Origin of the sequence: Parerythrobacter lutipelagi (assembly GCF_005434975.1) — a bacterium.
GTDB classification, from domain to species: Bacteria; Pseudomonadota; Alphaproteobacteria; order Sphingomonadales; family Sphingomonadaceae; genus Parerythrobacter_A; species Parerythrobacter_A lutipelagi.
This window is the reverse complement of record NZ_SKCJ01000002.1, coordinates 565,296-622,966: the sequence shown is the minus strand read 5'-3', so window position 1 is coordinate 622,966 and position 57,671 is coordinate 565,296. Positions and strand designations below refer to the sequence as shown.

General features: G+C 61.0%; 51 protein-coding genes, 1 pseudogene and 1 riboswitch (2 of these 53 cut by a window edge). Of the genes and pseudogenes, 23 read left to right on the top strand and 29 right to left on the bottom strand.

Annotated features, from left to right (window positions below):
* The 9 genes from alaS to smpB all read right to left on the bottom strand — a co-directional run.
* Positions 1–1,068: the 5' portion of an alanine--tRNA ligase gene (alaS, locus tag E0502_RS11350; protein ID WP_137678115.1), read on the bottom strand. It extends 1,584 nt beyond the left edge of the window; 1,068 of the gene's 2,652 nt are visible here — the first part of the coding sequence; it begins with the start codon at positions 1,066–1,068; the stop codon falls past the left edge of the window.
* A gap of 91 nt (positions 1,069–1,159) precedes the next feature.
* Positions 1,160–1,990, bottom strand: a complete 831-nt coding sequence (locus tag E0502_RS11345; protein ID WP_137678114.1) for a class I SAM-dependent methyltransferase — start codon at positions 1,988–1,990, stop codon at positions 1,160–1,162.
* Between the two features lie 198 nt (positions 1,991–2,188).
* On the bottom strand, positions 2,189–3,250 hold the full coding sequence (recA, locus tag E0502_RS11340; RefSeq protein ID WP_137678113.1) for a recombinase RecA: 1,062 nt from the start codon (positions 3,248–3,250) through the stop codon (positions 2,189–2,191).
* A 139-nt stretch (positions 3,251–3,389) separates the two neighbouring features.
* A complete protein-coding gene (locus tag E0502_RS11335) occupies positions 3,390–5,051 on the bottom strand; it encodes a DUF4139 domain-containing protein (RefSeq protein ID WP_137678112.1) in 1,662 nt (553 codons plus the stop codon).
* Positions 5,052–5,064: 13 nt separating this feature from the next.
* Entirely contained in the window at positions 5,065–6,567 is a 1,503-nt protein-coding gene (locus E0502_RS11330) for a DUF4139 domain-containing protein (RefSeq protein ID WP_137678111.1), read from the bottom strand.
* A 106-nt stretch (positions 6,568–6,673) separates the two neighbouring features.
* Complete coding sequence (locus E0502_RS11325; protein ID WP_204517957.1) at positions 6,674–7,267, bottom strand: phage tail protein; 594 nt, start codon at positions 7,265–7,267, stop codon at positions 6,674–6,676.
* Positions 7,268–7,376: 109 nt separating this feature from the next.
* Positions 7,377–9,833, bottom strand: a complete 2,457-nt coding sequence (locus E0502_RS11320) for a response regulator (RefSeq protein ID WP_137678110.1) — start codon at positions 9,831–9,833, stop codon at positions 7,377–7,379.
* Positions 9,830–10,423 carry a DUF2062 domain-containing protein gene (locus tag E0502_RS11315; protein WP_420813504.1) on the bottom strand — a complete coding sequence of 198 codons (594 nt, stop codon included), beginning with the start codon at positions 10,421–10,423 and terminating at the stop codon, positions 9,830–9,832. Before E0502_RS11315 ends, E0502_RS11320 begins: the two co-directional genes overlap by 4 nt.
* A 125-nt stretch (positions 10,424–10,548) precedes the next feature.
* On the bottom strand, positions 10,549–11,031 hold the full coding sequence (gene smpB, locus E0502_RS11310) for an SsrA-binding protein SmpB (protein ID WP_137678109.1): 483 nt from the start codon (positions 11,029–11,031) through the stop codon (positions 10,549–10,551).
* Between the two features lie 64 nt (positions 11,032–11,095).
* On the opposite strand from smpB, the gene E0502_RS11305 reads away from it, so the two are divergent.
* On the top strand, positions 11,096–12,220 hold the full coding sequence (locus E0502_RS11305; protein WP_240049028.1) for a succinylglutamate desuccinylase/aspartoacylase family protein: 1,125 nt from the start codon (positions 11,096–11,098) through the stop codon (positions 12,218–12,220).
* On the opposite strand, the gene dapA is transcribed toward E0502_RS11305, so the two are convergent.
* Positions 12,217–13,098 (bottom strand): 4-hydroxy-tetrahydrodipicolinate synthase, encoded by an 882-nt coding sequence (gene dapA, locus E0502_RS11300; RefSeq protein WP_137678108.1) that lies wholly within the window; start codon positions 13,096–13,098, stop codon positions 12,217–12,219. The two genes, E0502_RS11305 and dapA, sit on opposite strands and share 4 nt — an antisense overlap.
* Before the next feature lie 94 nt (positions 13,099–13,192).
* On the opposite strand from dapA, the gene E0502_RS11295 reads away from it, so the two are divergent.
* Both E0502_RS11295 and greB read left to right on the top strand, forming a co-directional pair.
* Entirely contained in the window at positions 13,193–15,139 is a 1,947-nt protein-coding gene (locus tag E0502_RS11295) for a lytic transglycosylase domain-containing protein (RefSeq protein ID WP_137678107.1), read from the top strand.
* 25 nt (positions 15,140–15,164) lie between these two features.
* Positions 15,165–15,647: a transcription elongation factor GreB gene (gene greB / locus E0502_RS11290; protein ID WP_137678106.1), complete on the top strand. Its 483-nt coding sequence runs from the start codon at positions 15,165–15,167 to the stop codon at positions 15,645–15,647.
* A 69-nt stretch (positions 15,648–15,716) separates the two neighbouring features.
* On the opposite strand, the gene E0502_RS11285 is transcribed toward greB, so the two are convergent.
* Positions 15,717–16,232 carry a DUF3617 domain-containing protein gene (locus E0502_RS11285; protein WP_161593771.1) on the bottom strand — a complete coding sequence of 172 codons (516 nt, stop codon included), beginning with the start codon at positions 16,230–16,232 and terminating at the stop codon, positions 15,717–15,719.
* A 142-nt stretch (positions 16,233–16,374) separates the two neighbouring features.
* Between E0502_RS11285 and E0502_RS11280 the strand changes: the two genes are divergently transcribed.
* From E0502_RS11280 to E0502_RS11250, 7 genes are all read left to right on the top strand, one after another.
* A complete protein-coding gene (locus E0502_RS11280; RefSeq protein ID WP_137678104.1) occupies positions 16,375–16,890 on the top strand; it encodes an invasion associated locus B family protein in 516 nt (171 codons plus the stop codon).
* Positions 16,891–17,004: 114 nt separating this feature from the next.
* On the top strand, positions 17,005–18,249 hold the full coding sequence (rlmN, locus tag E0502_RS11275) for a dual-specificity RNA methyltransferase RlmN (protein WP_137678103.1): 1,245 nt from the start codon (positions 17,005–17,007) through the stop codon (positions 18,247–18,249).
* The gene (locus E0502_RS11270) at positions 18,249–18,962 is read left to right on the top strand and encodes a 2OG-Fe(II) oxygenase family protein (protein ID WP_137678102.1); all 714 of its coding nucleotides are present in this window, start codon (positions 18,249–18,251) and stop codon (positions 18,960–18,962) included. Before rlmN ends, E0502_RS11270 begins: the two co-directional genes overlap by 1 nt.
* Positions 18,962–19,558: a class I SAM-dependent methyltransferase gene (locus E0502_RS11265; protein ID WP_137678101.1), complete on the top strand. Its 597-nt coding sequence runs from the start codon at positions 18,962–18,964 to the stop codon at positions 19,556–19,558. The genes E0502_RS11270 and E0502_RS11265 overlap by 1 nt, the downstream gene beginning before the upstream one ends.
* A 180-nt stretch (positions 19,559–19,738) precedes the next feature.
* Positions 19,739–20,503 carry an SDR family oxidoreductase gene (locus E0502_RS11260; RefSeq protein ID WP_137678100.1) on the top strand — a complete coding sequence of 255 codons (765 nt, stop codon included), beginning with the start codon at positions 19,739–19,741 and terminating at the stop codon, positions 20,501–20,503.
* Positions 20,500–21,180, top strand: coding sequence for a cytochrome b/b6 domain-containing protein (locus E0502_RS11255; protein ID WP_137678099.1), 681 nt, complete (start codon positions 20,500–20,502; stop codon positions 21,178–21,180). The genes E0502_RS11260 and E0502_RS11255 overlap by 4 nt, the downstream gene beginning before the upstream one ends.
* The gene (locus E0502_RS11250; protein WP_192895954.1) at positions 21,177–21,929 is read left to right on the top strand and encodes a molybdopterin-binding protein; all 753 of its coding nucleotides are present in this window, start codon (positions 21,177–21,179) and stop codon (positions 21,927–21,929) included. The genes E0502_RS11255 and E0502_RS11250 overlap by 4 nt, the downstream gene beginning before the upstream one ends.
* Here E0502_RS11250 and E0502_RS11245 read toward each other — a convergent pair.
* Positions 21,926–22,366 (bottom strand): DUF1801 domain-containing protein, encoded by a 441-nt coding sequence (locus E0502_RS11245; protein WP_137678097.1) that lies wholly within the window; start codon positions 22,364–22,366, stop codon positions 21,926–21,928. The genes E0502_RS11250 and E0502_RS11245 overlap by 4 nt on opposite strands.
* An 83-nt stretch (positions 22,367–22,449) precedes the next feature.
* Here E0502_RS11245 and E0502_RS11240 point away from each other — a divergent pair, with 83 nt between their 5' ends.
* On the top strand, positions 22,450–23,784 hold the full coding sequence (locus E0502_RS11240; protein WP_137678096.1) for an SAM-dependent methyltransferase: 1,335 nt from the start codon (positions 22,450–22,452) through the stop codon (positions 23,782–23,784).
* Positions 23,785–23,820: 36 nt separating this feature from the next.
* Here E0502_RS11240 and E0502_RS11235 read toward each other — a convergent pair whose 3' ends face one another.
* Positions 23,821–24,663, bottom strand: a complete 843-nt coding sequence (locus E0502_RS11235; RefSeq protein ID WP_161593770.1) for a helix-turn-helix domain-containing protein — start codon at positions 24,661–24,663, stop codon at positions 23,821–23,823.
* 150 nt (positions 24,664–24,813) lie between these two features.
* On the opposite strand from E0502_RS11235, the gene E0502_RS11230 reads away from it, so the two are divergent.
* The 3 genes from E0502_RS11230 to E0502_RS11220 are packed head-to-tail and all read left to right on the top strand — an operon-like array spanning position 24,814 to position 27,011.
* Positions 24,814–25,329 carry a hypothetical protein gene (locus tag E0502_RS11230; protein ID WP_161593769.1) on the top strand — a complete coding sequence of 172 codons (516 nt, stop codon included), beginning with the start codon at positions 24,814–24,816 and terminating at the stop codon, positions 25,327–25,329.
* A gap of 3 nt (positions 25,330–25,332) precedes the next feature.
* Entirely contained in the window at positions 25,333–26,322 is a 990-nt protein-coding gene (locus E0502_RS11225; RefSeq protein WP_137678093.1) for a hypothetical protein, read from the top strand.
* On the top strand, positions 26,319–27,011 hold the full coding sequence (locus E0502_RS11220) for a hypothetical protein (RefSeq protein WP_137678092.1): 693 nt from the start codon (positions 26,319–26,321) through the stop codon (positions 27,009–27,011). Before E0502_RS11225 ends, E0502_RS11220 begins: the two co-directional genes overlap by 4 nt.
* A 174-nt stretch (positions 27,012–27,185) precedes the next feature.
* Here E0502_RS11220 and E0502_RS11215 read toward each other — a convergent pair whose 3' ends face one another.
* The 4 genes and pseudogenes from E0502_RS11215 to E0502_RS11205 all read right to left on the bottom strand — a co-directional run bounded on the left by E0502_RS11215 (position 27,186) and on the right by E0502_RS11205 (position 31,364).
* Complete coding sequence (locus E0502_RS11215) at positions 27,186–27,620, bottom strand: PAS domain-containing protein (protein ID WP_137678091.1); 435 nt, start codon at positions 27,618–27,620, stop codon at positions 27,186–27,188.
* A 538-nt stretch (positions 27,621–28,158) separates the two neighbouring features.
* The gene (locus E0502_RS15315) at positions 28,159–29,184 is read right to left on the bottom strand and encodes a fibronectin type III domain-containing protein (protein WP_240049027.1); all 1,026 of its coding nucleotides are present in this window, start codon (positions 29,182–29,184) and stop codon (positions 28,159–28,161) included.
* A 237-nt stretch (positions 29,185–29,421) separates the two neighbouring features.
* Positions 29,422–29,898, bottom strand: a pseudogene (locus tag E0502_RS15470) (M23 family metallopeptidase); the annotation flags it as partial.
* A gap of 65 nt (positions 29,899–29,963) precedes the next feature.
* Positions 29,964–31,364 carry an acyltransferase family protein gene (locus tag E0502_RS11205; protein ID WP_137678089.1) on the bottom strand — a complete coding sequence of 467 codons (1,401 nt, stop codon included), beginning with the start codon at positions 31,362–31,364 and terminating at the stop codon, positions 29,964–29,966.
* Positions 31,365–31,450: 86 nt separating this feature from the next.
* On the opposite strand from E0502_RS11205, the gene E0502_RS11200 reads away from it, so the two are divergent.
* The 3 genes from E0502_RS11200 to E0502_RS11190 all read left to right on the top strand — a co-directional run bounded on the left by E0502_RS11200 (position 31,451) and on the right by E0502_RS11190 (position 35,681).
* The gene (locus tag E0502_RS11200; protein ID WP_137678088.1) at positions 31,451–32,971 is read left to right on the top strand and encodes a hypothetical protein; all 1,521 of its coding nucleotides are present in this window, start codon (positions 31,451–31,453) and stop codon (positions 32,969–32,971) included.
* Positions 32,972–33,108: 137 nt separating this feature from the next.
* Complete coding sequence (locus E0502_RS11195; RefSeq protein WP_137678087.1) at positions 33,109–34,323, top strand: argininosuccinate synthase; 1,215 nt, start codon at positions 33,109–33,111, stop codon at positions 34,321–34,323.
* A 938-nt stretch (positions 34,324–35,261) separates the two neighbouring features.
* Positions 35,262–35,681 (top strand): septal ring lytic transglycosylase RlpA family protein, encoded by a 420-nt coding sequence (locus E0502_RS11190; protein ID WP_338047322.1) that lies wholly within the window; start codon positions 35,262–35,264, stop codon positions 35,679–35,681.
* Positions 35,682–35,703: 22 nt separating this feature from the next.
* Here the strand turns inward: E0502_RS11190 and E0502_RS11185 are convergent, their stop codons facing one another.
* The 6 genes from E0502_RS11185 to uvrA form a co-directional block, all read right to left on the bottom strand.
* Positions 35,704–37,272: a hypothetical protein gene (locus tag E0502_RS11185; RefSeq protein ID WP_137678085.1), complete on the bottom strand. Its 1,569-nt coding sequence runs from the start codon at positions 37,270–37,272 to the stop codon at positions 35,704–35,706.
* A 105-nt stretch (positions 37,273–37,377) separates the two neighbouring features.
* Positions 37,378–37,746: a hypothetical protein gene (locus tag E0502_RS11180; RefSeq protein WP_137678084.1), complete on the bottom strand. Its 369-nt coding sequence runs from the start codon at positions 37,744–37,746 to the stop codon at positions 37,378–37,380.
* 155 nt (positions 37,747–37,901) lie between these two features.
* Positions 37,902–38,210: a hypothetical protein gene (locus E0502_RS11175; protein WP_137678083.1), complete on the bottom strand. Its 309-nt coding sequence runs from the start codon at positions 38,208–38,210 to the stop codon at positions 37,902–37,904.
* 351 nt (positions 38,211–38,561) lie between these two features.
* Positions 38,562–39,758 (bottom strand): hypothetical protein, encoded by a 1,197-nt coding sequence (locus tag E0502_RS15130; RefSeq protein ID WP_161593767.1) that lies wholly within the window; start codon positions 39,756–39,758, stop codon positions 38,562–38,564.
* Between the two features lie 286 nt (positions 39,759–40,044).
* Complete coding sequence (locus E0502_RS11155; RefSeq protein WP_137678080.1) at positions 40,045–41,511, bottom strand: SEFIR domain-containing protein; 1,467 nt, start codon at positions 41,509–41,511, stop codon at positions 40,045–40,047.
* 106 nt (positions 41,512–41,617) lie between these two features.
* Entirely contained in the window at positions 41,618–44,545 is a 2,928-nt protein-coding gene (gene uvrA, locus E0502_RS11150) for an excinuclease ABC subunit UvrA (protein WP_137678079.1), read from the bottom strand.
* A 525-nt stretch (positions 44,546–45,070) separates the two neighbouring features.
* On the opposite strand from uvrA, the gene E0502_RS11145 reads away from it, so the two are divergent.
* Positions 45,071–45,652: a lysozyme gene (locus tag E0502_RS11145; protein WP_137678078.1), complete on the top strand. Its 582-nt coding sequence runs from the start codon at positions 45,071–45,073 to the stop codon at positions 45,650–45,652.
* Positions 45,653–45,812: 160 nt separating this feature from the next.
* Entirely contained in the window at positions 45,813–46,952 is a 1,140-nt protein-coding gene (locus E0502_RS11140) for a GGDEF domain-containing protein (protein WP_137678077.1), read from the top strand.
* A gap of 15 nt (positions 46,953–46,967) precedes the next feature.
* Here E0502_RS11140 and E0502_RS11135 read toward each other — a convergent pair whose 3' ends face one another.
* Positions 46,968–47,990, bottom strand: coding sequence for a hypothetical protein (locus tag E0502_RS11135; RefSeq protein WP_137678076.1), 1,023 nt, complete (start codon positions 47,988–47,990; stop codon positions 46,968–46,970).
* A gap of 246 nt (positions 47,991–48,236) precedes the next feature.
* Between E0502_RS11135 and E0502_RS11130 the strand changes: the two genes are divergently transcribed.
* The 4 genes from E0502_RS11130 to E0502_RS11115 all read left to right on the top strand — a co-directional run bounded on the left by E0502_RS11130 (position 48,237) and on the right by E0502_RS11115 (position 52,187).
* Positions 48,237–48,593: a hypothetical protein gene (locus tag E0502_RS11130; RefSeq protein WP_137678075.1), complete on the top strand. Its 357-nt coding sequence runs from the start codon at positions 48,237–48,239 to the stop codon at positions 48,591–48,593.
* The gene (locus tag E0502_RS11125; protein WP_137678074.1) at positions 48,545–49,420 is read left to right on the top strand and encodes a hypothetical protein; all 876 of its coding nucleotides are present in this window, start codon (positions 48,545–48,547) and stop codon (positions 49,418–49,420) included. The genes E0502_RS11130 and E0502_RS11125 overlap by 49 nt, the downstream gene beginning before the upstream one ends.
* An 11-nt stretch (positions 49,421–49,431) precedes the next feature.
* The gene (locus tag E0502_RS11120) at positions 49,432–49,752 is read left to right on the top strand and encodes a hypothetical protein (RefSeq protein WP_137678073.1); all 321 of its coding nucleotides are present in this window, start codon (positions 49,432–49,434) and stop codon (positions 49,750–49,752) included.
* 185 nt (positions 49,753–49,937) lie between these two features.
* On the top strand, positions 49,938–52,187 hold the full coding sequence (locus E0502_RS11115; RefSeq protein WP_137678072.1) for a M3 family metallopeptidase: 2,250 nt from the start codon (positions 49,938–49,940) through the stop codon (positions 52,185–52,187).
* Positions 52,188–52,271: 84 nt separating this feature from the next.
* On the opposite strand, the gene E0502_RS11110 is transcribed toward E0502_RS11115, so the two are convergent.
* From E0502_RS11110 to E0502_RS11090, 5 genes are all read right to left on the bottom strand, one after another.
* On the bottom strand, positions 52,272–52,895 hold the full coding sequence (locus E0502_RS11110; RefSeq protein ID WP_137678071.1) for a glycoside hydrolase family 19 protein: 624 nt from the start codon (positions 52,893–52,895) through the stop codon (positions 52,272–52,274).
* A 70-nt stretch (positions 52,896–52,965) separates the two neighbouring features.
* Positions 52,966–53,697 (bottom strand): ABC transporter ATP-binding protein, encoded by a 732-nt coding sequence (locus E0502_RS11105; protein WP_137678070.1) that lies wholly within the window; start codon positions 53,695–53,697, stop codon positions 52,966–52,968.
* Complete coding sequence (locus E0502_RS11100) at positions 53,694–54,674, bottom strand: FecCD family ABC transporter permease (RefSeq protein WP_137678786.1); 981 nt, start codon at positions 54,672–54,674, stop codon at positions 53,694–53,696. The genes E0502_RS11105 and E0502_RS11100 overlap by 4 nt, the downstream gene beginning before the upstream one ends.
* The gene (locus E0502_RS11095; RefSeq protein WP_137678069.1) at positions 54,671–55,480 is read right to left on the bottom strand and encodes a helical backbone metal receptor; all 810 of its coding nucleotides are present in this window, start codon (positions 55,478–55,480) and stop codon (positions 54,671–54,673) included. Before E0502_RS11095 ends, E0502_RS11100 begins: the two co-directional genes overlap by 4 nt.
* Complete coding sequence (locus E0502_RS11090; RefSeq protein ID WP_240049026.1) at positions 55,477–57,405, bottom strand: TonB-dependent receptor plug domain-containing protein; 1,929 nt, start codon at positions 57,403–57,405, stop codon at positions 55,477–55,479. Before E0502_RS11090 ends, E0502_RS11095 begins: the two co-directional genes overlap by 4 nt.
* Positions 57,406–57,518: 113 nt before the next feature.
* Positions 57,519–57,671: riboswitch (cobalamin riboswitch) on the bottom strand (it continues 46 nt past the right edge of the window).

Sequence of the window (57,671 nt, the reverse complement as noted above, 5' to 3'; positions counted from 1 at the left end):
CTCTTCCCGCTCGAGCACTTCGGAAATCAGCGCCTGCCCGCGCTGGAGCTCAGGATAGGCCTGACCCATTTCGGATACGAGTTCCGGCACGAGGCGATGCATCAGCGGCTCGCTGGCACCAAGCAGGTGAGCGTGCCGCATGGCGCGGCGCATGATCCGGCGAAGCACATAGCCCCGCCCTTCGTTCGACGGGAGCACCCCGTCGGCCATCAGAAAACTGGTCGATCGCAGGTGATCGGAGATGACCCGATGGCTTGCCTGATTGGCACCCGCTGCCTTGACCCCTGTCAGGCTCACCGAAGCTTCTATCAGGTTGCGGAAAGTGTCGGTATCGTAGTTGTCGTGGACCCCCTGCATGACGGCTGCGATGCGTTCCAGCCCCATGCCGGTGTCGATCGACGGCTTCGGCAGATCGGCACGCGAACCGTCGGCCGATTGCTCGAACTGCATGAAAACCAGATTCCAGATTTCGATGAAGCGATCGCCGTCTTCATCGGGCGATCCGGGCGGACCGCCTGGAATGTGCGCCCCGTGATCGTAAAAAATTTCACTGCACGGGCCGCACGGCCCGGTATCGCCCATCGACCAGAAGTTGTCATTGGTCGCAATGCGGATGATCCGTTCTTCGGGCAAGCCGGAGATCTTGCGCCACAGGTCGAAGGCTTCGTCATCCGTGTGATAGATCGTTACCGTCAGCCTGTCAGCCGGCAGGCCCCATTCCTTCGTCAGCAACGTCCATGCGTTCAGGATCGCCTGTTCCTTGAAATAATCGCCGAAGCTGAAATTGCCGAGCATTTCGAAGAACGTATGATGCCGCGCGGTATAACCGACATTGTCGAGATCATTGTGCTTGCCGCCAGCCCTCACGCACTTCTGGCTGCTGGTCGCCCGCGGCGACGGGGCGGCCTCGAGCCCGGTGAAAATGTTCTTGAACGGGACCATCCCGGCGTTAACGAACATCAGGGTCGGGTCGTTGTAGGGTACCAGCGGCGCGCTGGGCACCACTTGATGCTCCGCGTCGGCGAAGAAATCCAGAAACGAGCGGCGAATATCGTTGGTCGATTGCATAGTCGGGCAGTTAAGGCTTCGCTCGCCGTGCGACAAGTCGATTAAATCGCTCTCTGTCGCCGGACCTGGCGATCCGCGTCCAGTTTTTGGTCTATTGCATTGGTGCCTTGGCGGTCACAACCCATGCCCCTGCGCGCAAGGCAATAATGCCCCCGTCATCATTCTGGCGCAGATATCGACCAAGACTGCCGAGGAACCTCGACTTGTCTTCGGGACCAAGCCCCGCTGCGGCACGCGCCGCCGGCCCGATGGTCTGGAAATATTCCAGCGCGTCGCCCACCGCATCTTCTCCGGCGCCCGCGATGAATGCATAGTCGATCCGCTCGAACATGATCTCCGTCCAGCCCGCATCGTGGAGAATGCCTTCGACATGCGCGCGATCTGCAAAGGCAAACGGGCCGGGAGAGAAGCGATCTGGCGGCACGAAGGTACCGCCGGGCAAGCAACCGGCCACGCGTTCGGCCCACGGGTTCTCTTCGAAACTCCGGAAGCACGAGAAGACCAGCCGTGCAGCCGGTGCGCAGATCGAACGAAGGTGGGCAAATGCAGCCACGGGTTGTTCGAAAAACATCAGGCCATGACGCGACATAAGGAGGTCCGGCGAAAATCCGTCACGCACCCAGTTCGCCGCATCGCCCTCGGCAAAGTCGAGATTGGAGAGATAGCCGGCTCTTTCCTTGGCAACTTCGATGAGTTCCGGCGAGACATCGAGGCCGACAACTTCGGCCATCGCGTGCTCACGGGCAATGGCCATGGACAGTTCGCCAGCCCCGCAGCCAACATCCAGAGCCTGATAGACCGAGCGTGCCCTGGCTTTGCCCAAGAGATGTTCTGTCAGCCCGCCAAAACTTCGATCGGTCCGGCGCCATTCCGCAGCCCAGCTGTGCCCGACGCGCCCTTGCCAATCGAGTTTTGTCGTCATGTTCTATCCCACCGGTGCAGGCCGCATTGGTTTTCTGGCTGCTGCCAGATCGTCCGTTGCAAATCGCTACTTCTATGGGTTTGCGGCACACGACAAGTCAACCAACGAAAAACCGGCGCGGCCCCCAGTTGGATGCTCGCGCCGGTTTTCCGTTTATTCGGGCCGACTGGACGGATGGCCCGCTTGAAGAGTGAGAGATCAGTCCTCCGCGTCAGGGCCTGCCATCATCTCTTCGGCGACTTCATCGGTGCGGCCGCGAATGGCGGCTTCCAATTTGTCGCGCATCTCGACGTTCTCATCGAGGAAACTCTTCGAGTTTTCGCGGCCTTGCCCGATGCGGACACTGTCATAGGAGAACCACGAACCCGACTTTTCGACCAACCCGGCCTTGACGCCGAGATCAAGGATTTCGCCGGTCTTGGAAATGCCCTTGCCGTACATGATGTCGAATTCGACCTGCTTGAACGGCGGAGCAACCTTGTTCTTGACCACTTTGACGCGGGTCGAGTTGCCCACCACTTCGTCACGGTCCTTGATCTGGCCGATCCGGCGGATGTCGAGGCGGACCGAAGCGTAAAACTTCAGCGCGTTGCCGCCAGTGGTGGTTTCCGGGTTGCCGTACATCACGCCAATCTTCATGCGCAGCTGGTTGATGAAAATCACCATGCATTTCGAGCGGTTGATCGAACCGGTCAGCTTGCGCAGCGACTGGCTCATCAGGCGGGCCTGCAGGCCAACATGGCTATCACCCATTTCGCCTTCGATTTCCGCACGCGGGACCAGTGCGGCAACCGAGTCGACCACCAGCACATCCACCGCATTGGAGCGGACCAGAGTATCGGTAATCTCGAGCGCCTGTTCGCCCGTGTCGGGCTGCGAGATGATAAGCTCGTCAATATCGACCCCGAGCTTCCTCGCATAGACAGGGTCCAGCGCGTGCTCTGCGTCGACAAATGCAACCGTGCCGCCAGCCTTCTGCGCTTCGGCGAGCACATGCAGGGCGAGAGTGGTCTTGCCTGAACTTTCCGGCCCATAAACTTCGATCACCCGCCCTTTGGGCAAGCCGCCGATTCCCAGCGCTATGTCGAGACCGAGCGAGCCGGTGGAAATCGATTCGACATTCATGGTCTCTTTCGAGCCCAGCTTCATCGCCGAACCCTTGCCGAATGCCCGGTCAATCTGTGCGAGCGCTGCGTCGAGCGCTTTCTGACGGTCCACGTTCGATTCCTTACCTTCTACCAGCTTGAGATTCGCTGCCATGACATGGCCTCCATCAGTTGCCTAGGGCGGCTGCCCGACTCTTCAACTGTTCGAGTGTGTACGCAGTTTGTTCTCAAAGAACAAGAGTGGAACAAAACTTTTTTGCCCGTGAGCGGCAAATCAGCAGGTTTCGGACCCTTTATCGCGTGTATCGCGACTGCCAGTCGTATTCACGGCGGGAGTTGGCCGGCAGGTCCAGTTCGACGATCCAGGTGCCGTCCTTGAGCTTTTGTTCCTTGCCCCGCCACCGCGCTTCGGTCGAGCCTGCGATAGCGACAGGAACCCACACGCGGATCGAATGATCATTGGCGTTGGTGATCGCAGTCCTGATGGTTCTCCACCGGTTTGGCCGGTCCTCGTCCGGCTGGGGCCCGAGCCGGCGGCATTGCGCAAACACTTGCGAACTGCGCCCGATTTCCAGCTCGACATCCTGATTGACCGCGTAATCGCGCAGACTGATTTCCGACACCAGCTGGATGCCGTTCCCGCCCGGTTCGAACACCGTGAGCGAACCCAAAGGCAAAGCGACGCCAAGCCCCTTCTCCGTCTCATTCTTCGTAACCAGCAACATTTGCGCTGGTTGAAAAAGCCCGCCTTCATCTTCAGGCAGAAAGGCGAGATCGCCCTCGCACCGGAAGGTATAGACAAACCGCGCCTCGACCTCGTCCTTGTTGAGAAACGCAACCTGCTTGAGCCCCTTGGCCGCGACGGTGACTTGCATCGGTACGCGGTAGAGCTTGAGATCACCGAGATCCTCTTCCTCCGCCGAAACGACGGCTACTGGGGCAGCCGTTTCCATCTTTTCGCGCTGTAAGCGCGCGCCGGTAACCACAATGCTATCTGCGAAGCTTGCCATGGCTGGCGGGGGCGGCATTGGCCTGCCGGGGCTACGGTCGCGGTCATAATAGGGCACCGGCGATCCCTGCGCAGTGCTGCCTATGGGGTAGCAAGTGAGACGCAGCGGCTCGCCGCGCGGAGCCTGCGACAGCGCGCGGAAATTGCTCGTCACATTCAACGTTCCAGCGACGACTTGCAGATCGGCATCCACGAAGCTTTGCCCGTTGTCATTGAGCACCGTCAGCCAGCTGAGCAGCCGCATGGTAAAGGTCCCGTCGCCCTTCCCACCGCCCTTCCCACCGCCATTCCCCTCGCCCAGTGTTGCAACATAATTCGCCTGCCAGTCGAAGCCCCAGGCCAGATAGGTCAGCGTGACTTGATAGGTGCCGCCGACCGGATCGCTTGTGTCGATCGAGAACACCGGCTTGGCGGAAAGACCGTCAGGCACGCGGTCGAAGGTGAGCTTTTCCGGCAGACCGGCGCAGCGCACCGCTTCGAAACCTTCGCCCGTCTGTAGCACCAGGCCGCCATCGGCCCGCGTGCGGACAATGGCACTGGCGCTGTCCGTCTTGCCCGTCGCGGGATTGGTCCGCGTAATCGTGACCCGGTTGCCCAGCGCACCGTTCACCAGCGCGGCGGGGGAGAGGATTTCGGCATTGCGGTTTTTCTCGATCGTCCCGCCCGGCAGGCCGGTGACGATTGCGGTAACGCCGACCATGCCTTCCGCCACGCCATCGAAACGGATGGTCGATTCACCTTTGGGAAGCGTGACTGTCCGCGTCTCGCTGATCATCGCGAAACCGCGCGGCATGTCGCGATTCATCTCGCTCCATTGGCCGCGATCGGGATCGCGATAGACTGTAATCGAAATCGCTTCCGCCACGGACGCCTCGACCGTCTCGCGCGCGGCAAGCGGCGGGCAAAGCGCCACAATGGCAAGGATCAGGGCCGCAAGTCGCGTCATGCACATCGCCCGATCAGTAACGACTCTCGTAGGTAACGCGGATCACACGTTCGCCCTCGGCGGGGACCGGGACGATCCATTTGCGCCGGTCTGCATTGATCTGCATGCCCGCAATGTCTTCGCTGACGATCCGGTAGTCGCTCGCCCACCAGCTGCGCATCAGGCCGGACTGAACCAGATCGACTTCGACCGCCGTGCTCTTGGCATTGGTCAGCGTGTAACGAATGGTCGTGCGATAAAATTTCTTCGGCCGCTCGACATCTATCTGCTCTACCACTTCGCCATCGCGCAACACCCGGTAACGGGCTGACCTCTCCCACTCGGCTGCGGTAATCTCTTCACGTTTCTCCGTCTCGGCCTGGATATAGATATCGAACGCTTCGCCAGTCCGCAGCGACAGCTCGCTGCCCATCGGAGTGTGCCCGATGCCGCTTTCGCCGATGAACTGCGGCGTGCCCTGCTGGTCGCGCTGGTAGAACCGCACCGTGCCAGCGGGCAAAGCATCACCCAGTCCCTGATCACGCGACGTCGAGAAGCTGATCTCCGTTGTGGCAGGGGTGGGTGCCCGCTCGTTCGCCAGCCAGCCGACTTCACGCCGGTAAACCTTGCGTGCGGGAACCCCCTGCACGTCGAGAAAACTCACCTGCTTCGTCTGGGCGTTGGCAATCGTGGTGCGCGCAGAGATCGGATAGAGATAGAAATCGCCCACTTGCTCGCGGCCGGAGTTTTCCGTCCCCGGTGTCAGCATCCCCCGGCTCATCCGCCGCCCGCCTCCACTTGGATTGCCCGCGACCAGCAAGGTATCAGCATCATGGAAGGTGGTGCCGGTGTTGTTGGTCAGCGTGACCCAGCCCTGCATGTCGGTCGTCCCGCGCTGATCGTCGAACAGCGCGACATAGTCCGCGCTCCACCCGAGCCCCGGCGTAAGATAGCGGATCGACGCCGGCCGCGTGCCCGAACGACTGCTCAGCAGGTTGACGGAAAGCGTCGGGCGCGCGCGCAGATTCGGCGGCACCCGGTCGAACACCACGCGGACCGGCAGCCCGTCATCGCGCAGCACTTCGATCCGGTCACCGATCTGCACCACCACGCCGCCAGCGGTCGAAAGCACCTTCGCCCGCTCGGTCGTCTCACGCCCGGTCGCCGGATTGGTCCGCACCAGCGTGACCGTCTGACCGATGGCTTTCTCCATCATCTTGACCGGGGTCAGCAGGTCGAAATCGAAGTTTTGTTCGGCAATCGTCGTATCGGCGGCAAAGAAGCTCAAGGTTTCAGGCCGGATCTGAGCCGACACATCGGGAAACTCGATCTTGCTTTCGCCCTGGCGAATGTTGATCTGCCGCACATCCTGCACCAGCGCGAGATTGTTGTTGTAGATCGTGACCGCGACATCGCCTTGCGCGGTCTCATCACGATCGGACACCGATTGCCCTGCCGCCTGTGACCCAAGCGCCAGCGCGGAGGCGCCGACGGCAGCCAGTCCGAAGCCCTTCAGATTTCGCGTGAATCGTATCATTTCCAGCTCTCCCGAACGATCTTTTGCCGAATTGTGCCATTGGACGATGCACAAAAAAAGGGCGCAGACATGGTCTGCGCCCGTCTTTCTGAATGCTCGCCGAATGTCAGCTGCGCGGCGGGAAGATGCCCTGCAACGCGATGCAGTAGTTGATCACGAGATAGGGCTGCATATTGTTGACTGCCGCGTTCGAGCCGGTGTTACCAACCGTATCGGATGCCATCGATCCGGTCACAGCTGCAGTGTCCTCATAGATCAGAGTGCTCGACCGGGCAAAGCGGTTGCCGGTCGGGTTGCCGCTGTCTGCCGGAGCGGTGTTGTTGATATTGAGCGAGTGATTGTGGCTCGGCAATTGCGTAGTGTTGAGAGTGTTCGTTTCCGTGCCGCTTCTCTGCCCGATCGGGCGGGGCGTCAGTCCGGGTCCGGTGCCCTGGTGCATCGGCACCCGGCCGCGCAGATCGGGCAAGGCAAAGGTCGTGCGTCCATCGCCGCCGTACTGCGTGCCGAGCAGCGAGAACAAAGCAGTGTTGCTGGAAATGGCCAGCAATTGCCCATCCATTCGCGCTGTCGCCCGTGGGCAGAAGTTGAACGCAACCGGCGTCACTTCGCCGATGTAAGCGTCAGTTCCGGCACTCGCCGGTGCGGCAGTCATGCAGGTGACCATTGCAGCCGATGCTGCAAGTGTGGCTCTCAATTTCATTGTAATCCCCTTTTTTCCGTTTCCGGCGTTTACGCTCTTGTTATCAACGGACCCAAAGAGGTGTGTATCATAATCCAAAGCAAAACAGGAAAGAAATTTGCCGATTTTACTATTGGGCGACCTTGCCGAGGATCCGGCCGACCTTGTCGCCGATTTGCTTGACTGAAAATGGCTTGGCCAGGAAGTGCATGTCCGCGACGTCGATTTCCTTGCGCAGCTGCTCTTCAGCGTAGCCCGACATGAACAACACCGGCAGGTCCGGACGCTGCTGACGGATCGCCTTGACCATGGTCGGGCCGTCCATGCCCGGCATCACGACATCCGACAGAATCAGGTCGAATTCACCGCCATTGGCGATCGCAGCAAGACCTTCTTCACCGTCGCACGCAGTGGTAATCGTATGGCCTGACCGGGCCAGAGCGCGCTCTGCAACCGCGCGGACCATGTCCTCGTCCTCGACCAGCAGAATACGTCCACCGCCCGACCAGGCGCTGGCTCCGCCAGCATCCGGCTCGGCTTCGGCTGCGGCGCTTTCAACTTCCATCTCGGGGGCATCATGCACTGGCAGGTAGATCGTGAAACGCGCGCCTTCCGCCTGGCCGGACAGAGCCTGCACATTGTCGGCAAAAATGAACCCGCCCGATTGTTTGACGATCCCGTACACGGTCGAAAGACCGAGCCCCGTCCCTTTGCCCTGCTCTTTGGTGGTGAAGAAGGGCTCGAAAATCTTGCCAATCTTTTCCGGCGGAATGCCGCCCCCGGTGTCCTGCGCCACGAGAACGGTATAATCGGCCACCGGGATGATGTCAGAACCCATCGCGCGCACATCACGCGCCGACACGCGTCTGGTCGCCAGCGTCAGCTTGCCGCGCCCGTCACCGCGTGACTGGATCGCATCGCGCGCATTTACCGCAAGGTTGACCACCACTTGTTCGAGCTGCTGCGGGTCCGCCCTTACGGGACCCAGATCGCGGTCATGCCGGACTTTGAGTTCGATATTCTCGCCCAGAAGCCGCTTCAGCAACTGGCTGACTTCACTGACCACATCGGGCAGTTGCAAAACCTTGGGTTGCAGCGTTTGCTGACGGCTGAACGCCAGCAATTGCCGGGTCAGACTGGCCGCGCGATTGGAATTGGCCTTGACCTGCTGGATGTCGTCATAATCGCTATCGCCCGGCGTATGGCGCAACAGCATCAGGTCGCAATAACCGATGATGGCGGTCAGCACATTGTTGAAATCATGCGCCACACCGCCGGCAAGCTGGCCAACGGCCTGCATCTTGGTCGCTTGCGCGACTTGCCGCTTGAGCTTCGTTTCCTCGGTCGAATCCGCAAGGCTCAGCAGCACCGCTGCCTCGCCCAGCCCGCGCACACCGGCCAGACCGAGCGATACCGGGTCATCAGGGGCTTCGCGCAGTCGCACCGCCATGTCTCCGCTCGATGCAGGCCCCTTGCCGAAGCGGCGGACAGCATCCGCCAAAGCGCCCTTGTCTTCGCGCACCACGAGGTCGGAGGGGTATTGCGGCATCCCTTTTCCGTCACGTCCGATCGCGCGCTGGAAAGCCGGATTGCCGAACAGGAAACGCCCGTCGCGGTCGGTCATTGCCAGACCCAGCGGCAACGCACCGAGCAATGCTTCAAGCTGCGGCGTTGCTGCGGCGCCGGGGCCTTCCTGGCCGCCCCCAATGCCTACGCCGCTTTCCAGCAAGAGCATCAGCGAAGGGGCTTTGTCTGCACCCGGAATACGCTCTGCATCCGGATCGTGCAGCGGGACTTGAACGAGGGTCTGCGGCGGCCCTTTGCTTCCCTCCCGTGCGAAAAACATCCGGTCCCGGTCGTCGGTCCGCAGGAAACTGACGAATTTCTGCCCGGCCAGTGTCGCCGACGGATCGCCCGACCCGCGCTGTGCAAAGCCCGGCCCGGCTGCGCGGACCAGACCATCGGGTCCGACCAGCGCGGTCTCGATCCCGGCCTGCGACAGCAATTGGCCCAGCGGTCCGCTGATCAACCCGCTGATCTCGCCGGCCGGGTCTGCTGCCATCAGCTTGCCAATCCGCCAGATCAGATAATCTTCGCCGCGCCCGGCCCGTTCGGCTGTCGCGTGCCAGCCAGGCGTGCCGTCGTCACGGCGCAATTGCCCGGCATCGGCGGAGCCATCGCGCCAGGCTTCACGCGCCGTGCGGGTCAGTCGTTCGAGCGATTCGCGGTCCACCGGCAGGTTCGGCGGCGCGGTCGTGGCACCAAACCACTCGCTGTGCAGAGTGTTGGCACAGGTCAGCCGGTTGGCACGGTCGGTAATCGCCACAGCCATCCCCGGTTGTTCGATCGCTGTAACGGTGACCGACCAGTCAGGCGGGGCAAGTTCTTCGGCCTTGCCGCGGGCCAGCATGCGGCCCGCTGCCAGCGCTACGAGTGCCAGCACAACCAACCCGGCGACATAGGCCGCGACGAGAATGAGGTCTGCGCTAAGCCACCACAATATGCCTGCGGACAGCAAGACGGCCACCGCAATCGCAATCATGAGGACAGGATTGCGCTCCGCTTGCGCTTCCCCGCTGGTCATCATCCCTTGCTGGTTCCCAACCGTTCATCGAGCCGCCGTTCAAGTCGCTTCAAGCGCTTACTGCGTTTGCGTGCAACCATGAACCGCCAGATGAAGCTGGACGCCACATAACCGGCGGCTGAACTGACGATAGCCATTACCAGAAAACCGAACGCGGTCACTCCGGCAACTTCGAACGCTTCGATTACCCACGACCAGCGGCCGGATGCGAGCTCGTCATTGGCCATCCCCCCGGCGAAACTGTCCACCTTCAAGACGAAGGCACCCACCCTGTTCGCAGCAACGACCCAGAAGGCATAAGTGAACGGGTTGGTGATGAACGTAACCAGCGCCGCCAATGGCACGTTGGCCCGGGCCGGAAGTGCCAGGAATGCAGCGAGGAAAATCTGGCCGACCGGAATGATAAAGCCGGCAAACAGGCCCAGGGCAACGCCGCGCGGCACAGACCGGCGGGTGAAGCGCCACAATTCTGGCGAGAGAAAGCGGTGCGCAATCGGCCTGAGGTATTTGTTGCGCGCCATTTCGTCACGCGTCGGCGTGTGTTTACGGATCAGATCCGCAAGCCAGGTTTTGGAGCGTTTGGCAGCCATCATGTTGCGCGCGCATTGCGCCTGTTCGCATCAAAGCGCAAGCCAGGCGGGAGGGATTTCGGCAGAGCGGTCATCATGGTCAATATGGATACCGCACTCGCAATGACCAGCGGGTGAATTGGAAAGATTCACCCTTTCTCGCGCAGCAGCCTGGCCTTGTCGCGCTTCCAGTCACGGTCTTTGACATATTCGCGCTTGTCCTGCGCCTGCCGCCCTTTGGCCAAAGCCAGCTCGATTTTCGCCCTGCCCTGGCCGTTGAAATAGATGCTCATCGGCACAAGCGTCATCCCCTTGCGTTCGACAGCCCCGGTCATGCGCGAAATCTCGCGTTCGTGGAGCAGCAGTTTGCGCGGACGTTTGGGTTCGTGATTGTTGCGGTTGCCGTGGCTGAATTCCGGGATGTTGGCGTTGATCAGCCAAACCTGTCCGTCGCGCACCTCGGCATAGCTTTCCGCAATCGAGGCCTGGCCCGCCCGCAGTGCTTTGACTTCGGTCCCGTGCAGCGCGATGCCGGCTTCGTATTTGTCCTCGATACTGTAATCGAACCGTGCGCGCCGGTTCTCGGCAACGGTCTTCTGCTTGTCGAATGCGATGGGTTTGGGACGTGCCATGATTGCGGGCCATGTAGTGGCTTGCCTTCGCCAAGGAAAGAGCCGCGCACAATCCGCTTGCCAAATGCCCCGCCGACATGACCATTACTGCGCGAACGAACGGCACGGCGCAGACGACAGGACACGCATGGAAACCAGCGATTTCGAAATTGGCGGCACCTTTGTTGCGGCAGGCACAACGGCAGATGTCATGATCCCCGTGACGACCATGGCGACGGGCTTCGAATCGGTCCTTTCGGTGCGCGTGCTGCACGGTACGAAGCCTGGTCCGGTGGTGTTCGTCAGCGGAGCGATCCATGGCGACGAGATCATCGGCACCGCCATAATCCAGCGTTTGGCAAAGCATCTCTCGCCCGAGATGATCAGTGGTACCGTCCTGCTGGTACCGGTGAGCAACATCTTCGGTTTCCTCAACAAGACCCGCTATCTGCCCGACCGGCGCGATCTCAACCGTTCATTTCCGGGCAGTGCCGGGGGATCGCTCGCCAGTCAGTTCGCATACGCGTTTTTCTCCGAGGTCATCCAGCGCTCGAAACTGGGGATCGATATCCATTCGGCTGCGGTGCACCGTTACAATCTGCCGCAGATCCGCATCGCATCGGGCAGCCCTTATCTGGTCGAACTGGCCATGGCGTTCGGCGCCCCAGTGATCATCGAGAGCCCTTTGCGGGACGGGTCCATGCGGGCGCTGGCGCAATCGTGCGACGTGCCGATGCTGTTGATGGAAACCGGCGAAGCGCTGCGCTTCGACCGGCTGTCGATCGAAGCCGGGGTCGGCGGGGTGCTGCGCGTGCTGGCGCATATCGGCATGATCGAGGCGGATGACGGTCTCTCGGTCGTCGGTATTCCGTCCCGCGCTAACAAGTCGAGCTGGGTCCGCTCGCCGCGCGGCGGGGTGACTCACCGGGTCAGAAAATCAGGCGACCCGGTACGCGCGGGCGATCTGCTCGCAACCGTTGGCGGGCTGTTTGGCGAGGATGCGCAGGATATTGTCGCCACGACCGACGGCATCATCATCGGCCACGCCACCCTGCCCGTGGTGCATCAGGGCGATGCGCTGTTCCACATCGCGCAAGTCGCTCACCCCGAACGCGCAGGAGAACGCATCGACACGATCACAGAAGCCATTCTTGCCAGCGATCCCGACGGTCCCGCAGAGCCTCTGCTCGACGAGGACGAGGTTATCTAAACGAGCCCGGCAATCTCCAGTGCTTCGTCCACCGCTTTGCGGCTCGCTTCGCTGGCGTTGACCAGCGGCAGGCGGACATCGCATTCGACCCAGTCATGCACGCGGGTCAGTGCATATTTGACCGGCGCGGGACTGGCGTCGGAAAACATCGCGTAATGCAGCGGGAACAGGCGGTCGTTGATCTCGCGCGCCTTGACAAGATCGTTGGCAGCGATCGCCGCGTGAAATTCGGCGCAGAGTGCGGGCGCGACATTGGCCGTTACCGAAATACAGCCCGCACCACCCGCTGCCGAATGCGGCAGCCACAATTCGTCATTGCCCGACAGCTGACAGAATTCATGGTCGAGGCCCATCCGGTGATCGGCAACGCGCGAAAGGTCGCCGCTGGCATCCTTTATCGCCACGATGCGGTCGGGGAACATCTTGACCAGTTCGACCACGGTCTCGTCTTCGATGTCAGTCACAGTGCGGCTCGGCACGTTGTAAAGAACAATCGGCAAATCACTGTTTTCGGCAAGAAAACTAAAGTGCGCGATCAGCCCCGCCTGGCTCGGCCGGTTGTAATAAGGCGCGACGCAGAGCCCCGCCGCTGCGCCTGCCTTGCTCGAGAAATTCATGTGCAGCAAAGCGTTGCGGGTGTCGTTCGAACCGCAGCCGGCGATCACCGGCACACGGCCCGCCGCCTGTTCGATGCAGACTTCGACCACACGGTGATGCTCGGCATTGGACAGAGTCGAGGCTTCACCGGTCGTGCCGCAAGGGACCAGCGCCTTGCTGCCGTTTTCGATCTGCCAGTCGACCAGCTTCCGAAAAGCGCTCTCATCGAACGTCCCGTCGCGAAACGGGGTCACAAGAGCGGGAATCGACCCTGAGAACATTTGCTTCTACCTCGCTTTATGCGCATGGAATGCGGCAAGAAAAGACCACAACCGGGCGCCTCGTTCAGCGCCTGATAAGGAGCCGCGCACCACTATGTCCAGCATGGACCGTATACCCTATATTGCAATCGCCGCTCTGACAGCCCCGCTGGTCGCCGCTTCGACACCTTTGGCGGCGCAGGATTATTCCAGTTGGGACCGTGCGCAGGCCGACATGGTCGCCCGCGCACCGGCACAAATCGATCAGGCAATTTCCCGGTGGGAGGCTCTCAACAAGTCCGGCTCGATGGCGTTCGGCGACTATGCCGGCTTCATCCTCGCCTATCCCGGCTTCCCCAAGCAGGACCAGTTGCAGCGCAAGGCCGAGAACGCTCTTGCAGACAGCACCGTGCCGCCGGCGCAGATCGTGGCGTTTTTTGACAGCAATCCGCCGCTGACCAATCCGGCCCGCGCCAGTTATGCCCTCGCGCTCGCATCATTGGCGCGCCCGGAAGCATCGGCCGTTGCCCGTGCAGCATGGCAGGGCGGAACAATGAGCGGCCCGACAGAGCTTTATCTCGAGGGGCTTTACGGGTCGCAATTCGGACCTGACGATCAGCGCGCGCGGATGGATGCGCTGCTGTGGCAGGGCGATCGCGAAGGGGCGAGCCGCCAGATGATTCGGATCGCGATGAACGACCGTGCCCTGCCCGCAGCCCGGCTTGCGGCACAGGACGGCGGACCTCATGTAACGCCGCCGGGCGGCCTCGCCGATCCAGGTTTTGTTTACGACATGGTCAAGCATCACCGTTCGGCAGGTCAGACATCGCGCGCCGCAGAGCTACTGACCAACCGCGCCCCATTCACCCGCCCCGCGCTCAATCCCGAAGCATTCGTCGGTGAAATGTTGGGCGTGGCCAAGGCGTCGGGTGCCGGCACCGCGGCCCGCATCGCCGGATCGGTCGACGATCTGTTTCCGCCAAATTACGATGTTTCCGATGGCTCCTTCGTTCTGCGGGATCGCTACACCGACCTGATGTGGCTCGGCGGGACCAAGGCGCTGTGGTCGCTCGGCGACGGGCGCACAGCAGCACCGTTGTTCTATCGCTATGGCACCGCCGCGAAAACCCCGCTGACCCGCTCCAAAGGTTTTTACTGGGCCGGTCGCGCCGCCAGGCAGGCGGGCGATACGGCAGAGGCGGAACGGTACTTCAACCTCGCTGCGCAATATCCCGATTATTACTATGGCCAGCTTGGACTGTCCGAGCTGGGACGCAGTGTAGCAGGCTTTGCGCCCATCCCGGCCGTGCCGCACAGCGCAGCGCAGCGGGCTGGCTTCGATGCCGATCCGGTCACGCGCGCAATCCGGGCATTGCGGAACAATCGCCGCGACTGGCGGACCGAGCGTGCTTTCTTCGAAGCGCTTGCCGACAAGGCGAGAACACCGGCAGAGATGGCGATGGTTGCGGATCTGTGGCAGCAGACCGGGCTCGACGAGATGGCTGTTGTTGCCGGAATGACTGCGGGCGAGCACGGCCTGAACGGTTTCGAGCGGCTCGGCTATCCCACCGTAGCGACCCATTCGGGCTCGAACTGGACCATGGTTCATGCGATTGCGCGGCAGGAAAGCGAATTCGATCGCAACCGGGTAAGCCACGCCGGTGCGCGCGGCATGATGCAGCTCATGCCGGGCACCGCGCGCGAGGAAGCGGGCAAGATCGGCGTGCAGTACATGTCCGCCAACCTGACCTCGAGCCCGAGCTACAATATCCGTCTTGGCGATGCCCATTTCGCGCGGCTGATGGACCGGTACAACGGGGCCTATCCTTTGGCGATTGCTGCATACAACGCAGGTCCCGGGCGGGTGAACCAGTGGCTGCGCCTCAACGGTGACCCGCGCACCGGCGCGGTCGACTGGGTGACCTGGATCGAGAAGATCCCGAGCAATTTCGAGACCAGATATTACGTTATGCGGGTGATCGGCAACGCGGTGACCTATGCCAATATGCACCCTGACAAATCACGCGCTGCAGAGCGCGACGTGAAGCACTACCTGCCCTGACCGGCTGGCCCTGAGGCTCAAGCCGATGGAAAGCAGGACCAACCCGATAACCCCGGCGGGTTATCGCGCGCTCAAGGCGCGCTACGACCATCTGCTCGGCAAGGAACGTCCGGAGATCGTCGAGATTGTCAGCTGGGCCGCCGGGAATGGCGACCGGAGCGAGAACGGCGATTACATCTACGGGCGCAAGAAAATGCGCGAGATCGACCGTGAGTTGAAGCACCTGGCGCGGCGGATGAAGTCGGCCCGGGTGCTCGATCCGGCAGATCAGCCAGACAAGTCGCGGGTGTTCTTCGGCGCGACCGTCGAACTGGCTGACGAGGATGATGCCCGCAAAACCATAAGCATCGTCGGCGATGACGAGCAGGATGCCAGCGCTGGCCGGATTGGCTGGTCGAGCCCGCTGGCCCGCACTTTGCGCGGCGCTGCGGTTGGCGATATTCGCACCGTGCGCTTGCCCGGCGGCACGAAAGAATGGGAAGTTATTGCAGTGCAATACCCCGACTAGCTGCCGGACATGGAAAGGCCGGGCTGCAGGGTCACTGCCAGCCCGGCCCAACAATTTCGCTTTGTAAGTTTATCCCGCCGACGCGTCACAGTCGCCCAGGCGTTGGCCGGTGACTTTCATCACCATCGTGCCCTTGCCGCCGGGCATGGTCGGGTCTTCCATGTCGACCGTCATGGTCATGTCCATCGACGAATCGGTATGCGAACCGTCGATCACCATTGTCGCGCTGCCGCCGGTGGGTGATTTGCACACGACCTTGCCGGAAATGTTGCCGCCGCCGACATCCATCGATTCGGTGGTGCAATCCTCGTTGTTGTCCATCGGACCTTGAGCCAGTTCGTCGAGGCCCTTCTGCATCTCTTCGTCGGTGCGGCATTCTTCGGTCGTCTGCTCCTGGCCAACCATCGCCTGGAACAGGCCTGCTGCTTCCGGCGGCGCACCGGGGATTTCGAATTTTTCGATCACCATGGTGTTGGACCACTTGCCGCCCTGCATTTTCACATCGCCCCCGCCCAGCGGGCCGCCTTCTCCGCACGCCGCGAGTGGCAAAGCCAGTGCTGCTACGGCTACAATCGAATACTTCATCAGTGAGACCTTTCCCTCGAAACCAAACCCCATCTTAGGCACCTGCCCGGCGAAACGTCACCCCATTTCTGGCCTCGAGCCAATCCGGCGATGAAATCCCCGCGCGCTTGCGCCCCGTGCGCTCCAATCATATGCGTTTGTGATGGCACTGATTGGACGAATTCGACGCATCGGCCTCGGCGCAGCTGTGCTGACCCTGCTGTGCGTTCCGGCAGTCGCTCCGGCACGGGACAGTTTGGGCGTCTTCTCCGATTGGGGGGCGTTCCGCGATTCTGCGGTTCCGCGGTGCTATGCGATTGCAAAACCATCTGCCAGCCGGGCGGCGCGCACCTTCGATCCCTTCGCCAGCGTTGGCACCTGGCCCAGACGCAAGGTCCGCAATCAGCTCCACATCCGCCTCTCGCGCAAAACGGCGGTCGGCAGCGCGATTACCCTGCGGATTGGCTCGCGCGATTTCGCTCTTACCGGCTCGGGCGGCAACGCCTGGGCTCGTGACCGCAGCATGGATGCGGCGATCGTCGCGGCGATGCGATCAGCCAGCCGAATGACGGTGAGCGCACGCGACGAGAACGGGCGCAGCTTCTCCAACCGGTACAATCTTGCCGGAGCCGCGACCGCGATGGACGCGGCGACTGTCGGCTGCGCGCGAATACGTTAGGCTGGCGCAACAGAGCGACGCGGCGAGGCTGCGCTGCGATCCTGCGGTACCAGATGCGCTGACAGCTCCTTTTGCTGGCAAATTCTGCGGCGCTTGACTATACGCGCGCTTCCCATGGCCGATACAGACCTCATGACCATCCCGGGACAGGTGGATCCCGTTCCTGTCGCGCGCGACATTACGCCGCGCGCTGACGGCCGCATCGACTTGCTCGGGCTGCCGAACGACGACATCCGCGTGCTGTTCGAACAGGCCGGGCTCGATCCCAAGCAAGCCAAATTGCGCGCGAAGCAAGTGTATCACTGGCTCTATCACCGCGGTGTGACCGGATTTGCGGCGATGACGGACATTGCCAAGACCATGCGGCCGTGGCTGGAAGAACGCTTTGTCGTCGGCCGCCCCACCATCGTGGAAGCGCAGCATTCAACCGACGGCACGCGCAAATGGCTGCTCCAGACCGATGACGGCCATGAGTACGAAATGGTGTTCATTCCCGATGCCGACCGGGGAACGCTGTGCGTTTCCTCTCAGGTCGGCTGCACGCTGAATTGCCGGTTCTGCCACACTGGCACCATGCGGCTGGTGCGCAATCTGACACCGGGCGAAATCGTTGGGCAAGTGATGCTCGCACGCGATGCGCTGGGCGAATGGCCCAAGGGAAGCATGGCCGGGCTCGACGCCGCCGAAGATGCTGGTGATTATACTTCGGACGGCCGGCTGCTGACCAACATCGTGATGATGGGCATGGGTGAACCGCTGTACAATTTCGACAATGTGCGGGACGCGCTCAAACTGGTGATGGACGGTGCCGGACTGGCGCTCTCCAAACGGCGTATTACGCTTTCCACCAGCGGCGTTGTTCCGGCGATGGCACGGTGCGGCGCAGAGATCGGCGTAAATCTCGCCGTCAGCCTGCATGCCGTGACCAAGGAGGTCCGCGACGAGATCGTGCCGATCAACAAGAAATACGGCATCGAGGAATTACTTCAGGCCTGCGCGGACTATCCCGGTGCCAGCAACGCGCGCCGCATCACCTTCGAATATGTGATGTTGAAGGACAAGAACGACAGCGACGAGGACGCGCGCGAACTGGTCCGGCTGCTGAAACATTACGATCTTCCGGCGAAGGTGAACCTGATCCCGTTCAACCCGTGGCCCGGCGCGCCCTATGAATGCTCAACGCCCGAGCGGATTCGCGCCTTTTCGAACATCGTGTTCGAAGCAGGCATCAGCGCCCCTGTGCGCACACCGCGCGGCCGCGACATCGACGCAGCCTGCGGCCAGCTGAAAACCGCCGCACAGAAGAAATCCCGGGCAGAGCGTGACCGCGAGGCTGCAGCAAACGAAGCCGCCGCCTGATGCAATTGCTGCTGCCGGAAGAGCCTGACGAGCTTGCGGCGTTGAAGCAGGAATTCTTCGACAACGGCCGTTGTTCGGTCCAGCCCATCCTGCCCGAGGAAGACGCCGAACGCCTCGCGAACTGGCTCGAGACGACCGATGGCTGGGCACGCATCCGGGGCCTGCGCAAGCAGAGATTCGATATCCCGCCCGGCACCGATCTGGCCGGCGACCCGCAACTGGCCGAAGATCATCGCCAGATCGATCGCGCCATCGCGGGCGACGCGAGCAAGAGCTTTGCCTTTCTCTATGACGGCATTCCCATGACGCCCGAGGCGCTGGCGGCGATGCCTGATAATCCGCTCTGCGAATTGCGCAGCGCGATGACCGATATGCGGGTCTATCAATGGCTGCAGGACTTGTCCGAAGAGCCGAAACTTTCTGCTGTCGAAATCCAGGCAACACGATTTACCCTGGGCGATTTCCTCTCGACCCATCACGATGGCCCGAACGAGGACCGCAAGATTGCCGCCGTGCTCGGCCTTTCGCGAGACTGGTCGGTCGACTGGGGCGGGAATTTGCTGTTCCTGTGCGGCGAAGATGGACTGCAGGGGCTCGTCCCCGGCTTCAATCGGCTGGACCTGTTCGCTGTCCCGCAGTTCCACTGTGTGAGCCCGGTCGCCCCTTCCGCGCCGCGCCCGCGCCACGCCATATCCGGCTGGTTTCTCGCCTGATGGCCGCAGACCCCGCGACGATTGCGTATTATGAAAGCAATGCTCCGCACTACACGCTGAGTTTCGGTCAGGCACCAAGCCGCCACCTCGACAGTTTTCTCGATCGACTGGAGCCCGGCGCACGCATTTTCGAACTGGGGTGCGGCGGCGGCCGTGATTCAGCGCGGATATTGGAGCGCGGCTTCGATCTCGACGCCACAGACGGCGTTGCCGCCATGGTACGCAAAGCCAATGAACGCTTCAATGTCGGCGCGCGGCAAATGCAGTTCGACCAACTGAGGGCAGAGGCAGCCTATGACGCTGTGTGGGCGCATGCATGCCTGCTCCATGTCGCACGGACCGACCTGCCCGGCATCCTGGAGCGTATTTTCCACGCGCTACGTCCGGACGGATGGCACTTTGCCAACTTCAAGTTAGGGGATGGCGAAGGACGCGATGTGCTTGGCAGGTTGCACAATTTCCCTGACGAGGAGTGGCTGGAGCGGTGTTACCGGGACGCAGGTTTCACGGTCGATCAGACAACGCGCTATCTTGGCAAAGGCGCGGATGGCACCATGCGGGACTGGTATGCGCTGACTGTGCAGCGGCCATCGTAGGCGGCGCTGCCTTTCCTACTCGCTGCCGCTATGCTCTAAGCTGTCAATCATGACTTGGATTGCTCAGCCAGTTTTGCCCCCGCTCATTTCGCATCGACGGATTGCCGAAGAAACTTCCACATCGGGACAGTGTTCCAGGTGTTCCACTTGCCTTGGCTGGACCACGCACCGGGGCATCGCATGAACCGCCCGGCCATCCTCATAACCGGCGCAGCCAAGCGCCTTGGGGCGGAAATGGCCAAAGCGTTCGGCGCAGCCGGCTGGCATGTCGTGCTCCATTACGGGCGGTCGGCGCGCGAAGCGGAAACGATTGCCGATAGCCTGCCAAGCGCTGAAGCAATCCATTGTGATCTGGCTGACGGCGCTGCGGCGGTCCGGATGGTCGAAGCGCTCGCCATGCGGCTCGATGACTGGCGTGTGCTGGTCAATTGCGCGGCGATCTTCAAACCCGACGATGTAACCGAACTCGATCCGCAGACGTATATGCGATCGATGCAGATCAACGCGAAAACCCCGACCCGCATGGCGCAGACCTTCCTCCAGCATGCCCGCGCGAACGGCGGACGGCGAGTCATCCAGTTCACGGACCAGAAGCTCACCAACCCTAATCCGGATTTCTTCAGCTACACTCTAAGCAAACACGCCGTAGCGGGTGCGATACCGCTCTTGGCGATGGGTGCGGCACATTCCGAAGATCGTATCTACGGCCTTGCGCCGGGTGCGATCCTGCCGAGCCATGACCAGAGCGAGGAAGAAACCGAAGCCAGTCATGTGCTGAATCCGCTACGGCGCAAAACCGGTGCAGGCGAGATCGCCGATGCTGCGCTGTTCCTCGCCAGCGGCCATCTGGCGAGCGGGGAAACGCTTTATATCGACAGCGGGCAGCACTTGCTCAACCAGTCGCGCGACGTGATCTATCTCGCCCGCGAAAGCGCAGCGTCATGAAGAAACACGCGCTCAGCACCCGGATATGGCACTGGCTCAACCTTGTCTGCCTCGTGATCCTGTTCATGAGCGGGCTGAACATTTCCAACGCGCATCCGTATCTCTACTGGGGTGAATGGGGCTTCTCACCGTCGCAGGCATGGCTCGAGGTTCCCCGCTTTCCGGGCTGGATGACAATCCCCGACTATTACAGCCTCGCGAAAGCGCGCGACTGGCACGTGTTGATGGCATGGCCTTTTGCCCTCGGGCTGTTGTTCATGTGGGTCGCCATGCTCGCGAACGGCCATTTCTGGCGAGACCTGCGGACCGCCCCGCGCGAATGGCGCCCCAAGGCCGTGTGGCACGATGTGGTCGAACATCTGAAGCTGAATTTCGAGCACGGTCCGGCGAAGTACAATTTTCTCCAGAAACTCGCTTACGGCCTGGTCCTTGGCGTATTCCTGCCCGGAATGGTGTTCACCGGCCTGGCGATCAGTCCGGGTTTCGAGCCCGCAGCACCATGGCTGGTCGATCTGTTCGGCGGGCGGCAGAGCGCACGTTCGCTCCACTTCCTGTTTGCATTCGGGCTGTTCGGTTTCCTGGTTGTTCATGTCGTTCTGGTCCTGCTCAACAAACCGTGGTCGCTCATGCGCGACATGATCACGGGCGGCTCGAACAGATGGGGAGACAAGTCATGAGCTTGCCGGTCGGACGTCGCGGTTTCCTCGCCGGAATTGGCGCGCTGTTTGTCAGCGGGTGCTCCAAAATGGCGGAGACCGACACCGCGCAATCGCTGTTCTCTGCGGCGCAGGGCTGGCACCAGAAGGTGCACCGTTCGCTGGCCGACCGGAAGGCGCTGGCAAGGGAATACCCCCGCTCGGCAATCTCCCCGTTCTTTCGCGGCAATGGTTCGCGCACCGTCGATACCGATGCCTACCGCGCATCGCTCGCCAGCGGGTTCGCCGATTGGCGGCTGGAGGTTCGCGGCTTGGTCGACACGCCGCTGTCGCTCAGTCTCGACAATTTGCGCGCCCTGCCCCAGCGGACTCAGATTACCCGCCACGATTGCGTCGAGGGATGGAGCGCGATTGGCGAATGGACCGGACCGCAACTCTCCACCCTGCTCGATGCGGCGGGCGTTCAGGACAGTGCAAAATTCGTCGTCTTCCGCTGCGCCGACACTTACGTCGGTCGCAAATATTACGAGAGCGTCGATATGGTTGACGCCTTCCACCCCCAGACAATCATCGCGCATAGCCTCAATGGCGAACCCCTGCCGGAAAGAAACGGGGCGCCGCTGCGGATGCGGATCGAGCGGCAGCTGGGATACAAACATGCGAAGTACCTGACCGCGATCGAAGTGGTCGATACGCTGGACGATATCGGCGGCGGCAAAGGCGGTTATTGGGAAGACCGCCTGGGCTATCAATGGTATGCGGGGATCTAATCCTCCGGATAGCGCCGCTTCATTTCCTCGAAGTCCCGCCGCACCATATCCTCCAGCACGGCGAGGTCCACGTCCGCCAGCTTGTTGATGTAAAGGCAGCTCTTGCCGCGCGAATGCTTGCCCAGCCGTTTCAGCGCATCGGCGTGTTTCTCGCCGGTTTCCGGATCGCAATAGCCACCCATCAGATAGAGCGAGAGCTTTGTCTTGCGCGGGCTGAAGCCGGTGCGCAGCCAATGCACCTCGCGCCCGCTGGCGTAGGTCGTGCAATAGGTGCCGTAGCCGATGATCGACGGGCCCCACATCTTCGGCTGCTCACCCGTCACCCGGCGAAACAGCGCATCGAGCACCTTCGCATCGCCGCGTTTTGCCGCCGGTTCGACCGCTTCGATAAAGTCCGCCGGATCGACATCGGTGATCTGGGTTTTGGCCTCCGCCATCGGTTTACCTCTCCTAATGCGATTGACAGGCTAGCGTCATAGACGCCATTTGTCAGCCAAAGCGTCACAGGGGATCACGCACAATGTTTCTGCTCGACAAGTTTCTGTCCAAGGCGATCAAGCACGGCCAGCTGATCGTCACCGATCACGACGGCAAGGAATACACCTACGGTACGCCTGGCGAATACGATCCCGAAGTGGGCGGCCGTGCCGGGCCGGTGCGGATCAGGCTGACCAGCAAGAAAGCGGCCAACCACATTGTCCGCTATCCGCAGCTTGGTGCAGGCGAAGCCTATATGTGGGGCTTGCTGGTGGTCGAGGAGCCGCACGACATCCGCGATATGATCCTGTTGGTGACGATGAATGCCAAGCGTCTGGGTGATGCGTCGCTCAAGCCCAAAGGCCCGATCCGCAAGACGCTGCAGCGCGCGGTTGCCAAGCTGGACGGGATCAACTTGCGCAGTTCAGCGCGGAAGAACGCCGAGCATACCTACAACCTTACCCGCCAACTGTATGAGCGTTTTCTCGACGAAGACCGCCAGTACACCATGGCCTATTATCGCGAAGACGACCCATCAGCGACGAGCCTCGAACAGGCGCAGATGGACAAGAAGGCCCATCTCGCAGCCAAGATGTATCTCAAATCGCCCGAAGATAATGGCGGCAAACCGATGAAAGTGCTCGACATTGGCTGCGGCTGGGGCGGCTTCGCGCTCTATCTCAACAAGATGTACGATTGCGAAGTACTCGGAGTTGCCCTCGCCCCCGACCAGATCGCTTTCTGCCAGGAACGGGCAAAAGAGCTTGGTGTCGAGGACAAGGTCAAGTTCGAGCTGATGGATTACCGCGACGTGACAGGCGAATTCGACCGCATATCCAGTGTCGGACTGCTCGAACACGTCGGCACGATCCACTATCCGCAATTCATGGAGCACACCAACCGGCTGCTCAAGAAAGACGGGGTGATGATCAGCCACTGCTGCGGCCGCGCGGGCCCTCCCGGCTTCACCGATGCCTGGACCCGCAAGTACATTTTTCCCGGCGGCTACATCCCCGCGCTGAGCGAGCTGGTGACCAATAGCGAGAAGTTCGGCTGGCAGGTGATGGATGTCGAAGCGATGCGCTTCCACTACAGCTACACGCTGGAAGAATGGTACAACCGCACCGTCATGCACAAGGACGAGATCGTCGAAATGTACGACGAAGAATTCTACCGCATGTGGCTGTTCTACCTCGCCGGAGCCGAGCAAAGCTTCCGCAATGGCGGGATGGTCAACTGGCAGCTGCAATATGTCAAAGACCGCAGCGCCATCCCGATGACACGCGAGTACATTCAGGAAGAGAGCGCCCGCCTGCGCGAACGCGGCGAAGTGCCGAAGTGGCGGTTCGCGGAGGCGTTGCGGGAGGCGGCGGAGTAAGTAAGGCTACCCTGCGGCGGCATACCTATCGACACGTTAGCCGATCAGGCTGAAAGGCGATTCATGCGCGATCTGAAGCCGTTCCTGCAGGGTTATGCGGACGAGAATATGTGCACCCTTGATAAATTCATTCGGCGTACGCCCGTTGAAGCGCTTGAATTCTCGGATGAAATGTGACTGGTCGCAGTAGTCCATCGTCGCGACATCGCGCCAGTCGGTCAGATCCTGCCAGGTTAGCTTGTTGGCGGAATGCAGCGCGCGGAACTTGCAGTGCAGCTGTTTGGGCGCGCTGCCGAAATATTTCCTACTGAGCCGTTCGACCTGCCGCTTCGACAGATCGGTCTGCGCATAGAGCTCGGCAAGCTCCCTTGGCTCGGGATTGGTGATCCAGTGGCTGACCTGCTCGATAAATTGCTCGTCTACGCGCTTGTCGTGGTCGAGTATCGCTGCAAACAATTCGTCGCAGGCTGCTGCTCGCCCGGCCATGTCCGCCGCGTTGAAGATCGGCCTGACAAGTTCCCGCTGTTCATTGGATATGTAATCTTCGAGCGGCACCAGTCGGTCAGCCAGCTCATCAGCCGTGACATCGAACAGGCGTGCCCAGCCGAGCGGTGTTATCGCCGCGCCAAACACTTTGGTCCATGCGGCAAAGGTCACAGTGCTTGCGCGGTAGGTTGGCCCGCAGAACAGGGTGGCGCCTTTGCCGTAGGTCTCTTTGCGTCCGGTGAGATCGGTCGAGACTGAACCGGCTATCACGAACCGGACGTTGGCGATCTCGGCGCGCATGATGTCGGTCCAGCCGTCAGGCACGCTGACATCGTAATAGCTGCTGACAAATTTTCTGATGTCAGCACGTGGCTTGGAATACCTGAATTCCATAACGAGCGACCTCCCCCGCAACATCCATAAGCCCATGGCGTAATTGTTCAATCCTCGGACGTCGCGCTTTGATAACTCAGTTCTATCGACAACGGATGACAGTGCGGGAGTGAACACTTTATGCGGCGGAACCACAGGCAAGCGGGCATTGTGCGAATACTGGCTGGCGGGTTGCTGGTAAGCTTTTTAGGTCTCAGCCTGGCATCGGCCCATGACGGCAACGCCAATGCGTCAGGCTTTGAAGGCACCTATGCCGGGACCTTCATCTGTTCGAGCGGTGAAATGGGCATGACGGTTTCGCTGGAGGACGCCGGTCCTGCAACCGATGAGACGGCCCGCAACCTCTGCCGCAGCAACTCGGGCCAGTGCTATGACGAGCACAAGGCACGGTCGGCTGACATGCGCCAGATCGAAGGCGTGCTGAATTTCTTCCCGACGTCGAGTAACCCCGATGCACCAGCCGGTGCCTTCAGGGTCCACGGTGCCGCTGACACGAGCATGAGACCGGCATACGAAATCGAGATGTCGCCCGGAAGCTGGATCGAACAGCCGGGCAATTTCGGATCCTCAGCGATGGTCGCAACACTGCTCGACGGGGAAATGGTCGGCAAACCCACTGCACCGGGCTGCCACATTCTCAAGCTGCGCAAGCTGAAAGGACTCTGAGCCATGAAGAACATTCAGTTTTCCGCCGTCATCGTCGCGGTATCGATGCTCACCGCCCTCTGGCCTGCCCAGACGGCGGCGCGAGAGGCGGTCGAAGTATCCTGCCCGCAAACCCTGACCTCACCGGAAGCGCAGTCGCTGCTCGAGGCGGGCGGCAAGCCGGAAATTGTGAAAAGCTGGTACAAGCCCGGCCTGGTAAATTTGCAGGGGTTCTGCACCATAACCGTCGGGCCTGACGGAAAAACGCTTTTCCAGACCTACAACGAGGCGACCACCGTTCAACAGATTCCGGTCCGCGTCGCGTTCCATTCCATCGGCTTCGATGTCTATGCGGGCCCGAAGGGACTGCCTTTCGGCTCCGGCCCGCCCGACATGACATGCTGGGCACCGGAGGAAGGGCAAAGTGCAGTCGACTGCCGTATCGCCGTGGCGGAGAACAGCGGGCTTTCCGTTCGACTGAAAGAAGGTCGCGGGGTCGAGGCGGAGTCTATCCTCGCCATCGATCCAAAGGAAATGTTCGGCCGTGCGGTGAAAGAACAGAGCCGCTACGTTCACTTCACTATGAACATGCGTATGCTGAGTCCTGGTTCGTTGATGGATATGTTCAGCCCCGCAGGCAACACCTATGATCCGGTACCGGTCGATTGCGCGAAGGATATCTGGAAGAACACCGCCACCAACGTCGCCGTCAGCACCGGACCACGCAAGGGCGACTCGATGGAGCCCACCTTTTCAGTCCAGATCGTCGGCGAAGACGTGAGCCTGTTGTCGCATGAAGCCGGCGAAATCCCGCCCGTGGTCCCTCGCTTCACCTCGAACCTCGCCGGTGGATCGGCTCAGGTCATCGGCCAGATCATGAGCAGCGAAGTGGTGCGCGTCGATGTAACAACGGCGTGCGAAGGCACCTTGACCAAAGGCTATTTGACCGAGGTCGGGCGACTGATGGGGCAGATTTACACAGCGCTCAAGCCTCGCATGGTGCAACAGCTGTGAGGCGCGCGTACGTCAATCTTGTAGCCTTCGCGGCTTTGGCGGCCATCGCCCTACCTGCCAGTGCGGTGGCCGAAGAAAACTCCCGGCCCTGCCCCGGAAAAGCCGACAGCCCGCTGTGCGTTATGCAGGATGTCGCGGGCGACGATGGTGCCATCCGCGGCGCAGAAGAGGCGACCCGTCTGGTCGACCGCTACACCTCCGATGCAGTGTTGTCCGACGGCGAAAAGGCAATGCTGCAGATGCTGCTGAAGGCCGGCGACGATCAGGCAGCTATGCTCGTGCCGCTGGGAGACCTTCCGCCAATGGAATTCGGCATTCCAGACAAGGAGGCGATCGACACGGTCCGCTATTTCTTCGCGCCGCCCGAAGTGGAGAAGGCGCTGTTCGATAACGACGACGAAGCGCTGGTCAAATTGATCGAATTCTACGGGAAGGACGTGACCGGGCTGAACGGAGAGCTCAAGCGCCGCTGCGCAGCGAAGCTGGACGAAACCTTCAAGCAATCGACCATCATGAACGGATACCAGCCGTACAAAGACGTTATCAGCGGTTGGTACCAGCGGATCAAGTTGCTCGAACCGGCGCAGTTTACCACTGGTCGCGAACTGGCTTTCCGCTGCGCGGAGCGTCACGCCAATGCCTTGCGCGGCGCTGTGCCGCCCCATCTCTATGCTTGGCTGGAGCCCTGAAAGAGCGGAGATTTTGCAGCCGTTTCCCTACACGCCCCCTCTCCGACACCTCCCCACCCCGCTATGTTCGCGTCGGCTCTTTGAAAATTAAAAGGACGACCGAACAGGGCAAAAAGCTTCGACATGCGCGGACGGCGGACGTGCTTTAACAACCAAACCCCAAAATCGTTCTCGTCAGACCGTAACGTCGCGCGAAGTACTCAGGATGCATACAACAGGCCCTGCCGCTGCGACAAGCGGACGCAAGTTCACCACCCATTTCCGCCTTGTACCTTTCGCGGTTGGACACTCAGCCTCGAAGCTTGTTTCGCGCCCCTTCAAGGCCTCGCAAAACTTCTGTTTGACGTACCCTTGAACCGGTTTCGGCCAAAGTTCCCACCAAAGCTTTCCGATCACCGATTCCGGCCGATCGATCTCCATCGCGTCCAGTCCATTGCAATTTATGAAATCCAAATGGCCGTCTAGGTCCAGCATCTTGATGCAATCGGGGGACTGTTCGAGAATGGCAATCGCAAGATCGCTTCCGCTAAGTCCAACCGAATGCACCACGGAAATGGCAAGCGCGTCAAAAGAAGTGTTTGAATTCACGTTCATCACCTGTCGCTGCATCCACTTGTTCGCCTGCCTTCAACAGGCCCGGCCTTTCCAAATTCGATGAGATCAACTTATTCTGACAGCGTGAAACATATGTACGATCAGCGTACGTAGTGTCCGCAATTCCGGCCGAGCGGTCCGGGCCTGCAGAGGAACCGCCGTTGGGCCGCAGGCAGATACCTCACCTACCGATACGCCGACCCGAAGCCGGTCAGTGCCGCGCCGATGCACGGCAACCTCACAAGGCTCAAAGCCGCTAGCGCCTGTGACTTTCCGATACCGCCCTGCTTCGCGCGGCGCACAATCGCAGGAACCATTTTCCTACACGCCGGTGACCCGCTATGTTCTCGTCGGCTCTTTGAAAATCGAATGAACGACCGAACAGGGCAACCCGCTTCAACATGCGCGGACGGCGGATGTGCTTTATCAACCAAACCCCGAAACCGGGCCCGAACCGGGTATCGTCACGCTGCGAATCGGGCGTTCAGGTCTCGCGTTTGCTCGACCGATAGACCGGACCGAAACCCACCAGCGCCGCACCCGAATCTTCCGCCTATTCCACGGTAAAGTACCGCGGAACGGTAAAGCTCGAACAACCGGCCGAATTGCAGGCGCGCACGTTCCACCGGTAGGTGTGCCCGCTCTCCAGCCTCGTAGTGTAGGATGTGCGGTCGCTCTTGCGGTCGACCACCAGCTTGCCAGTCGTCATGTCGCGGATGCCGTAATCATATTCCTCGGTGCCGCGAACACTGTCCCAGCTGATCCGCACGGTTGTCCCGCGTACGCGCTGTCCGGGGGATGCGGAATAACCAGGGCTCATGCCGGTCGGCATGGCGGGCCTGCTCGAAGCCCGGCTTGTGGAGCCCGAGTTCGACTGGCCACCCGAGTTGCGGCTGGAAGACGAAGTGCTGGTGGCAGGAGGCGGAGCAGCCCGCGGTTGCTCAATCGTGAAATAAAGCGGGCTGCTAAAGTCCGAACACCCTGCCGAATTGCAGGCCCGCACATTCCAGCGATACGTCCGGCCCGCCGTTAATCGGGTGCGGAAGGATGTCGTAGTCGAACGCTTGTCGACGACCAGTCGATTGGTCGTCATGTCGCGGATGCCGAAATCATATTCGGTTGCACCCGATACAGCCGACCAGCGCAGCCTGATGTTGGAATCTGTCAGGACATCACCGGGAGAGCGGCTGCGCCCCGGCGAACCACTCCGCGGAATGGCTGGCACGGAAACCCTCGCAGCGGGTTGCGGAGCCGGAGCACGGGTTGCCGTGGCCGTCGGGCGTGGCGGCGGAGTAACCGGCGGGATCGGTGCGGTACTTCGCGTCGGCATCGGCCGGGGGCGGGTGGAACCGGTCACTGTGAAGAAAAGCGGATCGCTGTAGTCCGAACAGCCGCTGTTGTTGCAGGCGCGAATGTTCCAGCGATAGCTGCGCCCCTCGCGCAAGCTGACGCGGAAGGAATTGCTACGCGACTGGCGATCGACAACTAGGCTGTTGCGCTCGATGTCGCGAACACCGAAATCGTAATAGGTCGCACCAGGAACCGCGCGCCAGGTCAGGTTGAACTGACCGGAGCGCATCTGGTCACCGGGCGCGCGACGACCGCCGGGGGCAAGGTTGGTGGGCGGGCTGAGGCGGGTTTTTTCTACTGTAGACCTTCGCGTTGGGCTTTGGAAAGCCTGCGTGGCCGCCGCCGAATTACCGCCACTGATCATTAGAGGGTCTGACCAGCCAGAGAGAAATTCAGGCGACTTCCTCTGATCACCGGGCCCGTATATGTTGCCCCAAACAGGATGAAAGCGCCCACTAAAATGCCTCAACTCAAAATGTAGATGGCATCCGTAGGCTACCCCTGTTTCACCAATCTTACCTACCTTGTTTCCGCGGGAAATACGTGCTCCACGCTTGAGTATGCGACCGTTTTGGTCGGCTGGAGGTGATTGAAGATGAAAATAGCTGCTATAGGTCTGCTTCCGTAGGGATTGGACGAAACCATGATCAATTATCACCATGTAGCCAAGACTGTTGAAGTTCTGCTGGCTTTCGATTGTAATGACATCGACAACCACTCCATCACCCCAAGAATTTACGGTTGATCCGCAACTAGCTGGAATGTCGACGCCAACATGCGTGGCCCGATTGAGAGAGGGATAGGTGCCGTGGCGAAACTCGCCAATCCGTCCGTTCGGAACCACTCCTGAAGCACCAATCGGTGCCGATTGTCCGGACAGACTAGCTGGTACCGCCAGAGCGAAACCGCCTAGTAAAATTGCTGCACGCTTCCACTTAACCATTTCATCCCCCCATGAACAAGCAATCTTGCTCGAAATGGCGGGTGTGGCAAGCCCTTTAGCCGCGACTAAGCTTCGGCCGATTTTCTCGTCTTGAACCAGCCGTAGACCGGCCCGAACCCCGCCAGCGCCGCGCCCACGAACGGCAGTGCCACCACCCATAGTCGCACGCCCGTCACGCCCTCGGGGCTGGCGATGCTGATCGCGGCGGTCATTGCGAGGCCGGTGCAGATCATCAGCAGGCCGGTCACCAGTCGCCAGTGCGGCACCGGGCGGCCGTCGCGGGCCGGGCCGAAGCCGCGTTCCCACCGGCTGAAGATCGTCACCAGCGGCAACAGCACCACGATGTAGAGCGCGAACCACACCGGTCTCGCCAGCCACCATTCTGCACTGCCCGGCTCGACCCGCAGGCCGATACCGCCCGCCAGCCAAGCCGCCACCATGACCAGCACGAAGGCGGTCAGGTGCCACAGGTAGACACTCATGATCATCCCGTTGAGCAGCACGGTGGCCGTCCACACGCGGAGATTCTCCAGCATCTGCCGCCCCGCCCCCTCGAGCCCCAGCACCAGTCCCGCCTGCATCACCCCCAGCGCGAACAGCGCAATGGTCGGCGGCATCGAATTGGTGATTTCTGCACCCGGCACTCCGATCATCGCCACCGGATAGGGACCGAACCAAACCAGCAGGCCGAGTGTCACCAGCCCTCCGGCGAACCACAGGAACGCTTTGCCCCCACCGTTCATCCGCCCATCCCGCCACGCATAACCGAGCTGATGGATGCCCACCCAAACGAATATGAAGTTGAGGAAGTTCACATAAGGCACACCGTAAAACAGCGTCAGTATATCGACCAGAATCGCGCAGGCCGCGAGCCAGGCGAAGCTCCAGAATCCGATCTTCCGCCAAGCGGCATAGGAAAACGGGACCAGCGCGGTGACCAGCAGGTACACGGCAAGAAACCACACCGGGATCAGCGCGAGCGATGTCGCCAGCTTCGCGACTTCGCGATCAACACCCGCTTGCGTGCCGAAGAAAGCGAACAGCGCCCATGCCAGAAGCACCGGAAACACCGGGTTGATCAGCCGCTGGATCCGGCTCGCAAACCATTCCGAATAAGGTCTCTCATCACGCAATTGCGCGGACCAGCTAACCCCGTTGGAATACCCTCCGACAAGGAAGAAGATCGGCATTACCTGAAATCCCCAGGTCAGCCACTGGGTCCACGAGATGATGCCGAGCAGATGCCCGCCGACCACCTCGCCCGAACCGTCGATATAGGGCGCGGCCACGAGCCAGTGGCCAATCACCACCGCGAGGATGGAAAAGGCGCGCAGGAAATCGACCCAGCGGTTGCGCTCCGGCGGGGCTTGCTCCGCCATGGCCTTCGCCTTGTTCCACATCGCCAGCATTTCTCTCTCCCGCGCTCCCGTTGGCGGTTCAGTGGCGTGCTGCGTCGCGTTTGCCAAGTCGCAAGGCGCATTTCGCTATGCAAGGCAATCGGTTGCGCTTATTTTGGCCTGAAGTTTCCCTGAAGGTGTCGCCCTTGCTCCGCATGATCGTTACAGCCGCTTTTGCGCTTGGCCTTGTCGGCATCGCTCCGGCCAGCGCCAAGATCATGACCGCCGAGCAGGCGAAGCGGTTCGAACTCAAGCCGGAAAGCTTCACCTGTCCGCTGACCGGCACGCGCTTCAAACAGTTCGTCACCCATCCGCATTACCCGATCGAAAGTTTTCCCGACGGCAGCCATCTGGGCGATGAGTGGATCGACATGCAAATCCCGGAATGTCCGGATGACCGCGTTCTGATCCTGCCCGACTATGCCGCGAGCGACCAATCCAGCGGCAAATTGGCCTATCATGCCTATTCTGCCGAGGAGCTGGCGCAGTTGCCCGGATTGATCTCAACGGCGGAATGGAAGGAACTTCTGGGCCAGACGCGGCATCTGCGCGCTTACTGGCTTGCTTCGCAGATCAGGCGTCCGGCGAAAGAGCGTTATCAATTGCTCCTGCATGCGCCATGGGGTGCCGAAAGCGACAATCAGCGACGCACCGCGCTCGATACGCTGGTCAGCGATTTGCCCGAGGTGGTTGCTGAATTCGAAGATCCCCCGGAGGATCGTATTTTCGCGCTCTATTACGTCGTCGATGCGCTGCGTCAGCTTGGCCACTTCGAAGAGGCACTGGCGCTGGCCGACACACTCGATGCACAGCCGGTCGATGCAGAACCCGGCGAAGACCCCGATTGGGAACACGCCCGGAGCGGGTATTCAGAGCGGCAGCGCCGCGCCATTGCATTGGACGACAGCGACCGCTTAGCAATCGAGGCGCTCGACGACCGGATGGCAGGGCGGCTGTGCGCTGTCGATGAATTCCAGGGCATGCGCGGCCCAAATGCAGGGCGGTCCTGCAAGGCGCGTGAGGACCGTCTGGCGCAGCAACAAGAGGAGTTCGACGCGGTGTACGCTTTGCTCGATGATCGAGAAGCGCTGGCCAAAAACTGCGAGATTATTCCTTTGGGATCCCGCGGCAGCACTTTGGCAGAAGCATGCCGCATGGCGAAGCACGAGGCCGACTGGGCCGAAGGCGAGCGTCTGGCCAAGGATGAACCTAGCCACGTCGCCGCAATTTGCGAACGTGTGCCTGATCATAAGCGAGACACCGTCCAAACCTCGGCGTGCGGCTGGTATGAGGGTTTCAAGGCCGCAGCGATCAAGGATTTGCTGCTCGCTGACGAAGCTGCATATGGTGCGCTTTGCGACACCTCGACGATGCTTGGGTACGGAACGCTGTCGCAAGGATGCATTGACGCGAACCGCATACTTAACGATCGCCAGGCGCGTGCCCTGTGGCTAGACAAGGAAGCACTCCGTGCGACTTGTCGCAACATCAAATCGCTCGAGAATGAATTCGATGGTCGTCACATCGCGTGCATGTCACTCGAGGACGGGACGGACGATCCCTACTGGCTGGACGGTGAGGGCGAAACCGGTGCGGATACGGATGAACCGCTGTATGATGCCGCGCTGCCCTTTGCCCAGGCCGAGATTTCCGAAAGGCGGCGCGCATCCGATTAGTCGGCTCGCTGGACGATCCTGCAGCCGTTGCCGAATTCGCTTCCCGGACGATTCGCTTCGCCTCGGCCAAGTGCTTCTTGATTGCCCCGACCTGCCCGCATTGCTAACCGCGCCGCCAACCAAGGAGCCTCTGCCCAATGCCTGATATCAAACGTGTCGTTCTCGCCTATTCCGGCGGTCTCGATACCAGTGTCATCGCCAAATGGCTTGAGACCGAGCGCGGGTTGGAGGTCGTAACCTTTACCGCAGATCTTGGCCAAGGTGAGGAAATCGAGCCGGCGCGCGAGAAAGCGCGGGCAATGGGTATCCCGGACGAACACATCTATATCGAGGATCTGCGCGAGGAGTTCGTGCGCGACTTCGTCTTTCCGATGATGCGCGCCAACGCGAGGTACGAAGGCGACTACTTACTCGGCACGTCCATTGCTCGCCCGCTGATTTCCAAGCGGCTGGTCGAGATAGCGCATGAAACCGGCGCGGATGCCATTGCCCATGGCGCGACCGGCAAGGGCAACGATCAGGTTCGTTTCGAGCTGTCGGCCTATGCGCTCGATCCCAATATCCGGGTGATCGCCCCGTGGCGCGAATGGGACCTTACCAGCCGTACCGCTCTGATTGCATGGGCGGAAAAGCACCAGATCGCGGTGCCCAAGGACAAGCGCGGCGAAAGCCCGTTTTCGACCGATGCCAACCTGCTGCATACTTCGTCTGAAGGCAAGGTTCTGGAAGATCCGTGGGAAGAAACACCCGACTACGTCTATTCGCGAACCGATCACCCGGAGGACGCGCCGGACACGCCGGAATATATCACGCTCGAGTTCGAGAAGGGCGATGGCGTCGCGCTGAATGGCCAAGCGTTGAGCCCGGCCACGGTGCTGGCAGCACTCAATGACCTTGGCCGCAAACACGGGATAGGGCGGCTCGATCTGGTCGAGAACCGCTTTGTCGGGATGAAGAGTCGCGGAATGTACGAGACCCCCGGCGGCGAAATCTACGCGCGCGCCCATCGCGGGATCGAACAGATCACACTCGATCGCGGCGCGGCGCATCTGAAGGATGAGCTTATGCCGAAGTACGCAGAGCTGATCTACAACGGCTTCTGGTTTGCGCCCGAGCGCGAGATGCTGCAGGCAGCAATCGATCTCAGTCAGGAAAAGGTGAGCGGCACAGTGCGGCTCAAGCTGTACAAGGGCAATGCGATGGTGGTCGGGCGCAAGTCAGCCAACTCGCTATATTCTGAAGCGCATGTGACCTTCGAAGACGATGCCGGTGCTTACGACCAAAAGGATGCCGAGGGCTTTATCAAGCTAAACGCGCTGCGCCTGAAGCTGCTTGCGAAGCGCGATAGGTGAAGGATTCGACCTTGCCGGGTTGGCGCTTTGAGGTGATGGGACAAACCGTTGAGTTATCCACTCGTGTCCACAACGAATTCGGTGGAAAGTGGATAACTCCCGATTGCAAAGCTTGAACGACTCGGTCGGAAGGCGCAGCTTGAATTTATCGGAAAGGGAGAGAAAAATACTCCGGTTTATGGTCTAACGATCAGAAATTGAAGGATTATTCAAAACCAACCGACGTTGCGGTCACTGTCCGCGCGGTCTTTGAGGACCACCAGCAGAAGGTTTCGACCGGAAGCAAGTGAGCCGTTTGAGAGGAACGCGAAAGCAGACCGTAGCGGACCGGAAATCCCGGTCGGCCGTCGAGGGAAACGTCTGGACTCAGGTCGAGGCGGTGCCGCTAGAGACAGCAGGCCAACAAGGGATGAAAGGTCTCGGGAACGGAAGGATCGTCGGAACAGCCTTTGGCTGGAAAGACAAACCGGAAGGTCCCGGATGCCGGTGCGAGCGCCGGTGACAGAACCGGAAACCCGGCTTGCCGGGAAGAAGGGAAAACATCGAGCGCCAAGCGCTCTTCGGAAGGTTCGCCCGAAGAAGAGACCACGCGCTGGTAAGAGTGGGGTCGGTAGCAATACCGGCCCCATTTGCTTTACTCCCGCCAAACTGATTCTCCAGCCAGTTCTGGTCGAATTGATTGATCCAAAGCGTGTTGCAAACAGGCAAAAAACTGCAACACACCGCAATTCCCTCACCGATGGCCGATGAAGCGCCCTCAGCTGTCGATCAGCCGAGTTTGCGGTTTGGTGCGTTGCACCCTGGAGGCTAATGGGGCGCCACTCGAGCAGTTTGGGAGGGCCCAATTGCCTAGACCTATGACCCGCAATTTATCGATCCTTCGCGCCCTTGTGGCTTCGCTAGCGCTGCTCCTGCCTTTTTCAGCGGCTAGCCCCGCTGTGAGCGAAGAAGAGTTTGATTCGACTTTCGCTCCCTTTGACGTCGAAGTCCCGGTGCCTGACGTCGAAGGCAATGTGGTGGATCTGCACGACTTTGAGCCACCCATTGAGGAACAACCCGAAACAACCGTGCTCGGAACCGGTATGGCGTCTTACTATGGGCAGCGCTTTCACGGGCGGCGAACCGCCAACGGCGAACGTTTCAACATGCACGCGATGACTGCGGCACACAAAACCTTGCCGTTTGGCACCAAGGTACGGGTCACCAACGCTTCAAACGGACGATCAGTCGTCGTGCGAATAAATGATCGTGGTCCGTACGCGCACGGACGGACGATCGATCTCAGCCGCGCGGCTGCGACCGAGATTGGTTTGATCAAGCGCGGGCACGGGCGTGTGCAGTTGGAACTGCTGCGGTAATCATTGCGGCCGCGCTATTTGATCAGTTGAGTTTCATGCCAAATGTGAGCAACACGCCCTGTGAGGCGAGGGTCTCGAACTCACTGTCGATTATCTCGTCAAGAAACCGGAATTCGTAGCCAGAGCCGCCAAGGTCTACCCTTGCCTCGAGACGAAGATGTATGTCGTCGCGATCAAGACGCGAATGCAGCATCTTAGAAAGGTCAATCCAGGCCTCCAAACGCGTTGTCCGGTCAGTGAAACGCAATGAACCGCCATCATTGTCGAATGTCATTGCATCGCGCCCGATGCTGACAGCGAATTCAGTACCGTTCTTCTCACGGTAGCTTGCTGACACGCCAAAGAAGAGCATGTCATTGCTGTCGCGCGTCGCAAAGTCTTCTGCTGCGTCTGATCGGCTGCTCGTCAACATCATATTGCCGCCAAGTGTCCAGTTTCCCGTCGAGAACGAATGATCCACGAGAACTGTCTGGTCGGCCTGCGACTGCGTGCTGACATTGCCTGCGCCAGCCTTCTGAGACTCACGATCAAAGGTCACCAGCGTATCGCCGATCGGCGATGACCAGACACCCATCAGGCTGAGGCTCGAACCTGCGAATGAAAGCAATTCGCCGCTCGAGTACCGCTGTCTCTCGCGCCACCCCAGCCCGGCGCTGAACGTCAATGGCACGAGCGCGCCCCAACCGTCCTGAGCCAATGCCAGCTGGGGCAAAATGCTCATCGGAATGACATCCACACTCACCTGCGTCCGCGCTGAACTGCTGGGACTGATGACAAACAGATCACTCGCGGTGTCCTGAGTTTCGCTTCGGTCACGCTTGATCTGCAGTGAAATGCCGGAATATCCGACAGAGGCCTTCCACCTCTCGCTGGCGAAGTAGTCATTGCGGCTTGATCGCCAGGAACCCGACACGGTCCAGTCGGCCAGCTTGCCGCGCGTCGCCAAACCGAGTTCCGCGCCGCTTGAGCCGAAAAGCTGCATCGGCAATCCCATCGATACCGGGCGATACTCGCCAGCCGAATTGCGATAATTCGCTTCGACCGACCATTTGCGTTTTGGTTCATCGACAATGGCTATGTCGAGTTTGTGTGCCTGGGCATTGCCGCTTCGCTGGTCCACCCGGATCGGTTGCAGGGTCGAATTGGCAATCGGTGTGCGCCAACTTTGGCTCCAGCCCAATTCGCTCGCGAGCTTGACCTGTCCATCGAGCAAATCCACTTCCAGTCCGGCGGTCGCGAGCATCGTCTCTCCGGAAGTGCCCGGCATGGTGTCGTTGAACTGACGGTCGAGGGTGAACCCTGCGTCGCTTCGTCTGGCGAATGCCGACTTCAGTGCAACTGCGGACGTTTCACCCTGCAGGCTCGAGGCAACGGTCAGGCCGAGAGTGGTATCGTCGAACGCGCAACCGATGGGGTCGCCAATCCCTCTTTCGGCCGATGAACCGATCCGGCACGCCCCGTCGCTGCGGACCACCGGTAGCAACTCGAGGCTTTCGGCTTCCCCCTCGGATCCAGTCGAGCCGGGCGGCAAGACGACGACCTCTTCCTCGCTTGCCAGCGCAGCGCCGGGCACGAGTGCCAGCGAGGACACCAGAGGTACCCATATGACGCAATGTCTGATCGTGCCCGGCTTCATCGCAAACTGCGGCGCGACTGGCCCTGCCCGGTGACGGACAAGGCCAGCTTCGCCGTCAGGTCAGTCGCGCCGACGGCAAACGGCGGTTGCCTTGCCGCCTGGCGTAATGACCATGCGCGATTCCGTGGCCGGTCCGTTCGGCGTGAAGCAGCCGAACCCTTCGACCTTCAACGCTTTCGTCAGCTCGGGCCCGGCGATCACATCCAGGTTGCAGACGAACATGGCGTTGCCGCTGCTCGTAGCGACCTGGATCGCGCCGTCGTCGGTAGCGACCGTGACCGGTCCTTCGGGCGTGTTGATCGTGCCGCCACAGCCCGACTGGTTGACGACGAATGCCGCATTGTCGGATTGCGCGGTGCCCGGCACGGCGGCCAGTGCGAGCGCGCCTGCCAGTGCGGCAGATCCAGCGGCGATAAGGGTCTTCTTCATGATATGCTCCTGTCTTATGGTGAAAGACAGATGCCCGCATTCTTGCTTTGCTTATATGCGAGTCATCTCCCCACGACTCGCGACCGGCTGCAATGGTAGCACCCTTTTGCCCGCGTAATTGGTCAAATCCGACAACCAGCGACCAGCAACCGCCCCTACGGCAGACGCGCGCCGTTTCTGGCGGCGCAGCTGCGGGTGATCCGGCTCATATCCTCGAAGTCCGATCCGAAGGCGTCGGTCAGGGCATAGCCCTTTTCCTCGAACTCGCCGTACATGCACTCGCACGAGCGCACCGCGGCGGCCTCGTCGACCACGATCTGGCGCACCTGGCGCAGACACGCTTCCATGTGGACGCTCCGCGCATGGGTGCCGTCCCCGTCCATATCGCCTACACCAAAGCTCGACACGGCGACCAGCGATCCCACCGCCGCCGAGACGAATACGACTACCTTCTGCATTTCCATGGCGCACTCCCCTCCAATTTGCCGCCGAGCGTCGCAGCACAGGGTTGAGATGGGGTTAATGGGGTTGTTGGGCCTCAAGCGCCGGGAGTCGTTTGTTTTCGCCCTCAGACGCCGGGCGGCGTTGCTTGTTTGACCTCAAGCGCCGGCGTTCGCGTCCGCTCACTTGGCTTTCCTCGCTTTCGCGACCTGAAGGTCGCTTCGCTGCGGGCGGGCGGTCGCCCTTGCGGCTCGCTGCGCTCACCGGATCAGCGCAACTCCGCGAGGCGTAGCCGAGTGCAAGGCCGACCGGCCGCCCGAGCTTATGCGAGGAAGCCAAGCGGGCCGGACGGCCCGCGCCCGGCGCTTGAGGGCCTAACAAGAAAGCCTCTCCTCCAGCTCCTCCTCGCTTGTTACCGTCCACCATTCGGGCATATCGCATTCGAAGGCGTCGAGTTGCAGGCCCTCGATCCGGTCGCTCTCGTCGATCCCCGCGCCCAGCTCGTGCGGCTTCGGCACGCCACGGGGCCGCGCGGCGTTCATCCGGTCGAGCCGATTGCCCAGCCACATGCAATGCTCGGCGGTGAGTTCGGCAAAAGGCTCGTCACACGGCCCGCCGCAGGTCTCGCACGGCGGGTACCCTTGTTGTCCTGCCGCGGCGCGACTTGAGGTCGGAGCGAACGCGTGGTCGGGGCCAAGTGGAACATGTGGAACACTGTTCAAGGGATCGTTTTCCCCGCCCTGCGGAGCCGCTTGCTCGCGCAGCTCCCCGCCCAGTTCCCCGCCCAGCTCCTCACCCCGCCCCAGCGCCGCGATCGCATCGTCGAGCGTCGCCAGCGCAGCGCTGACTTCGGGCTTTGCTTCGATCCGGTCGAGCCGCCCGAGATGCGCGAGCAGCAGCCGGTCGGAGAAACGCCGCCGGTGGCCAACTTCCTCGCCGTGGTAGAACACCGGCTCCTCCACACCGTGCACCGCCCGCTCGGCCAGCGCCTCCTCCGCGACCGTACGGGCAGAGAGCATCGCCGCATCCCACAGCCGCGCAAAGGCAGGTTGCCGCCGCCGCTCGCGATAAGCCGTCTGCCGCGAGACGCCCGCGCGTTTGCACGCGAGCCCGACATTGCCGAATTCGGAGAGGTGTTCGAGGAAACGCGATTTCAGCGCAGGCAGGAAGACCGTGCGCCGGTCGGGCGTGGTGTCGTCGGTGCAAGCTGAAGCCCCCTCTTGTTGACCCTCCGGGCCAGCTTCGCTTCCAGAGGAGGGGGTTTGGGGGTGGTGGCCGTCACGCGAAACCTGAACGGACGCTTCCGCGTCCGCAACCTCCCTTCGATCCCCTCCACTAAAGAAGAGGGGAGGATTTGCATCGCGCGCCTTGGCAAACCCCGCGCCAACCCAAGGCCGCGCCAGAACCAGCGCCCTGCACTCGCTCGGCTTGTCGCATTCAGCCTCGGCGCCACCCCGTTCGCCCTGAGCCGGTGTGACTTCGTCACAGCTACGCTTCCGAAGGGCCGCCTCCTGCTGGAGTTTCATCGCCCGCAGGTCCGCGCGCTGCTGTGCTGCCGAGATAAATGCCATGGTCCGGTCTCCGTGTGAGGGAATGGACCGAGTTATTTATACAGGACAAGCCGTGTAGGACAGCCTTTCGCTCCGCCGGTTGCTGGCGAGGGTGCGGGACAGGCTGAAGTGCCCATCAGGGCAAGTGCGCAATTAGGTATACTGTCCCCTGAACTTGCCGGAACTTGGAACTTCCCGCCAGTTGCTGACTAAGGGCTCAATATAGAACGGCGCGCAGAAAAGGCGCCTGAGCAACAAAGTCTACCTTCCTCGGAATTCCGCCCGGAGCGACGGAACTCGCGTTAGCTTAATATGTTTCGCTAACCTTCTGAAGATTTAGCAATTCGGTCAGATTCAGCGTCGAGAATGCGCTTCGCCATCTTACCTCCGGAACCTTGCCGATCCGAATACTCTCGATAAGGTCACTGAGATCTGAGGAATTGCGAACACCAAACAACGGAAAGAGCTTGTCTCGAAAAGCAGGTTGTTTGGCACGAACGAACCATGGCAATGTGCCATGCGAATCCGCGACATACAAAGCGGAATCGGGCCACCAAATCCTCCCGTCGTCCCAATCGGAGAGGGCGAGGAAAAGAATCAAATCTGCCTGAATATACTCAACAAATTCCAGTTTGAGCTCATCACATAGGTCACGGATGAGATCAGCGTGAAGTGAAGCGCGCTGCAATTTCAGCCTACTGTTGCGATGATCGAGAGAACTTAGAAACTCGTTCAATGAGCGAAGTGGGTAGTCCTCCGCAGTCATTTCCCCATATCTCAATTTTATCAATCGAGCCCCAAGGAGAGCTTGAGCAGATTCGAATGCTCGATGTCTCACGAATCTCGCCAAAAGCGCTGTCAGCAAGAATTGCCCATAGAACTTTGTCGCATCTCCACTCCATTGGGTGCCACCTGTACTGTAGTGCGAGAAAACGGCTTCAAAGTAAGAAACTGTTGATTCAATCTCGCCCTCAGTAAGCTCTCGCTCAGCCAAAACTTCATCATACTTATTCAGGACTTGCGATGTTAATGCGCCCAACGCTTTGATGGCGCGAAACACTGATTCATCTGGTGCTTCGTCGTCCGACATTCCCACCGTGAAGTCCGAACGCTGCCTCGCCAACTCATTCATGAAAGATATGAGCTTTCCAACTGGGCTAGTATTTCGACCCCTTGCTCCGGTGGCTGAGAGTTTGATGGGATCAAACTCCACTTGGTCATCCACAAATTTGGGCCTCGGTCCAACCGCAGGTTCACGGAATAGGGGCTTATTGAATGCCCAGCGCACTAGCTGCTGGAGGTTGCTTGAATAAGCATCCGCATCGCGAAAATCGATGAATATTCTATTTTGCAGGAAAATAGGAACGGTTGGAGCTCCACTCTCATCGGACTCCACAACTATGCCGACAACTTTTGTCTGCTCGACATCACCATATAGCTGCGCCGTGACGATCTGAGACTCGATTCCTACGCCTCCTTCCCTCCCGTTTGCCCGGTCAACGTATTTCTGATCACAGACGAGAATAATTTTAGTGATTTCATCTGAGCGGACCATACGTTCCATGAACGCATGCGCATCTTGTCCTTCAATTAGGTGCCACCGATCGATTACAACATCGACACCGAGATTCTTGAGATCGGTCGCAAGCTGTAGTACCCATTCGGTGTGCGCGGTATTTGTCCAGCTGTACGAGATAAAGACCTTCGGCGCGGCTGTGCCACCATCACCACTCTGACTCTTAGTAGCGTCGGTATTCTCAATTGAATCTCTCATACCACATTGTTTATCGAATGCGATAATCGGGAAGCAATCTCTCCATAATACTCATCCCCAAAAAATTGCTGCAATTTTGGAAGGTTGCATACGTTTCGTTTCCAGTTCACTCCGCAGCCTCCCGCGCCCGCTCCAACATCGGCTTCAAATAATGCCCCGTATAGCTCGCCTCGGTCGCCGCAACCGTCTCCGGCGTGCCTTGCGCCACAACCTCCCCGCCGCGCACACCGCCTTCGGGGCCGAGATCCAGCACCCAGTCGGCGGTCTTGATCACGTCGAGGTTGTGCTCGATCACCACCACCGAGTTCCCCTGGTCGACCAGCCGGTGGAGCACCTCCAGCAGTTTGCGCACATCCTCGAAATGCAGGCCGGTGGTCGGCTCATCCAGGATATAGAGCGTCTGCCCGGTGCTGCGTTTGCTGAGTTCCTTGGCGAGCTTCACCCGCTGCGCTTCGCCGCCTGACAATGTGGTCGCCTGCTGGCCGACCTTGACGTAGCCCAGCCCCACCTCGTTCAGCATGTGCATCTTGTCACGGATCGGGGGGACGGCCTTGAAGAAGCCTTCCGCATCCTCGATCGTCATGTCGAGCACATCGGCGATGGAGTGGCCCTTGAACTTCACCTCCAGCGTTTCCCGGTTGTAGCGTTTGCCGCCGCATTGCTCGCACGTCACATAGACATCGGGCAGGAAGTGCATTTCGATCTTGATCAGCCCGTCGCCCTTGCACGCCTCGCAACGGCCGCCCTTGACGTTGAAGCTGAAGCGGCCCGGCTTGTACCCGCGCGCGCCGCTTTCCGGCAGGCCGGCGAACCAGTCACGGATCTGAGTGAAGGCGCCGGTGTAGGTCGCCGGGTTGGAGCGGGGGGTGCGGCCGATCGGCGACTGGTCGATCTCGATCACCTTGTCGCAATATTCGAGGCCGGTGACCTTGTCGTGCGCGCCCGCGATCACCCTTGCGCCGTTGAGCGTGCGCGCGGCGGAGGCATAGAGCGTGTCGATGGTGAAGCTGGACTTGCCGCTGCCCGATACGCCGGTGACGCAGGTGAATGTCCCGAGCGGGATCGATGCGGTCACGTCCTGCAGGTTGTTCGCCCGCGCGCCGTGGACCGTCAGCTTGTGGCCGTTGCCCTTGCGGCGCTTGGCCGGGATGCTGATCTCTCGCCGCCCGGTGAGGTAATCGGCGGTGAGCGAGTTCTTCGCCTTGAGCACCTGTTTCAGCGTGCCTTCGGCCACCACCTCGCCCCCGTGGACGCCCGCGCCGGGGCCGAGGTCGACCACGTGGTCGGCGCTGCGGATCGCGTCCTCGTCATGCTCGACCACGATCACCGTATTGCCCAGATCGCGCAGCCGTTTGAGCGTTTCGAGCAGGCGGTCGTTATCTTTCTGGTGCAGGCCGATGGAGGGTTCGTCGAGCACATAGAGCACGCCGCTGAGCCCGCTGCCGATCTGGCTGGCGAGGCGGATGCGCTGGCTCTCCCCGCCGGACAATGTGCCGCTGGTGCGGTCGAGGTTGAGGTAGTCGAGCCCGACATTGTCGAGGAAGCCCAGCCGCTCGTTGATTTCCTTCAGGATGGCGCGGGCGATCTGGCTTTGCGTGGGGTTGAGCTGGTCATCCAGCGCGAGGAACCAGTCCTTCGCATCGGCGACGCTCATCCGGGTCGGCTCGCTGATGTCGGTGCCGGCGACCTTCACCGCACGCGCTTTTTCGTTGAGCCGCGCGCCGTTGCAGGTCTCGCACGGCTGCGCGGTCTGGAATTTGGCCAGTTCCTCGCGCATCCACGTGCTCTCCGTCTGCAGCAGGCGGCGGTTGAGATTGCCGATCACCCCCTCGAACGCCTTGTTGACGGTGTATTGCTTGCGCCCGTCCTTGAAGGTGAGCGCGACCGGCATCCCGCCGGTGCCGTTCAGGATGATCATCCGCTGGTCCGGCTCCAGCGCATTCCACGGGGTGGTCAGGTCGAAGTCATAGGCCTTGGCGAGGCTGGCGAGCACCTGCATGTAATAGGGCGACGGGGGGTTGGACTTGGCCCACGGCACGACCGCGCCCTGCTTGAGCGTCAGCGCCTCGTTCGGGACCACCAGCTGCGGGTCGAACAGCTGCTTCTCGCCCAGCCCGTCACAGGTCGGGCAGGCCCCCTGCGGCGCGTTGAACGAGAACAGCCGCGGCTCGATCTCCTCGATGGTGAAGCCGCTGACCGGGCAGGCGAATTTCTCGGAAAAGACAATGCGGTTGGGCGGCAGCCCCGCGCCCTTCATCTTTTGTCCTTGGGCCCCGCCCGACGCGCCCTCGTCCTCGCGCCCCGGCACCACACCATCGGCCAGGTCGACATAGGCCAGCCCCTCGGCCAGCTTGAGCGCGGTTTCAAAACTGTCGGCGAGGCGCGTTTCCAGCCCCTTTTTCACCGCCAGCCGGTCGACCACGACTTCCACGTCATGCTTGAACTTCTTGTCGAGCGCGGGCGCTTCCTCGATGCCGTACATCTCGCCATCGATCCGCACGCGGGTGAAGCCCGCCTTCTGCCATTCGGCCAGCTCGCGCCGGTATTCACCCTTGCGCCCGCGCACCACCGGAGCGAGCAGATAAAGCCGTGTGCCTTCGGGCAGCTCCATCACCCGGTCGACCATATTGGACACGGTCTGCGCCTCGATCGGCAGGCCTGTCGCGGGCGAATAGGGCACGCCCACCCTCGCCCACAGCAGGCGCATATAGTCGTAGATCTCGGTCACCGTCGCCACGGTCGAGCGCGGATTGCGGCTGGTCGTCTTCTGCTCGATCGAGATAGCAGGAGAGAGTCCGTCGATATGTTCGACATCGGGCTTCTGCATCATCTCGAGGAACTGGCGCGCATAGGCGCTCAGGCTCTCGACATAGCGCCGCTGCCCCTCGGCATAGATCGTATCGAACGCCAGGCTCGATTTGCCCGAGCCCGAAAGCCCGGTGATGACAATCAGCGCATCGCGCGGCAGGTCGATATCGACACCCTTGAGATTATGCTCACGCGCGCCGCGGACAGAGATTTTGGTAAGTGCCATGGGAAGCCAATTGGGGTTTGCACGGTCGAGAGTCCAGTGAGCCGCGACAGGCTCGCGAATTTATCCCAATGTTCTCCAAACGTTCCCTCAAGTCAAGCTCGCTGCAAGCTGTCGGCCAACGACCCCATGGCGAGAGTGACCAGCATCACCGCTCCACCATCAAGGCGCTACGAACAGTGTGCCACCAGCGCTGAGTCGTGGACCCAAACGGCTCCCGATCCGTTGGTTAACTGAAAGCAAAAACAATGGCTTACCGGCTCGCCCGATCACGGACGCAGAGCTGCCGGCCAAAGACAATCAGGACACCGATCTATGTCATCCGGCTCTCTTGCCGCCACAACGCGCGCACCGCAGTCTTTGCCGAACTCGCGATACAAACGATCACCTTCACGCGCACGGAGGCTGATACGCCGGATGCGGCAGGAACAGCAATCGCGGCAGGCTAGGCGCAGAGATCGCGTTAGCCGCGGGGTCCGCGCTCCCCGGCGCAATCGCAAGATTGCTCTGGCGGCCTCGGTCAGCGTGATGACGTTGAACACGGCAGCGATCGATCTGTCTACTTCTGAAAGGCAAGTGGCGCAGCTTGCGCTGAGCGATGCAAGTACGGACCGGCAGCCGAGTTCCAGCCTCACTGCCAGCGACGAGCTGAAGGAAGCGATGATCGAGGAGGAAGGTGTCCGCTATACGGTCTATCGCGACGCTGGCGGTTTGCCCACGGTCGGTGTCGGTCACCTGGTGACAGCGGCAGACAACCTATCGGTCGGACAAGAGATTTCCGAACGGCGCGCGCTGGAGCTGTTTGAACGCGATCTGGCATCAGCAGAAAGGGCCGTGGCCGCTGCCACGAAAGATATCCCGTTATATCAGCATGAATTCGACGCTTTGGTCGACTTGGCGTTCAATGTCGGCGGTGCGGTTTTCGACAACTCAAGAAGCCCGCGGCTCGCTGCGGCGATTGCAGCGCAAGACTATCAATCAATCGCAGACGAACTTGCTTACCACAATGCACGAGGTGTGCTCGCACCCGGCCTGGTTTATCGTAGTGAACGACGGACAAATATGTTTGAACAGGCCAGCTATGCCGATCCGCGGATGTCGAATATCTGATGTAGCCACCGTGATGCGGCTAAGCACTCAGGACGCCATTCCGCAAACCCGATCTTAACCATATCGCTCTACCCCCGACCGACAAACATTGGGTTCTGATCGGGGCAGGTTAGCGAAGTTGGACCACGGGGTCGAAAATTCTGGGCAGCAGCACGAGGCGATGCGCGATTCCGGCTGGCAAGCCGAAGTCGATCGCGAGATCGTGCGCTCGGTTCTTGACCGCGAATCCTCCTCGCTCCCGGCCAGCCTGCTTGCATGGTTCGTCCTTGTACTGGCCGCGATACCGCTCGAATTCTTCGCACTCCTCCTGATGCCGCTTGGTTTTCGCTTGGCGTCACTGCTCTCCACCCGCTGGGCGACGCAGCAAGTACGCAAGGCGCTTACCGAACACAGGAGTACGCGCAGCGCCCTGACCGTCCTCACCGTGATACTGGGCGTCGCGGGGGTTTCATGGGCCGCCCTGCTCTATCCGCACGCGACCGTTGCTGCGCCCGACCCCTCGGTAGTGGCCATGCGCGGAATCGTTGTCATCGGAGTTGCGATGGTCGCTTTGACCTACGGCCCGCTGAAGTGGCCGATGTATGCGCTTCTTGCCGGTTTCGGACTGACCCTCACCGCCTTCGTCCTACTCAACGGAGCCCATGTTTCGCCGTGGCTGGTGGCAGTTGTCGTCGCGCTCGTGTTCGGAATCGCCACCTACAGTCTTGGTGCTGCACGGCAGCAGCGCCGTGCGGCCGAGATGCTGGTCGACAACCGGTTTCTGAGCGAAGAGCTGACCGACGCTCTGGCGCAAGCCGAATTTCTTTCACGCCATGATCCGCTCACCGGATTGCTCAATCGGCGTGCATTCTTCGAAACCGATATTCCGCCGGTTGATTGCAGTGACAAGCGCTTCCTGCTGACGGTCGATCTCGATCATTTCAAAACGGTCAACGACCGCCACGGCCACGCGGTTGGCGATCGGCTTCTGGTTGCAGCCGCTACCGTTATCCGCGATCTCGCGCGTCCGCTCGACAGTCAGGAGAACCGCGCAGTCCGGCTGGGAGGTGAAGAGTTCGTTGTCCTGCTGGTGGGCATCGAACGCAGCGCAGCAAAGGCGATGGCGGAATCGCTGCGCCGCCGCATCGAACGTATTCCGTCCACCTTTGACGGGCTGGGAAACATCAAGCTGACCGCGTCCATAGGCCTTACCGAATACCGCTCGGGCGAAGTGCTGGACGATGTCTTGCGCCGGTCGGATCTGGCCATGTACCGGGCCAAGGAACGAGGCCGCAACCGGGTGGCAAGCGCCGCCGCCTGATAGCCGCATCAGCAATCAGAACAGGGACTGACGCGCTGGAATTCTTACTCCGGCCTGATTGGCAATCATGCCGATCCATTGCGCCACTTGCGCAATCTCTTCTTCATTGACCAGGCTGCTCGAACGCACCGTATCGCTCGCTTCGGTATCAGCAAAGTCACCGCCGCGTTTCGAGTGTTTCGAGAAGATCGGGCCTTCCAGGACTTTGTCTATCGCCGTCTCTGGCGCACCCCTGTTCGCTAGCTGAAGGACCGATAGCAAGGTCTTCCTGCGTGCCTCATTGAATCGATCGCCGTCGACCAAACGTATCCGGTCTGCGGCAACACCGGGCACTTGTCCCCCCGCATGCAAGGTGAACCATCGCTGGTTGAGAAACCAGGCCAGTCCCGCAGCCTGCAAGTCCGTCAACGCAAATTGCTCGCGCCCGTCCATTCCCATGTCCATTCCGGCATAGGCCTGCAATTCGAGATAAAGCTGACGCCCCCAGCGGCGCCCCATCATGCCTTTACGAATAACCGAGGCGAGAAAGGCTTCGAGCGAATTCGTCACCAGCAGCGCCTTTGCTTGCGGAGCGCCTTGCATCAGGGCAGGCATGAGCATGTTGGCATGATTGGTTGGTTTGACAAATATCGCCTCGCCTTCCGCCCATGGCCGGGCAAGCAACCGCAAGACCGGCTGCAGCAGATCCGCGGCAGGCTGGCCCTGTTGGAAACCGGCATTGACTAACGCAACTAGAATCCCCGGCTCGCTCAAGCCAGCGCTCACACCCGGGACGTTTAGTGCCCGAACCAGCAAGGTCGAACGGCAGAAAGCAGTATGGAAGACGAAGTGGATGTCCCCGGCCGGCGGGTTCATCGCCTTCACTTCAGACAGCGACACCCACGCCTCTTGATCGCATTCCGGCATGATGTCGGCGAGGAAGCCTGTGGCTGAAAGATGCTCATGCTCGATCCGCAGGAATTGCATCCGCTGACCCGGTATATCGATCGCATGCGGCAACCAGCGCGGATCGGCGGCAATTTGCTGGGCGTCAGGCATTGGTCGTGTTTAGCTCGCTGCCGGGTGGCCGCAAGGAAATCTGACAAGAAGGGGCCAACACAGGCGTTTAGTGACACAAGCTTGACTAATGTTGCGATTTGATCAACTCTCTTCAATAATACGGGGGGTATATTGGACGAGTCGCATAGACAAAAGCTCGACTGTTCATCTTCCGTCCGCAAGGCTGGTCGCCGTATAATAATATCTGCCTGTCGGAATGCCCGCGCTTTTCTGGCACCGGTTTTGATGTCTGCTATGATGAGCGCCGGGTGCACTTCGATCTCTGTGGGATCGGCAGACGGGCAAGAATTTGCCGGACTTGGATACTACCAGGTCAAGCTTCCCGCATCGCAGGGAACACTTGTGGCGGTGGAGCGCGAAAGTGTTGGAATTGGCTGGGGCAGCCTCGCCAGATCGGCCGCGTTCCTCGGTTACGACAAGTCCGAGTGGGTCATCGCCGACCCTGCCGATTGCCAGCTGCTGATCGTGATCAAGTCTGCAGCCCAGGCCGAGAATGCCAAAGAGATCATCGAACTGTTGGGGGACAAATCGCCATGTATCGTAGACCAGACCGGAAGCTTGCAGCCTTCACCGCGGCCCTAGTAGCACTGCCCCTGCTGGGCGGCTGCGTACAAGCAACGCGGCACAGCAACACGATGGTGTTCGGGACGAGCACCACGGTGGGCCTCAAGGTGGGACAGGATGTCAATCAGGTGCCGCAAGTGCTCATTGCGTATGATCGGCAGGAGGCGGTGATCATGCCCTTACTAGCAAATACGGGAGAGAAATCTAACTCGGGCAATCTGCTCTCGCCGTGCCCTGCTGTTGCGCCAAATTCTCCTCCGAAGCCTCCTGCCGAACTCACTTCGGATGAAAAGTTCGCACACCCTTGTAAATTTGTTGGGGTTCGCAAAAGCGAACAAAATTTAGAGATCCAGGATAGCTATTCGGTCCTCGCCAGTTTTGGCGCGCGCATTGAGGGCGAAGCCGCCGATACCAAAGGGACCGTAGGAATTGCGCAATATTTCGCGACTGGTGTCGCAGCACAGCTGCTCGCAGCGACCGGAGGAGCCGCCGTCGTTTCTGTGGGTTCGGCAGCGGAAAGTTCTGCATCGAATCCTGACAAAGCGAATGCAGCCGCTGCGGTCTTGGGGGAGGATGCATTCCCAGTTGGTGCCGGCCAGACGTTTAGTTCCGAAATTGAGAAGCTCCGAAGTGCCATCCGCGCTACTCCTGTTGACTCAACAAGACAGCGAAAAATCGAAGCGCTTTACAGCAACCTCACCCCAGTTCCAGCATTCAAGGCCTTCGTGGTGCAAGACTGCCTAAAAAGCGTCGAGGATTGCGTAGCGGCAATCGATGGTGATGTGGCAAGTTTGAGGAGATCAAGCAATCTTGGGACGCAGGTTGCTAACTGGGACAATTTCTAAGGAGAAAGTTTATGGCTGGAGTCGTTATCGAATCGTTCTCGAATCTTGAGGTAGCGCAGGCCTTCTTCAAGAATGTTATTGAAGAAAGTCCTGACCTAGATGGTGTCTTCGTCAAGACGGCGCTCAGGACGGCATTTTCAAAAAACAATGGTCCAGCCGAAATACTTGGAGGCGGAGACGAACTATATCTGGTCCTTGCGCTACCAAAAGGGACGGGAATTCAGATCGATACGACCTCCCCGGCTGCAGTTTCCCCATCAGTCCCTCTGAAGCCAGTAGATAATGACGGCAATAACGAAGGCGAGGACGGAGATACTGATGGCCAAGAATAAGTTCTCCGGCAAGCCTGAGGTTTCCGAGATTTCTCCCGCCAATTCCACGAACTCCCGCCCGCACCCGACCAACGTCTGTCGCTAGCTTGCATTCCGGCGCAATCTCCGGTTCAAGCGCTCCCAGCTAGACGTACGGCAAGTGCACCCCGGGTCGCGGGGCATGCCGCATAATATCGGGAGCAACAATGAAAACGCATATTCTGGCCACCACCGGCCTCGCCACCATTCTTTCCGGCGTCCTTACGGGTTGCAACACCATGCCGGCAGACACCGTCGAAGCGCAGGCGGCGCAGACCGTCGCCATTCCCGAAGCCACCGGCTATTTCGCGCAGGCAAGCGACCTGCCGATGCAGGCACCGGACTTCACCAAGGTTTCCGACGACGATTATCTGCCTGCCTTCGAACAATCGATGGCGATCCACTCGGCGGAAATCGAGGCGATCAAGACCAATCCCGCAGCGCCGACATTCGACAACACGATTGTCGCGCTGGAAACGTCGGGCCGGATGCTCGGCCGGGTCGCCACTGTATTTTTTGCGCTGACCGGCGCCAATACCAATGACAAGCTCGATGCGATCCAGACCGAGATCGGTCCCAAGCTTGCTGCACATAGCGATGCGATCACGCTCGACCCGGTGCTCTTCGCGCGGGTCAAGGCGGTGTATGACAACCGCGCCGCCATGACGATGACGGTGGAAGACGCCAAGCTGCTGGAAGAAACCTACAACGGCATGGTCCACGCCGGTGCGATGCTCACCCCCGCGCAGAAGGAAGAGGTGAAGTCGATCAACACCCAGCTTTCCACGCTGACCACCGAATTCAGTCAGAAGGTCCGCGCGGCAACGGTCGAAAATGCGCTGGTCGTCGATAGCCGGGCCGAACTGGCCGGACTGTCCGACAGCGAAATCGACGCCGCTGCCAAGCTTGCGAGCGAAAAGGGTATGCCCGGCAAGTTCGCGATTGCGCTGCAGAACACTACGCAGCAACCGTCGCTGCCTGCGCTGGAAGACCGCGCGACCCGCGAAAAACTGTTCACGCTAAGCCATGATCGCGCGGTGATGGGTGACAAGAACGACACCCGCGTGCTGCTCGCCAAAATTGCCACTCTGCGCGCACAGAAAGCCGCGCTGTTCGGCCAGCCGGACTGGGCAACCTACACCATGTGGGACCGCATGGCCAAGAACCCCAGAACCGCGCTTGATTTCATGGAGCAGATGGTCCCCGCCCTCGCCGCCACGCAGCGGCGCGAAGCAGCTTTGCTGAATGCCAAGATTGCTGACGAAGGCGGCGATTTCTCCGTCAAGCCGTGGGACTGGTACCGCTATGCGGAAATGGTCCGGCAGGAAAAATACGATTTGGACGAGAATGCGGTGAAGCCGTATTTCGAGATCAATCGCGTGCTCGAAGACGGGATCTTCTACGCGGCGAACAAGCTGTACGGGCTTGATTTCAAGAAGCGCACCGATCTGCCGGTCTATCATCCCGATGTGACGACCTACACAGTGTACGACCGCGACGGCAGCGAGCTCGGCATTTTCTATTTCGACCCCTACCAGCGCCCAAGCAAGCGCGGCGGCGCATGGATGTCGAACTTCGTCGACCAGAGCTATCTGTATGACACCAAGCCGGTGATCTACAATGTGCTCAACATCCCCAAAGCAGCCGATGGCGAGGTGCAGCTGGTCGCTTTCGATCAGGTCGAAACGATGTTCCATGAATTCGGTCACGCGCTGCACGGCTTCTTCGCCGATCAGAAATACGCCTCGCTTTCGGGCACGGCCACGGCGCGCGACTTTGTCGAATATCCGAGCCAGGTCAACGAGATGTGGGCGACCTATCCGGAAGTGCTGCAGAACTACGCCAAGCACCACGAGACCGGAGAGACCATCCCGATGGAGCTGGTGACGAAGATCCAGCAGGCGGCCAAATTCAACCAGGGTTACGACTTTGGCGAAGTGGTCGAAGCGGCGTTGCTGGACATGAAGTGGCACGCGCTGTCACCGGCAGAAGCCGCCGCCATCGATACGCCGGAGGAAGTCGACGCGTTCGAGCGCAAATCGCTCGAAGAACTCGGTCTTGAAATCGACCTGGTGCCGCCGCGTTATCGCAGCAGCTATTTCAACCACATTTTCAGCTCTCCGGCGGGCTACAGCTCCGGCTACTACAGCTATCTGTGGACCGAGATGCTCGACCGCGACAGCCGCAAGTGGTTCATGGACAATGGCGGCCTGACCCGCGCCAATGGCGATCATTACCGCGCCAATGTGCTGAGCCGCGGCGGGACGATGGATTATTTCGACATGTTCCAGAAGTTCGCCGGACGGAAGCCGAATGTCACGCCGATGCTTGAAGCGCGCGGATTGACCGGCGGTGGTGCCGATGCGGAAGCGGGCACCAGTGACGGCAAACTGCCGGCACGCACCATCAACAAGTAATCGCCCCTCGGCAATGCGTCAGAGCGCGACTGGTCTGCAAAGGCCGGTCGCGCTCTTTCTGTATCAGCCCGGCTGCGGAGCTATCTACGCGGCAAAAGCGCGCACCGTTTCCGCGCGATCGGGCGTCACCGCGTCATAGAATTGCCGTGCGTAACCCGCGATCCTCTCCGCCCGGTCAGTCCCGTTGATAATGCGCCGCGCATGGATCCAGTCGCTGGCAGAACCGCTGAGATAGTCGCCAAGCTTGCGCCCGGTGAACGTACCGAGGATCGACCCGTCGATCAGGATCTTGGCCGCTACATCGTCCTTCAACGCCAGGTCGGGATGTCCGACCAGATCGATGTCCAGCCGCTTGCCCCAATCGGTGTAATTGCGCCGACCGGTCAGCTGGACATAGCCGCGCCCCTTGTAACGCGCGCCGTCGCCTTCCTTTGTATTGCCCAACACCCGGCCGACGCGGGTCTGAGGGCCGTAGCGCGTGTTGAAATAGTGGTCTCCGCCATATTCACCAATCGGCTGCATGGTGAAGGCCGTTTCGTGATAGGCGGTGGCCAGAACATAGGCCAGCCAGCGCCGGTCCTCGCCGCTGTGCGCGCCATCCCAGTAATCCAAGACCGCATTGGTCCCGTCGACCTGCGACTGGTGCAGTCGCCCGAACGGTGCGGTGCGGGCCTTGTCGTAGAATGCCGTGCGGTCGAGCGGTGCCATGCCGAAACCTACTTTGCGGAATGCTATCAGGCTACGCGCACAAGGTTTGGCGCGAAATACGCACAAACGCCTAACCGGCCAGGGCGAAAGCCTGTTTGCCAGGCGGTCCGTGCCATTCGCCGCGGACCTGCCAGACGCGATTGATCGTCTCGCTCGACAAGGCTTCGTCCGGCGCAGCCGATGCCGCAAGCCTGCCCCGGTCGAGCACGATGACGTGATCGGCGTGATTGCGCGCTAGATCGAGATCGTGGACCACCAGCACCACCCCTACCCCGGCAGCCGACAATCGCTTCAAATGCCCGACAATCTCCATCCGGTGGCGCAGATCGAGCGCGGCGAGCGGCTCGTCTGCGAGGAGCCACTGCGGCTCGCCAGCGACAACCCTCGCCAGCAGCGCCCGCGCCCGCTCTCCGCCGGACAGTTGCGATACCGGCCGGTCGGCGAGCCGCTGAAGTTCGAGCATAGCGAGCGCAGCCTGAACCTGCTGCGTCCCCCGGTCGCGATGCGGCAGACGCCCGAGGGCAATCAGGCTGCGGACCGCAACATCCCATGCCACCACCGGATCCTGCGGCAGGTAGCCGATGCGTTTCGCGCGCTCGCGCGGGCTGAGCGCAGCCATCGGCTCCCCTTCGAGCAAGACGGTTCCGCTTGCCGGGTCGAGCAAACCGGCCAGCACCTGAAGCAAGCTGGATTTGCCCGCACCATTGGGCCCGCAGATCGCGGTGATGCAGCCCGGTTCGAGCTCGAGAGAAACACTGTCGAGACGCTTGGGCAGCGTCAGTCTGTCTGCTGCAAGGGTCATGCCAGCCACCCACCGGTTCCCCGCCGCATCCGCAGCAGCAGCCAGAGGAAGAACGGCGCGCCGATCAGGCTCAGCGCGATACCGAGCCGCAATTCCGTGACCAGCGGCAGGATGCGAACCAGGCTATCCGCCACCAGCACCAGCAGCGCACCGGCAAGGGCGCTCGGCAGGATCAGTTGTGAAGGCCTGCGGTCGGTCAGCGGCCGCACCAGATGCGGCACGATCAGACCGACGAAGCCGATGATCCCGGCCACGGCTACCCCGCTACCCACGGTCAGCCCTATGCCGCCGATCAGGAGCCACAACACGCGCCGCTCGTCCATCCCGAGCGAACGCGCCGCTGCATCACCGAGGATCAGCGCGTCGAGATCGCGCCCAAGCAGTGCGAGCAGGCCGATACCGGCCGCGGTCAACGGCGCGGCAACCCACACGTCCCGCCAGCTGCGGTCGGTCAGCGCGCCCATCAGCCAGCTGACGATTTCGCTCATCGCAAAGGCATTGGGGGCCATCGAAATGGCGAGGCTGGTCAGCGTTCCGGCGAGGCTGGCAATCATCAGTCCGGCCAGAGTGAACAGCGCGATGCCGCCCGTCCGGCCGGCGATCAGCGCGAGCAAGGCCATCGCGCCGCCTGCGCCAACCAGCGCCATCAGCGGCAGCGCCCAAGTGCCGAAAAATGAACCGGGCGCCTGATAGCCGAGCCAGAAACTCGCCACCGCTCCCAAAGCTGCTCCCGGCGCAATGCCGAACAGGCCGGGATCGGCCAGCGGATTGCGCAGATATCCTTGCATCGCTGCCCCGGCTGCTCCCAGTCCCGCCCCGATCACCACCGCCAGCACCGCTCTCGGTAGCCGCAGTTCGGCAAGGATAAGAGCCGCGTTGGGCGTGTTGGCCGGATCGATCCACACGCGGCCCGCAAGCAGCGAAAGGGGAACGGCGACCAGCAACAGGCCCAGCAAGATGAGCGTCGCGCGGTTCACGCCGCCTGTCCGGCGATTGTTTCCAGCCGCTCCATCGCGCGGATGATCGTCGGACCGCCGCAATAGAGAAGTGACGGATCGAACCGTTCGATCCGCAAGCCGGGCATTTCCTTCAGCGCCGGATGGCGCTGCGATCGTTCCGCGCCGGAGACAAGCAGGACCTCGGGCGGGGATGCGAGCATCTGCTCGAGCGAGAGGTAGTCAGCCTGCGACAAACCGTGCTTGGCGCTGTGGCTGGAAAAGCCTGCGCGGCGAAGCAAATCGCTGACCAGAGCGCCCTCTCCCGGCACGATGCCGCCCGGCTGCCACAGAACCGCGGAAACCGGCTTCTTGCCCGATACAGGACGCGCCGCTGCTTCTATCCGCCGGGCCAGCCGCTCCGCACCATCGTGTTTCCCGGCAATCGCACCGAGCCTGCGCACCTGTGCGACACTTTCCTCGACACTCGAAGCGATGCCGAACGTTTCCACTTTGACCCCGAGGTCTTCGAACGCCGCCTGTGTTGCGGGCGGCAGGAAATTGCCCGCGATCACCACGTCCGGGTCGAGCGCGAGAACTTCCTCGACCGTGCCGCCGGTGGTTGCAAAGGCGCGGGCACGCTCCACCTCCATCGAAGTGGCGGACGGGTCCTGACTATAGTGCGAAATCGCGAGCAGCTGATCCGGCGCGGCGATTTCGGCCAGCACCGCATCGGTGCAGGGATTGAGGCTGACGATGGTCGGTTCCTCCCGGTCCCCGCGCTGCGACACCGCACCGGCCGTACAGCCCGCAAGCGTCAGCGCAGCGAGGAGCGCGACGGACCTCACAGCCCCGTCCTGATCCCCACGAAGACTCCGCGCCCCGGCGACGCGTAACCGGCAGCGGTCTGATACTGCGCGTCGGTGACATTCTCCACCCGCGCGAAGATATCGAGCGTGCGCTGCGTGTCCTGGTCGAGCATCAGCAGCGGCTTCGTCGCGCGTATGTCGATCACTACGTAATCATCGATCGGAACAGTGTTCGCGGCATTGTCGAACGCGTCGGACACGAAGCGCAATTCCGCGCCCAGCGTCGGCGTGAATTCCGAACCCGGGTCGAACTCCACATCGCCTGACAGAGTCAGTGCATGCTTCGGTCTGCGGGCAAGGGCATTGCCTTCATTGGCCGAGCCGCTCGTGCGGTTCTCGGTGTCGATGTAAGCATAGGCCGCGCGCAGTTGCAGCGCGTCGCCCAGCTTCTTGCCCGCTTCCAGTTCGAAACCTTGTGCGCGGGTGCGCCCGACATTGTCATAAGTGCCGAACGGGCGGCCCGAACAGATGCCGCCGGCAACGCCGAAGCAGGACACGAAATCGATCAGGTTATCGCTGTCGCGGCGGAACAGCGTTGCACCGGCATTGTCGAGCAAGCCACGGCTCCGGTAATGCACGCCGATGTCGAAGCTGGTGCTTTGTTCGGGCTGCAGCGTCTCGTTGCCGAAATCGCTGAACAGCTGGAACAGCGTCGGTGCCTTGAAGCCTTCGCCGACGCTGGCTTTGAGGCGAACATTGTCAGCAACTTCATAGCTGACATCCGCACCGAAACTGGTCGCACTGCCGAAGCGCGCGTGATCGTCGATGCGCCCGCCGACATGCGCGGACAGCCCGCCGAACTCGATCCCGAGCTGCGTGTAGGCCCCGAATATCCGTGTATCGTTGCCCGCATCGAACAGCGTTTGGTATTCGAGCCATTCGTGCTCCGCGCCGAAATTGATCAGCAGCGGGCCGATCGGGCGCCATTCGCCTTTCACGTCAAGCCGGTCGGAGCGGCCATCGCTGGTGAACCCCGGTGCAATGCCGAAGGCAGGGTTGAAGTTGTCCCGCGCCGTGTCGGCAAAGGAATAGCTGGCGCGCAGGAACAGCGGCCCGCTGTCGTAAGTCGCACCGGCGACGGCAGAGAGCTGGCGCGTGTCCTGGTATTCTTCCGTGTCGGCTAGCGTGAATGCGGGGAACGGGAACCCGTCGATCTCCAGCTGTCCCTCGGCATATCGAGCCTGCGCAAACAATTCGAGCGCGTAGGACAGGTAGAGCCTGCCCTGCCCGTTGACCGCCCATTGCTCGAACCCGTCGGCTTCGGTGCCATTGGCTGCGGCAGAGAAGCCATCCATGGTGAAGTAGCTTCCCGACAGGCCGATAAAGCCATCGTCGCTCGACAGCCCGCCGCTGGCGGACAGGTTGACCGTCTCGCGCGCGCCGTATTCGGCGCTCGCCGACAGCTCGCTCGAGGCCTTGGTCGTAGCGACGAGCACGCCGCCGATCGCGTCGGAACCCCAGACCGTGCTGTTCGACCCGCGCAGCAGTTCGACCTTTTCCAGATTGCCGGTGAGCAGATTGCCATAGTCGAACCCGCCGCCCGGTGCCGCCGGATCGGACAGGCGGACACCGTCGATAATGGTCAGCAACTGTTCCGCCTCCGCCCCGCGCACGCGCACGCCGGTGAAGCTGCCGACGCCCCCGTTGCGGGCGAAGGTTACGCCCGGCGTGCGTTGCAGGACGCGGGTCAGGTCTGCGCCCTGAACCTGCGCGATTTCCTGCGCTCCGAGTACGGTGACCGTTTGGCCTGTGTCCTCGACCTCGATCCGCGTACCCGTTGCGGTTACGGTGATCTCGGCCTCGTTCGGCTTGCCGAACTGCAAATCACCCGCTCCCACGATTTCAACCGGCACTTGTTCCTGCGACAAAGCAGGGCTGGCAATCGCCGCCAGAGAAGCACTCAAAAACAGATATTTACGCACCAAACCTCCTATCACAAGCGAAGTCGCTCATGACGGAAGCGAGCGCCGCGATACCGGCGCTCTTCCATCTGCCATCGGTACACCCCGCCCGCTGGCTCGAACGACCGTCTCAGGCAGGTCTCCTGGCTCCCGGATCATCGCTTTCCCGCCGCCTTCCCACCCTTGCGGGCAGTGGCATCTGGCGGGATTGCTCCCCGGTCACAGTTGCGGGGGCAGCAGCGGCTTTCCGGGTCTCCGGTCACCGCTTT

Excerpts from the sequence above, each read along its gene's own strand:
- E0502_RS15315 (WP_240049027.1), bottom strand. The coding sequence starts at position 29,184 with ATGCGCTCCGGTCAGTTCAACCTGACCTGGCGCGCGGTTCCTGGTGCG.
- E0502_RS11235 (WP_161593770.1), bottom strand. The coding sequence starts at position 24,663 with ATGGAATTCAGGTATTCCAAGCCACGTGCTGACATCAGAAAATTTGTC.
- E0502_RS11250 (WP_192895954.1), top strand. The coding sequence starts at position 21,177 with ATGAGCTTGCCGGTCGGACGTCGCGGTTTCCTCGCCGGAATTGGCGCG.
- E0502_RS11135 (WP_137678076.1), bottom strand. The coding sequence starts at position 47,990 with ATGCCTGACGCCCAGCAAATTGCCGCCGATCCGCGCTGGTTGCCGCAT.
- E0502_RS11215 (WP_137678091.1), bottom strand. The coding sequence starts at position 27,620 with ATGCAGCGACAGGTGATGAACGTGAATTCAAACACTTCTTTTGACGCG.
- E0502_RS11140 (WP_137678077.1), top strand. The coding sequence starts at position 45,813 with ATGCGCGATTCCGGCTGGCAAGCCGAAGTCGATCGCGAGATCGTGCGC.
- E0502_RS11270 (WP_137678102.1), top strand. The coding sequence starts at position 18,249 with ATGCAATTGCTGCTGCCGGAAGAGCCTGACGAGCTTGCGGCGTTGAAG.
- rlmN (WP_137678103.1), top strand. The coding sequence starts at position 17,005 with ATGGCCGATACAGACCTCATGACCATCCCGGGACAGGTGGATCCCGTT.
- dapA (WP_137678108.1), bottom strand. The coding sequence starts at position 13,098 with ATGTTCTCAGGGTCGATTCCCGCTCTTGTGACCCCGTTTCGCGACGGG.
- E0502_RS11105 (WP_137678070.1), bottom strand. The coding sequence starts at position 53,697 with ATGACCCTTGCAGCAGACAGACTGACGCTGCCCAAGCGTCTCGACAGT.
- E0502_RS11115 (WP_137678072.1), top strand. The coding sequence starts at position 49,938 with ATGAAAACGCATATTCTGGCCACCACCGGCCTCGCCACCATTCTTTCC.
- E0502_RS11330 (WP_137678111.1), bottom strand. The coding sequence starts at position 6,567 with ATGATACGATTCACGCGAAATCTGAAGGGCTTCGGACTGGCTGCCGTC.
- smpB (WP_137678109.1), bottom strand. The coding sequence starts at position 11,031 with ATGGCACGTCCCAAACCCATCGCATTCGACAAGCAGAAGACCGTTGCC.
- E0502_RS11120 (WP_137678073.1), top strand. The coding sequence starts at position 49,432 with ATGGCTGGAGTCGTTATCGAATCGTTCTCGAATCTTGAGGTAGCGCAG.
- E0502_RS11240 (WP_137678096.1), top strand. The coding sequence starts at position 22,450 with ATGTTTCTGCTCGACAAGTTTCTGTCCAAGGCGATCAAGCACGGCCAG.
- recA (WP_137678113.1), bottom strand. The coding sequence starts at position 3,250 with ATGGCAGCGAATCTCAAGCTGGTAGAAGGTAAGGAATCGAACGTGGAC.
- E0502_RS11280 (WP_137678104.1), top strand. The coding sequence starts at position 16,375 with ATGGCACTGATTGGACGAATTCGACGCATCGGCCTCGGCGCAGCTGTG.
- E0502_RS11130 (WP_137678075.1), top strand. The coding sequence starts at position 48,237 with ATGTCTGCTATGATGAGCGCCGGGTGCACTTCGATCTCTGTGGGATCG.
- E0502_RS11285 (WP_161593771.1), bottom strand. The coding sequence starts at position 16,232 with ATGAAGTATTCGATTGTAGCCGTAGCAGCACTGGCTTTGCCACTCGCG.
- uvrA (WP_137678079.1), bottom strand. The coding sequence starts at position 44,545 with ATGGCACTTACCAAAATCTCTGTCCGCGGCGCGCGTGAGCATAATCTC.
- E0502_RS11335 (WP_137678112.1), bottom strand. The coding sequence starts at position 5,051 with ATGACGCGACTTGCGGCCCTGATCCTTGCCATTGTGGCGCTTTGCCCG.
- E0502_RS11255 (WP_137678099.1), top strand. The coding sequence starts at position 20,500 with ATGAAGAAACACGCGCTCAGCACCCGGATATGGCACTGGCTCAACCTT.
- E0502_RS11155 (WP_137678080.1), bottom strand. The coding sequence starts at position 41,511 with ATGAGAGATTCAATTGAGAATACCGACGCTACTAAGAGTCAGAGTGGT.
- E0502_RS11225 (WP_137678093.1), top strand. The coding sequence starts at position 25,333 with ATGAAGAACATTCAGTTTTCCGCCGTCATCGTCGCGGTATCGATGCTC.
- E0502_RS15130 (WP_161593767.1), bottom strand. The coding sequence starts at position 39,758 with ATGGCATTTATCTCGGCAGCACAGCAGCGCGCGGACCTGCGGGCGATG.
- E0502_RS11195 (WP_137678087.1), top strand. The coding sequence starts at position 33,109 with ATGCCTGATATCAAACGTGTCGTTCTCGCCTATTCCGGCGGTCTCGAT.
- E0502_RS11145 (WP_137678078.1), top strand. The coding sequence starts at position 45,071 with ATGACGTTGAACACGGCAGCGATCGATCTGTCTACTTCTGAAAGGCAA.
- E0502_RS11295 (WP_137678107.1), top strand. The coding sequence starts at position 13,193 with ATGTCCAGCATGGACCGTATACCCTATATTGCAATCGCCGCTCTGACA.
- E0502_RS11180 (WP_137678084.1), bottom strand. The coding sequence starts at position 37,746 with ATGAAGAAGACCCTTATCGCCGCTGGATCTGCCGCACTGGCAGGCGCG.
- E0502_RS11320 (WP_137678110.1), bottom strand. The coding sequence starts at position 9,833 with ATGATGACCAGCGGGGAAGCGCAAGCGGAGCGCAATCCTGTCCTCATG.
- E0502_RS11315 (WP_420813504.1), bottom strand. The coding sequence starts at position 10,423 with ATGATGGCTGCCAAACGCTCCAAAACCTGGCTTGCGGATCTGATCCGT.
- greB (WP_137678106.1), top strand. The coding sequence starts at position 15,165 with ATGGAAAGCAGGACCAACCCGATAACCCCGGCGGGTTATCGCGCGCTC.
- E0502_RS11110 (WP_137678071.1), bottom strand. The coding sequence starts at position 52,895 with ATGGCACCGCTCGACCGCACGGCATTCTACGACAAGGCCCGCACCGCA.
- E0502_RS11325 (WP_204517957.1), bottom strand. The coding sequence starts at position 7,267 with ATGAAATTGAGAGCCACACTTGCAGCATCGGCTGCAATGGTCACCTGC.
- E0502_RS11245 (WP_137678097.1), bottom strand. The coding sequence starts at position 22,366 with ATGGCGGAGGCCAAAACCCAGATCACCGATGTCGATCCGGCGGACTTT.
- E0502_RS11345 (WP_137678114.1), bottom strand. The coding sequence starts at position 1,990 with ATGACGACAAAACTCGATTGGCAAGGGCGCGTCGGGCACAGCTGGGCT.
- E0502_RS11305 (WP_240049028.1), top strand. The coding sequence starts at position 11,096 with ATGCCCCGCCGACATGACCATTACTGCGCGAACGAACGGCACGGCGCA.
- E0502_RS11175 (WP_137678083.1), bottom strand. The coding sequence starts at position 38,210 with ATGGAAATGCAGAAGGTAGTCGTATTCGTCTCGGCGGCGGTGGGATCG.
- E0502_RS11200 (WP_137678088.1), top strand. The coding sequence starts at position 31,451 with ATGATCGTTACAGCCGCTTTTGCGCTTGGCCTTGTCGGCATCGCTCCG.
- E0502_RS11125 (WP_137678074.1), top strand. The coding sequence starts at position 48,545 with ATGTATCGTAGACCAGACCGGAAGCTTGCAGCCTTCACCGCGGCCCTA.
- E0502_RS11260 (WP_137678100.1), top strand. The coding sequence starts at position 19,739 with ATGAACCGCCCGGCCATCCTCATAACCGGCGCAGCCAAGCGCCTTGGG.
- E0502_RS11265 (WP_137678101.1), top strand. The coding sequence starts at position 18,962 with ATGGCCGCAGACCCCGCGACGATTGCGTATTATGAAAGCAATGCTCCG.